A 49,755-nucleotide genomic window follows, 5' to 3' on the forward strand; every position below is an offset into this window, starting at 1 on the left:
CTGAAGCGCACGTGGCGCCGCGCGAGCGCCGTCGACCCCGTCCCCTACGCGGGCGGCGGGCTCGACGAGGCCACGACGAACTCCACGTTCATGCACAACAGCTACCGGGCCGTCGGCCGCACCCGGAACCAGGCCGCCGACCCGCGCCGCTGGGGCAACGGGAAGCTGCTGTTCGTCACCGAGGAGACGTTCAACGAGGGCTGCGCCAACGACGGCCTGCTCGTCATCGCCTCGCTGCGCGGCTCCTACGACGGCCAGGGCTGGCGTTCCACGCCGGAGAAGAAGTTCCGCCTCCAGACGGTCGCCACCTGGGGCGTCGCGGGCAAGGAGGGCAGCGACCCCGATCCGAAGCAGGACGACTGCTCGGCGCACTACTTCGACGTCCGCGACGGCGTGATCGCCCAGTCGTTCTACTCGCAGGGCACTCGCTTCCTGGACGTCCGCGACCCCACCAACCCGCGGCAGATCGCCTACTACCGGCCCGCCGACGCGGCGTCCTGGCAGCCGTACTGGCACGGCAGGTACGTCTACGTCGCCGACAACACCCGGGGCATCGACGTCCTGGAGCCGACCTTCCGCTGACTCCCCCCACCCGCGCGGAGGCCCGTCCCAACCCCCCAGGGGCGGGTCTCCGCCCCCCGCCCCCGCTGTCGGCGGATGCCGCCGGCGGAGTGCTAGCGGTGGTAGTGGTAGGGGCTGTCGGAGTCCCGGGCGTTGCGCTCGGCGGCGGCCACCGCCGACTCGGCGGCCCTGCGCAGCCGGTGCCCCGCCTGCCGGACGACCTGCACCGGCCGCTCCGGCAGGTGCCGGGTCGCGTCGCGGTGCCGCCGCCAGTGCTCGCGGGCGCGTGCGCGGCGCTCGACCCGCAGGTGCCCGAGCAGCCGGTCGAGGTTCATCGTGACCTCCCCGTACAGCGGCCACGGGTCGCCTGAGGCGGCGCGCTCGTGCAGTTCCCGCGTCAGCCGCGCGCGGCGCTCCCGCGCGATGTCGACGCGGACCTCCAGGTCCTGCTCGGCCTTGAACGGGCGGGCGTCGCGGTCCAGGTCGGAGCGGGCGAGCCGGCCGTAGGCGGCGATGCTCTCGGCGATGCCGGCGAGGGCGTCGGCGAGCTTGGGGCGCAGCACCGGGTCGGTGAGCAGCCGCCCGTGCCGGCCGAGCCGCTCGTCGTCGGCCAGCGACCGGGTCAGCCCGCGCAGCGACAGTGTGAAGTGCTCCATGGTCTCGACGGCGTCGCGCAGCGCGACGCCCGCGTCCACCAGCCGCCGCGCGCGGGGGTTGAGCCGGACGCTCTCCTCGGCCGCGCCGAGCGCCTGGTCGGTGCGGGCGAGGTCGCGGGCGAGCCGCTCCGCCTGGTCCTGCCAGCGCGCGGCCTGGCCGGGCTCCGGCTCGCGGTCCAGGCCGCCCGCGATGTCCTCGATCAGCTCGCGCAGCCGCTCGGCGATGGACTGGACGGCCTCCTCGGCGGGACGCACCCGCACCGAGGGCACCAGCAGCGTCGCCGCGAGCCCGGTCGCCGCGCCGATCAGCGTCTCCAGGAACCGCTCGGCCGCGCCCGACTCGCTCGCCGCGCCCAGCGCGAAGATCAGCATCGTGCTGATCGGCACTTCGAGGATGTGCTCGCCGAGCCGGAGCACGTTCCCGATGACCAGCGCGGCGCCGATCGCGAGCCCGAGGCTCCACCAGGAGAACCCGACGGTACTGGCGAACAGCACCGCCACCAGCACCCCCGAGGTCACCGACGCGACCCGCAGCACGCTCGACTTGATCGTCTCGTACACCGAGTACTGGACGACGAGGAGCGCGGTCAGCGGTGCCAGCAGCGGCTGCGGACCGCCCTCGGGCAGCAGCGCCAGCGCCAGCACGAACGCGGCGACGGCGGTGAGGGTCAGGCGGGCGATGCGGTAGGCGGTGGGCAGCGCCTCCGTCGCCACCTGGATCGGCGGTGGACGGTCGGTACGGTCTCGGCGAAGGAACGCGAGCGGCATCGTGGCAATCGGGTGTGGGGTCGTGGACTGTGGTGGGGCGCCCGGTCGGACGACCGGACATTTCACCCAATGGGGTTCAGGTCCCCGATCCTTCCCGTCCTAAAGCAAAAACCGGTCAAAACTCAGGTTCGGGGCGGTGCCGGGCGCGGAAGGCGGCCACGTTCGTCCGGTTCGCGCAGGTCTCGGAGCAGAAGCGGCGGCGGCCCGCGCGGGAGGTGTCGGCGTAGACGCGGTCGCAGCCGTCGGCCGCGCACACCCCGGTCCGGCTGAGGCCGTGCTCGACGACCAGCTCGGCGAGGTTCATCAGCGTCGTCGCGCGGAAGCGGTGCGGCAGCCGGGACGAGGGCGGCGCGTAGTGCATGTGCAGCCCGTGCGGCTCGTGCACGGCCAGGTGCGGATGCATGGGGACCTCCAGCATCAGCTCGTTGAGCAGCCGCATCGCGTCCTCGATCGAGGCGGCCTCGAAGAAGGGGCGCAGCGTCGCGCCCCAGCGGCGGAACTCCTCGGCGTCGCGCGCCTCGAACTCCCGCCAGAAGAACTCGTTCTCGCGCAGGAGGCGCTGGAGCGCCTCCTGCGAGGCGTCACCGCCCGCGCTGGTCACCGCGTTGACGAGCGCCACGGCGGCGGCCACCCCGTGGCTTCTGTACCCAGTGATCCGCATTGCCCCGGCTCCCGCTCCCATGCCATGCTGTAAACGACATCTTAGCTATAACCCTTACAGTTTCGTGAGGACGCGCGGTGGAGGAATGCCCACGCTGTGGCTGGCCCCAGACCCAGGTGTACGAGGTGCTCTCGCGCCACCTGACCTCGGAGGGCGTGGTGAGTTACACGCGCTGCGCCTGCGGGGAGGTGCAGGTGCGGGTCCAGTCGTTCGGCCCCGGCGCGGTCGTGGGAGCCCGCCCGGAGGACTCCTCCGAACCGTCCTAGGCCGGCGCGGGGGCTAGTGGCGCCAGCGGGTGGCGGCGGCGATCTGCCGCGGCGTCGCGCCGTCCAGCAGCGCGATCTCGCCCCTCCGGACGGTCGCGACCGTGTCGGCCACCTCCTCGCCGAGCGCCGCGCGCAGCACCCCGTCGGCCTCGAACGCCGCGACCGCCTCCCCGAGCGAGGACGGCAGCGCCGCGACGCCCCGCTCGTCCCGCTCCTCCTCCGACAGCGACGCCGGATCGGCGTCCACCGGCTCGGGCAGCCGCGCCCCAGAGGACAGCCCGTCGCGCCCGGCGGCCAGCAGCGCCGCGAGCGCGAGGTAGGGGTTGGCGGCGCCGTCGAAGCACTTGACCTCCAGGTTCGCCGCCTCCGCCCGCTCGCCCTCGGCGCCGGCGACCAGCCGCAGCGCCGCCTCCCGGTTCTCCAGCCCCCAGCAGGCGAACGCGCCCGCCCAGTGCGAGGGCACCAGCCGCAGGTAGCTCGCCACCGACGGCGCGCCCACCGCGAGCAGCGCGGGCAGCCGCCGCAGGATCCCGGCGCCGAACGCCTCCCCGGCGGGCGTCAGCCCGTACGGTCCGGCGCCGCCCGCCATCGCGTTGCCCGCGGCGGCCGGGTCCTCGCCGCCGTCGCGGCGCCACAGGCTCAGGTGGACGTGCGCGCCGTTGCCGACCGCCTCCGCGTCGACCTTGGGGGAGAACGAGGCGATCAGCCCGTGGCCCATCGACACGGCCCGGATCGTCTCCCTGACCAGCACCGCGGTGTCGGCGGCGCCGACCGGGTCCTCGGCGGCCACCGACACCTCGTACTGCCCGGCCGCGTACTCGGGGTGGAGCTGGTCGACGCGGACGCCCGTCGCGTCCAGCGCCTTCAGCAGGTCGCGCAGGTAGCCCGACAGCTCGCTGATCCGCGTCATCCCGTACGCGGGGCCGTGGCTGGCGGGGGAGAAGCCGTCGCCGTGGCTCTCCGACACCGCCCACTCGATCTCGAACGCCGTCCGGACGCCCCACCCGTCCTCGGCCAGCCGCTCGGTCTCGCGGCGCAGCAGCGCGCGGGTGTCGAGCGGATGGACGGAGCCGTCCTGCGCGTACCGGGAGGCGGGCGCGTGCGCCCAGCCCGGCAGCGCGGCCAGCGGGACGAGCCGGTCCAGGTCGGGGTGGAGCCGCAGGTCGCCGGTCGGCCCGCCGATGTGGCGGCCGGACACGATCGAGTCGTCCAGCAGGAAGACGTCGAACACCGGCGACATGCCGACACCCCAGGCGGCCGCGTGCTCCAGCCGCGCCACCGGGACGGTCTTGGTCCGCGTGATCCCGCTGACGTCCACCCAGGTCAGGGCGACGGCGACGACGTCCTGCCCGGCGAGGCGGCGGGCGGCCTCGGCGGCGCGGGCGCCGAGCCTGGCCCGCTCGTCCCCGTCGAGCGCGCCGAGCGGGGCTGCGGAGTGTCCGGAGTCTTCCACGATGAGGCTCTCCTGAGGAGTCGGCGAGGGGCGGGACCATACGGGCGCGGCCGAGTCATCGTGGGGAGCGACCCCCCACGCCCCCCGGCACTTGCCCGTAGGGGCATCGTAGGAACAACGACCGCTCGATTTCAGGGACGGAGGCGGGTGTCGTGCTCCAATGGCCGGAGTCGCCGCGACTGGCCGACCACCACTGCCACGGCGTCCTCGACCGCGAGCTCGACCGCGCGGGGTTCGAGGCGCTGCTCACCGAGGCCGAGACCGGCGGGCCGCCGGGCGTGAGCCCGTTCGACTCGCAGATCGGCTTCGCGCTGCGGCGCTGGTGCCCGCCCGTCCTGGACCTGGACGCGCACGCCGCGCCGGACGACTATCTCGCGCGCCGCGCCGAGCTGGGCGCGGCCGAGGTCAACCGCCGGTTCCTGGCCGCCGCCGGGCTGGAGTCGCTGTGCGTGGACACCGGGTACACGCCGGAGGCGATCCTCGACCCGCCCGGCCTCGGACGGCTCGCCGGCGCCCCCGCGTACGAGATCGTCCGGCTGGAGACGGTCGCGGAGCGGGTCGCGGCGGACGGCGTCGACGCGGCGCGCTTCGCCGACGAGGTCCGCTCCCGGCTCGCGGCGCGCGGCCCGTCGGTGGTCGGCGCCAAGTCGATCGCCGCCTACCGGGCGGGGCTGGAGATGGCGGGCGAGCGGCCGTCGGCCGCGCGGGTGGCGGAGGCGGCCGGGCGGCTGATGCGCCAGGACGCGCCGCGCGTGCACGACGAGGTGCTGCACCGGTTCCTGGTGTGGTGCGCGTCCGACGCGGGCCTGCCGGTGCAGTTCCACGTCGGGCTCGGCGACGTCGACGCCGACCTGCGGCGCGGCGACCCGCTGCTGCTCCTGGACCTGCTGCGCGCGCTGGCGGACGCCGGGACCCCCGCGATGCTGCTGCACAACTACCCCTTCCACCGGCGGGCGGGCTATCTCGCGCAGGTCCTCCCGAACGTGTACGTGGACGCCGGGCTCGCCACCCACAACCTCGGGCACCGCGCCCCGGCGCTGCTCGCCGAACTGCTGGAGCTGGCCCCGTTCGGGAAGGTGCTGTACTCCTCCGACGCGTTCGGCCTCGCGGAGCTGTACCACCTCGGCGCGGTGCTGTTCCGGCGCGGCCTCGCCGGGATCATGGAGGAGGGGGTGCGGGACGGCGCGTGGACGGCGGCCGACGCCGACCGCGTCGCCGCGCTCGTCGCGTCCGGCAACGCCCGCCGCGTCTACGGGCTCCCCGCCCCCGGATAGGCTCGTGATGATCACGGGAGGAGCGGCGACATGGCAGGACGCGAGCGGCTGCTGGTCATCGGGGGCGACGCGGCGGGGATGAGCGCCGCCTCGCAGGCGCGGCGCCGCCGCGGCCCGGACGAGCTGGAGATCGGCGTCGTCGAGCGCGGGCGGCACGCCTCGTACTCGGCGTGCGGCATCCCCTACCTCGTCGGCGGCGACGTCGAGGACGAGTCGAGCCTTATCGCCCGCACGCCGGAGGAGCACCGCGAGCGCGGCATCGACCTGCGGACGCGCACCGAGGCGACCGAGATCGACCTGTCCGGCGGCCGGGTGCGCGTCCGCGACCTGGAGGGCGGCGCCGAGCGCTGGGAGCACTACGACCAGCTGATGGTCGCGACCGGGGCCGTCCCCGCGCGCCCGCGCCTGCCCGGCGCCGACGCGGAGGGCGTGCACGGCATCCAGGTGCTGGACGACGGGATCCGCGTCCGCCGCGTGGTGGAGCGCGACAAGCCGCGCCGGGCCGTGGTCGTCGGCGGCGGCTACATCGGGCTGGAGATGGCCGAGGCGCTGGTGCGGCGCGGCCTGGAGGTGTCCCTCGTGGACGCGGCGGACCAGCCCATGGGCACCCTCGACCCCGACATGGGAGCGCTCGTCGCCGACGCGCTGCGCGGGGTGGGCGTCAAGCTGCGCCTGGGCGAGCCCGTCGAGGGCTTCGACACCGAGGACGGGCGGGTGACGGCCGTCCGCACGGCGGACCGCGCGCTGCCCGCCGACCTGGTCGTCCTCGGGCTGGGCGTGCGGCCGGGCAGCGACCTGGCGCGCGCGGCGGGGATCGAGACCGGCCCGACCGGCGGCATCGTCACCGACCGGCGGATGCGCACCCGCACCGAGCGGGTGTGGGCGGCGGGCGACTGCGTCGAGAACCGCCACCTGGTGTCCGGCGCGCCCGTCGCGATCGCGCTCGGCACGCACGCGAACAAGCAGGGCCGCGTCGCCGGGATCAACATCGGCGGCGGGTACGCGACGTTCCCGGGCGTGGTGGGCACGGCCGTCGCCAAGATCTGCGAGTACGAGGTCGCGCGCACCGGGCTGAACGAGCGCGAGGCCGAGGCGGCGGGGTTCGAGGCGCTCAGCGTCGTCGTCGCGTCCACCACCCGCGCGGGCTACTACCCGGGCGCGACCGAGATGCGGACCAAGCTGGTCGCCGAGCGCCGCTCCGGACGGCTGCTCGGCGCGCAGATCGTGGGCCGGGAGGGCGCCGCCAAGCGCGTCGACGGCCTGGCCATCGCGCTGTGGCACGGCATGACGGTCGAGGAGATGACCGGCCTGGACCTCGGGTACGCGCCGCCGTTCTCGCCCACCTGGGACCCGGTGCTGATCGCCGCGCGCAAGGCCGCCGAGCGCGTCGAGGAGGACCTGCGCTCCGCGCCCTGACCTGCTGATCCGTGGTTTGTCGGTGGCCGTTTCTAGGGTGTGGCGCCATGAACCCTCCTGCGGTCGACGAGGACGCCCCGGACTTCCCGGAAGCATGGCTGCGCGAGCGGCATCCGCGCCGCGACCGTCCGGGCGTTCCCGACGTCCGTCCCGACGCCGAAGCGGTGGGCCGGGCGCGGGCGCTGGTGGACGCCGCGCTGCCCGAGATCGAGCACGTCCTCGCACTGCCGGGGACGACGCCGCTGCTGGCCGAGCACGCCCGCGCGCACCTGGCCGGTTCGCCCAGCCCGCTCGGCGCGGCGGTCGTCGCGTCGCTCACGCTGACCGTGCGCATCACGCCCGAACTCTGGGCGTCCGAGCCGTTCCGGGACGCGTGGACGGCCGAGCACGGGCTTGCGTTCGCCGTGTGCGCCTACCTGGAGCTGAGCGAGGTGGTCATCGACTACCGGTCGGCCGCCTTCGACCCCCGGACGGGTACCACCCGGTGGGACTGGAGCGGTGTCCGGGAACGGGGCTCCGGCGACGACCGCCGCTGGTGGACGGCCCCGGCCGGCGTTCGCCGTCTGCGCGCCCTTCTGGCGGCCGCCGGCGACGACGTCTACGCCGAGGCCGCCGAGGCGGTCGCGCGGCACCGCCGGACCCCGGCCCAGCAGGTGATCGCGTCCTACCTGATGCCGACGCGGCGGGACTGGCTGGCCGAGGCCCGCGCGCTCCCGAGCCCCGTCGGCTCGTACGGCGACCGGGAGTGGCACCCCTGGATGCTGCTGTGCGCGCTCGGCGACCCGGACGACGTCGGCGGCCTGACGCTGGAGTGGGGCAGCCGCCGCCGGGACGTCATCGCGACGCTGCTGGAGGGCGTCGGCCCGGACGCGCTCGCCGCGCTGGTGACCGAGGCCGCCGACGAGCGGTACCTCGGCGCCGACACCGCGCGGCTGCTGCTGGACACCCTGGCACGGCTGCCGGTGGACGCCGCGTTCCAGGCCCTCGTCGACCGGCTCGGCCGCCGCTACGTCCAGGCCGCCGCGATCGGCGCCGCGAACCGGTATCCCGCGCGAGCGCTGCGGCTGCTCGCCGCGTCGGCCGGTACCCCCGAGGTCGACGAGATGCTGTCGGCCCACCTGCTCGCGCACCCGGAACTCGCGGACGCGATGCTCCCCGGCCTGCCGGAGGAGTCCCGCGCGGCGGTCGATGCGAACCGCGCGCGCAACGTCCGGCTGCCCGAGGCGGACGACCTGCCGCCGCTGCTCACCGACCCGCCGTGGACGCGTGCGCGCAAGAAGGCCAGGCCCCCCGTCATCAAGGGCCTGCCCCTGCCCGCCCTGCGTGCCATCGTCTGGGAGCCGGGAGAACGCGACGACTGGACGACCGACGTCCGCGATCTGTGGCGCTGGATGGAACAGCCCGCGTGGGCGGAGCAGGCGGCGCGGTTCGAGAAAGACGACCTGCCTGAACACCTGCATCCGGCCATGTTCCTGGGGGCTCCTGAGGACCTGGTGCGCCCGCTGCTGGCGAGATGGGAGCCGTCCGACGTCTTCGCGGTGGGCGACTGGGAGCCGGCGGTCGTCGCCCGCTTCGAGTTGGACGCGCTCGAACCCGTGCTCTTCGCCGCACGCCGTGCCCCGGCTGCCGCCGGCCACGCCCTGATGCCCTACCTCAGCGACGATGTCGCCCGCACGATGGCCGACTGGCTGCTGCGGCGCAAACGCGCGGGCGAGACGGCGCGCGCCTGGTTCCGCCGCCACGGCCTCGCCGCCGCGCCCGCCCTGCTGCCCGGCGCGCTCGGCCCGTCCGGCACCGAGCGCCGCGCCGCCGAGGGGGCGCTGCGGTTCATCGCCGCCGAGCACGGCGCCGAGGGGATCGTCGAGGCCGCCCGCGTCCACGGTGACGCGGCGGTCGGCGCGATCGCGGCGCTGCTGTCGGCCGACCCGCTCGACATCCTGCCCGCGAAGGTCCCCGTGATCGGCGACTGGGCCGACGTCCGGCTCCTGCCGCAACTCCTCCTGCGCGACAGTGAACGCGCGCTGCCCGGGGCGGCGGCACGGCACGTCCTGACGATGCTGGCGCTGTCCCGGCCCGGCGAGGAGTACGCCGGTGTCGCCGCCGTCCGCGACCTGTGCGACCCCGCCTCGCTCGCCGAGTTCGGATGGGCGGTGTTCGGGCGCTGGGAGGCGCACGGCGCGCCCTCGAAGGACGGGTGGGCGCTGACGCAGCTCGGTCTGACCGGCGACGACGAGACCGTCCGCCGCCTCGCCCCGATGATCCGCGCCTGGCCGGGCGATGGCGGGCACGCCCGGGCCGTGACCGGGCTGGACGTCCTCGCCGCGATCGGCACCGACACCGCCCTCATGCACCTGCACGCGATCTCCCAGCGGGTGCGGTTCAAGGCGCTGCGGGCCCGCGCCGCCGAGAAGATCGAGGAGGTGGCCGCCGGGCTGGAGCTGACCCCCGACCAGCTCGCCGACCGCCTCGTCCCCGACCTCGGGCTCGACGCCGGCGGCGGCGTGACGCTCGACTACGGGCCGCGCCGCTTCCGGGTCGCCTTCGACGAGAGCCTCAAGCCGTTCGTCACCGAGAACGGCGAGCGCCGCAAGACCCTCCCCAAGCCCGGTGCCAAGGACGACCCCGACCTTGCGCCCGCCGCTCACAAGGCGTTCGCCGCCCTCAAGAAGGACGCCCGCACCGTCGCCTCCGGGCAGCTCCGCCGCCTGGAGGACGCGATGGTCGCCCGCCGCCGCTGGCCCGCCGCCGAGTTCCACGACCTGCTGGTCGCGCACCCGCTGGTGGGGCACCTCGTCCGCCGCCTGGTCTGGCTCGCCGACGACGCCGCCGGGACGCGCGCGTTCCGCGTCGCCGAGGACGGCACCTACGCGGACATCGACGACGACACCGTCGAGCTGCCCGCCTCCTGCGAGATCCGCGTCGCCCACCCCATCGACCTGGGCGAATCGGTCGCCACCTGGTCGGAGGTGTTCGCCGACTACGCGATCCTCCAGCCGTTCCCGCAGCTCGGACGCGCCGTCCACACCCTCACCCCGGCGGAGGAGGGCGGCGGCCACCTGGCCCGCTTCGAGAAGCTCACCCTCCCGGTCGGCCGCATCCTCGCGCTCACCCGGCGCGGCTGGGAACGCGGCGTCCCGCAGGACGCGGGCGTCGAGTGCTGGATCTCCCGCCGCCTGTCCCGCGACCGGTACGCGGTCATCGATCTGACCCCGGGCATCATCGCCGGCGCCGTCGAGGCGGAGGCCGAACAGACGCTCACCGCCGTCCGCCTGGCCGACCGCCCCGACTGGGGGTCCCGGGGACCCCACCGCTTCGGCGACCTGGACCCGGTCATCGCCTCCGAACTCCTGGCCGACCTCACCGCCTTGACCGAATGACCGCCGACCGCACCCTCGCCTGGGAGCCGGGCGAGCGCGACGCCTGGGCGGCCACCCCGCTCCGGAACCTCCACAACGACCGCACTCTCGCACAGTCCCTCCGCATGCTGGAGGAAGGAGAGGACCAGCACGAGTTCGAGTTGGCGTGGCTGTTCGCCCAGGCCCCCGAGGAGGCCGTCCGCGCCCGCGTCCGGGCGTGGCGTCCGGAGTTCTGGGACCTGACCGATTCGCTCAAGCCCCTCGTCGCCCGCTTCGGCCTCGACGCCTGGGACATGGCCGTCCACGCCGCCGAGTGGAACTGGCGCGAGAACGGGGAGATCCTGCTGCCGTTCCTCAGCGCCGATGTGGCGCGCCTCATGGCCCGCTTGGCGCGGCGGGCCCCGACGGCGCGGGAGCTGACCGGCGCCTGGTTCCGGCGGCACGGGCTCGCCGCCGTGCCCTTCCTCGTCCCGGCCCTGGACGAGGCGCCGGGCGTCCGCCGCGACGCCGAGCACGCGCTGTGCCGCGTCGCCGCGTCCGCCGGTCCTGGCCCGGTGATCGAGGCCGCCCGCGACGCTGAGGGGGTCGCCCGCCTCCTCTCGGACGGGCCGTCCGAACCGGCGCCGTGCCCGCCGCCCTACCCCGCCTGGGCCGACCCGGCCACGCTCCCGCACGTCCGCCTGCGCGCCGGGGGAGAGCTGCCGCCGGAGGAGGTCCGCGCGCTGGTCCTGCTGCTCGCGATGACGAAGCGGCCGGGTGACCACCCCGGCTCGGCCGCCCGGCTCGACGCCGCCCTGCGGCGCTGCGACCCCGCCGACGTCGCCGGACTCGGCTGGGAGCTGTTCGTCCGCTGGCGGGACGCGGGGGCGCCGAGCCCCCACAACTGGGCGCTGCCCGTCCTCGCCCGGGTCGGCGACGACGAGACCGTCCGCCGTCTCGCCGCGTGGGTGCGGGCGTGCCCGGGATGGCCGGGCTTCGCGCGCGCCGCCGTGGGCCTGGAGACGCTCGCCGCCTTCGGCGACCGCGCGCTGCCGCACATCGCCGCGATCTCCCGCTCGGCCCGGTACAAGCTCGTACGCGAACGCGCCGGGGAGACCCTCCGCGAGGCCGCGCGTTCGGCGGGCACCACCCCAGAGCGGCTCACCGACCGCTTCGTCCCGGACTTCGGGCTCGACCCGTCCGGCACCCTGGTCCTCGACTACGGCCCGCGCCCGCTTCGCCGCCCTGCGCAAGGACGCCCGTAGGGTCGCGGCCGAGCGCGTCCACCGGCTGGAGGCCGCGATGGTCGCCGGGGAGCGCTGGCCGCTGCGGGAGTTCCGCGCCCACTTCGCAGACCACCCGTTGGTGTGGCACATCGCGCACCGCCTGGTGTGGGCGGCCGAGCACGAGGGCGAGGTGACGCCGTTCCGGATCGCCGAGGATCGCGGGCTCGCCGACGCGTCCGACGGCGACTTCACGCCGCCGCCCACGGCGCTGGTCTGCGTGGCCCACCCGCTGCTGCTGGACGGGCCGGAGACCTGGTCGGAGCTGTTCGCCGACTACGCGATCCTCCAGCCGTTCCTGCAGCTGGCGCGCGCCGTCCACACCCTGACCCCGCAGGAGCGCGCGGCGGACCGCCTGCCCGCCTTCGAGGGCTTGACCGTCCCAATCGTCGCGGTCCTGGCCCTCACCCGGCGCGGCTGGGACCGGGGCTCTTACGACGACACAGGGGTGGCGGACACGCTCGTCCGCGACGCGGGCGACGGCCGCCGGATCGTCCTGACCCTCGCTCCGGGCTTCCTGCCGGGACAGTTCGACACCTCACCCACCCAGCGCGTCGTCCACGTCCACCTGCTCTCGGCCACGCGGACCCGCCTCCCCTTCGGCACCCTGGATCCCGTCACCACGTCAGAACTGCTGGCCGACCTCTCCGCCCTGACAGGTTGAGGCCCGGCACGAGGCGAGATCCGCGGCCTTGGCCGGGTCGCGGCAGACGTCGGTCGCCAGGTGCGTGGTGACCTGGCAGCCGTCGTCATGTCGGCCTTGCCGGTGGCCCACTCCGCTCGTCCGGAGGAGGCCGGGGGTCAGAGGCAGGGTGACAGCCCGGTATCCGCAGCTCGGCGGGTGCTGTGAGTACCTCCCCGAGCCTTCGTCGGACGGGCTGGAGTGCAGGCCCCAGGGGCCGGGGAACCACGTGCGTGTCCGGCGCGGCGAGGACACGCGCCGGGTCCGCTGGGCCGAGGACGCGGGGACCTTCGTGTGGTCGTTCGGGCCGGACAAGGGCGAGAAGCTCGCGGCCGACCCTGAGTGGGCGGCCGACCAGGTCGCGTCGGCGTTTGGTATCGGGCCCGGTCGGGAGTCCCGATGACCGCGTCGACTCTCGACGAGCAGCGGGCGGAGCTTAGCGCGGAGTTCCCCGGCTGGACGATCGTCTACACCCGGCCCGCCGGGCGCGTGCGCTGGTGGGCGACGCGCGGGCTCGTCCGAGAGCGTATGGACGAGCGAGGCGGCTTCACCACCTGGTCCGCTGAGGATCTGCGCCGGCAGCTCCGGGGCGCGACAGGGAACCGGCCCCCGAGGCCGGCCCGATGACGTGGGCGCGGCGTTCCATTGCGCGCGGCACCGGCCGCCGCGCCCACCCGAATGTGCGGCTGGAGGTCCGGCGCAGGGATCGCCGTGGACGTGGCCGCACCACCGGCACGGACCCGTCGCCCCCGAGGTCCGTGCCCGCCGCCCGCCCGGAGGCCGGGATCTCCGGGCGGGCGGCCCTTCGACGGCGCGGCGGCACTGCCTTCCCCCGCGACGGTGCCGCCGCGCTCACTCACCCGTGGAGGTGGCGCCATGCTCAACGATGACGACAAAGCCCAGCTCAAGGCCGAGTTTCCGGGATGGAGCATCATCTACAGCAGTGCGGGCCGGTGGTGGGCCACGCGCGGACCGCTCGGCCGCGGCGAAGAGGGCAGGGCCGGGTCGGTGGACGCCGACACACCGGAGGGGCTCCGGCGCGAGAGCCGGGAGGCGGACACGCCCCGCGCGTCTGATTGGCGGATGAGGTGAGCCCCGTCAAGGACGATCAGGAGCGCATCGACGTGTACGGCGACGAGGTCGTGTACGTCGCCGTCCATCGGCCGACCGGCCGCACGCTCGCGACCTTCCATCCCGGCGAGGACGAGGGCTGGTGGCGGGTGAGCACCCGGGGCCGCGTGCGGGAACTGTGGGTACGGCCCGGCAAGCCCGAGCCGTGGCGGGAGATCGTCGAACGCGTGCCGGCCGGGCAATAGCTCCCACGACCGGGGCGTGGGCCCATGGACCCGGGCACGACGAGCGGCTCGTCGCGGAGCTGGGCGGAAATCCGCTCGACCTCGTCCGCCGTCCGGCACACCTGCTCCAACGTCCGGCTCGGCGACCTTCAAGTCGAAGACACCGACCACCTCCGACCACAGAGCGATACCCAGCCTCGCCGAAACCGGCCGGGACGGGGCGCTGTGATGTGCTCTCGTCCACGTGGTCACCTCCCGAAAACGGGATCATGAGCATTGCGGCGAAGACTCGCCCCCGTTCGACGCCCTGGCCCCGTCACCACCTTGGAGTTACTGGCCGACCTCACCGGCCTGACCGGCTTTGGTCAGGGCTTGGTGGATGTCGGCTAGGAGGTCCTCGGTGTCCTCTATGCCGGTGGAGAAGCGGATGAAGCCGGGGGCCACCGTGTCGCCGCCCCAGCGGGCCCTGCGTTCGGCCGAGCTGTGCACGCTGCCGAAGCTGGTGGCCTGCGTGACCAGGCGCAGCGATGAGAGGAAGCGCTCGGCGAACGGCTCGTCGGGGAGCGTGAACGACACGACGCCGCCGAAGTGGCGCATCTGGCGGGCGGCCGTGTCATGTGCGGGGTCGTCGGGCAGGCCCGGGTAGCGCAGGTCCGCGACCTCGGGGCGGTGCCGCAGCGCCCGCGCGAGGGCGAGCGCGTTCTCGGCCTGGCGGTCGAGGCGGAGGGGCAGGGTCGCCAGCGAGCGGTGCGCGAGCCATGCCTCCATGGGGCCGGGGATCGCGCCGACCGTCTTGCGCCACAGGCGCACGTCCGCCGCGAGCTTCGGGTCGCGGGTCGCCACGTGGCCGAGGAGGAGGTCGCCGTGCCCGGTCATGGCCTTGGTGTCGCTGGCCACCGAGAAGTCCGCGCCGAGGTCCAGCGGGCGCTGGCCGAGCGGGGTCGCTAGGGTGTTGTCGACGGCGACGAGCGCGCCCTGGGCGTGGGCCGCGTCGGCGATGCGGTGGATGTCGCAGGTGTCCAGGTTCGGGTTGGACGGGGTCTCCAGCCAGACCAGGCGCGCCCCGTCCAGCAGGCGGAGTTGCGCGTCACCGGCCGTCGGGCCCGTCCGGACCTGCGCGCCGTAGGACTCCAGACGCTCCCGCAGCGACCGGGTCTGCATGTAGGAGTCGTCGGGCAGCACGACCACGTCGCCCGCCCGCGTCTGCGACAGCACCACCGCCGCGACCGCCGCCATCCCGGACGAGAACGACGTCACCTCGGCGCCGCCCTCCAACTCGCCGATCGCGGCCTCCAGCAGCGTCCACGTCGGGTTCTCGTCGCGCCCGTAGGTGTAGGGGCCCGTGGGCTCGCCGGGCAGGTGGTAGTACGCCGCGAACACCGGCCCCGGCAGCGGCGGGGCGCCCTTCTCCGGGGCGGGCCGTCCCGCGCCGACCGCCAGCGTTCCATCCCCCAGTGTCACGTGCGTCCCCTTCGTCCGAAGCCGTTGTCCATCCTCTCACCTGCCCGGATGCGGACGAATCGGGCATCGGCGGCGAGTGTCGCAGGCGTCCTCTAATCTCGGGCGGCATGACAGATCGGCTTTTCGGCGAGGATGTCCTGACGATTCCGGACGCGTGGCGGCGGTACCTGCATCCTCGGCGCGGCGGGACGCCCGGCCCCGAGGTCACGCCGGGCCCGGCGGCGGTGCGCGCGGCCGAGAAGCTGGTCGGGAAGGTGGAGGCCGCGGTCGAGTCGCTCCTGACCGGCAACGCGGGGGACGCGGCGCTCGCCGAGGCCGCGCGCCGGCACCTGGACGGCGACCCCGACCCGGCGGGCGCGGCGGCGCTCGCGACCGTCACCACCGCGGCGGTCGATTCCCCGGGGCCGGTCGTGGTGCAGCGGACGTTCGTCGACGCGTGGGCGGTCGCGCACGGGCCGGGGTTCGCCGCGTGCGCGGTCGTCGAACTCGAACAGATGATCGCGAAGCCTGTTCCGGGCGGCCCGTGGAAGGGCAAGTGGATCGGCGCCGGCTACCGCAAGTGGTTCGGAGGGGCGGAGGCGGAGACGATCCGGCGCGTCCGATGCCTGCTCGCGTCGGCCGGGGACCGCGACCACGCCGACGCGGTCGAGCGGCTGGCCGCCCTGCGGACCGCGCCGGTCGCGCGGTGGGTCGTGTCCTACCTGGTGCCCGAACGGCGCGACTGGCTGGAGGAGTGCCTGACGAAGCCCCACACGCTGGCCCGCGGTTACCGCTGGCTGTGGCTCTGCGCGGCCTCCGACGTCGCGCAGGTCTCCCGGCCGCAGATGGCGTTCGGCTGGACCGACGCCTCCCCCTGGGTGCTCGCGACGATGCTGGAGACCTTCGGCGCGGACGTCCTGCCCGTGCTGGTCCGCAGCGCCGGTCGCGGCGCCCAGGAGGACAAGGTCCTCTTCGAGGCGATCGCCGCGCTGCCCACGGACGACGCGTTCCAGGCGTTGCTGGAGCGGGCCGGGGACAGGCGCGCCCGCGCGGCGCTGCTCGCGGCGTCCGGCCGGTTCCCGGTGCGGGCGGCGCGGCTCCTCGCCGCGTCCCCGTCGTCGGACGCGGCGGCGCTGCTCACCGACCACATGCGGGCCCACGGCGACACGGTCGCGGCGGCGCTCCCCGGGCTCCCGGACGGGACGCGCGCCGTCCTGGAGAAGGTCGCGGCGTCGCTGGTCCGGGTTCCGGAGGCCGCGGGGGACGCGGTGCCGATGATCCTCGCTGACCCGCCGTGGACGCGTCCGAGCCGTCCGCTCGTCGCCGGGCTGGAGCCGCCCGCCGGGCGGACGGCCTGGGCCGAGGGCGAACGAGACGAGTGGCTCGCCTCGGACGTGACCTCGGTCGAACCGCCGAAGGACCCCGACTGGGACGCGCTCGCCGCCGAGCACCGCGCGGGCCGCACCCGCCCGCAGGAGTCGGTGGCGCTGATGGTGCACGGTCCCGAGGACGTCGTCCGGCCGCTCCTCCCGGGCTGGGCGGGCCGGAGCTGGTGGGACACCGACGACTGGTCGCGCCTCCTCCTCGCCCGGTACGGGCTGGACGCGCTCCCGATGCTGCTGCGGATGTCCGAGGGCGGCTCCGAGCGCGCCGCGCTGCTGATGCCGTGCCTGGACGTCGAGGTGGCGCTGCTGATGGGCGACCTGCTGGCCCGCCGCGCCAAGACCGCGCACATCGCCCGGGAGTGGTTCGGCCGCCACGGGCTGGACACCGTCGCGTTCCTGGTCCCGGCCGCGCTCGGCGAGGCGGCGGGCCCGCGCCGCGCCGCCGAGCACGCGCTGCGCCACCTGGACGGCGACGTCGTGGCCGCCGCGAAGGACGCCCACGGCGACGAGGCCGCCGAGGCGGTCGGGGCGCTGCTGGCGGCGCATCCGGCGGAGACCGGGCTCGTCACACCGCCGAAGATCGGTGACTGGATGGACCCGGCCGCGCTCCCGCAGGTCCTGCTGCGCGGCCGCGAGCTGGCCCTCCCGGCGGACGCGACGCGCCGTCTGGTCGAGCTGCTCGCGATGCCCGTCCGGTATGACGCGGAGGCGACGCGCGACCTCGACCGCGCGTCCGTCGCCGAGTTCGGGCGTGCGCTGTTCCGGAAGTGGCGGGACGCGGGCGCCCCGTCCAAGGACACCTGGGCGCTGGTCCAGCTCGGGCGCAGCGGCGACGACGAGACCGTCCGCCGCCTCACGCCGATCGTGCGGGCCTGGCCGGGCGAGGGCGGCCACAAGAACGCGGTCACCGGCCTCGGCGTGCTCGCCGAGATCGGGTCGGACGTGGCGCTCATGCACCTGCACGGCATCGCGCAGAAGATCAAGTTCAAGGGGCTGAAGGGCGAGGCGCAGGTGCGGATCCGCGAGGTCGCGGACCGGCTCGGGCTCGGCACCGAGCAGCTCGCCGACCGGCTCGTCCCGACCTTCGGCCTGGACGCCGCCGGGTCGATGACCCTCGACTACGGGCCGCGCCGGTTCGTCGTCGGCTTCGACGAACGGCTCCGGCCGGTCGTCGCGGACGAGGACGGCAAGCCCCGCAAATCGCTGCCCAAGCCCGGCGCGAAGGACGACCCCGACCTCGCGCCCGCCGCGCACGCGGCGTTCGCCGCGCTCAAGAAGGACGTCAGAACCGTGGCGGCCGCGCAGGTGATGCGGCTCGAACGCGCCATGGTGACGGGACGCCGCTGGACAGGCGCCGAGTTCCAGAAGTTCATCGCCGGGCACCCGCTCGTCCGGCACCTCGCGCGCCGCCTGGTCTGGCTGTCCGACGAGAAGGACGCGTTCCGGATCGCCGAGGACGGCACCTTCGCCGACGTCGCCGACGACGCGTTCACGCTCGCGCCGTCGGCGCGCGTCGGCGTCGCGCATCCGCTGTACCTCGACGTGGCGGCATGGTCTGAGGTCTTCGCGGACTACGCGATCCTCCAGCCGTTCCGGCAGCTCGGACGGCCCGTCCACGCCCTCACCGAGCGGGAGCGGGGCGGCGCGCGGCTGGAGCGGTTCGAGGGCCTGAAGGTGCCGGTCGGGTCGGTGGCCGGGCTGGTCCGGTTCGGCTGGGAGCGCGGCGAGCCACAGGGCGGCGGCAACGAGATGTGGATCTCGCGGCCGGTGGACGGCGGAAGGCACCTCGTCATCGAGCTGCATCCCGGGCTGTCCGCGATGGAGTTCGGCGCGACCGGCGACCACCAGCTCCTCAAGCGGGTGTGGCTCGACGAGCAGCCCGGCGACTACCCCTCCTACCGGCAGGAGCGGCTGGACGCGCTGCCGCGCCTCGCCGAGCTGGACCCGGTCACCGCCTCGGAGGCGCTCACCGAGCTGACCGGCCTCGCCGAGGTCGCCGTCCCGTAGTGGGAGATGTCGGTGGCCCTCAATACGCTGACCGCACCGACCCTCCCGCAGCACCAGCACCCCCGGAACAGGACATGACACACGACGACACCACCGACCACCAGCGGCCGCCCGCCGAGGTGCGGTTCGCCGGCGAGCTGGAGCGGCTCCGCGAGAACGACACCGGGCCGCGCCCGCCCGGCTGGGCGCTGAGCCTGACGGCGGCGCGGCGGTTCGTCGTCGGGGACGAGGCGCTCGGCGTCACCCGCAAGTTCGTCGGCGACACCTCGCTGATCGACCGGGCCCTGGTCACCCTCGCCACCAGCCGGGGGCTGATGCTGGTCGGCGAGCCGGGGACGGCGAAGTCGCTGCTCTCGGAGCTGGTCGCGGCGGCGGTGAGCGGCACGTCCACGCTGACCATCCAGGGCGGCGCCGCCACCACCGAGGACCAGATCAAGTACTCCTGGAACTACGCGCTGCTGGTGTCGGAGGGGCCCTCGACGCGGTCGCTGGTCCCGGCGCCGCTGCTGGAGGGGATGGCCGCCGGGAAGGTCGTCCGGTTCGAGGAGATCACCCGCTGCCCGCTGGAGGTGCAGGACTCGCTGCTGTCGCCGCTGTCGGACCGCGTCCTCGCGATCCCCGAGCTGGCCGGCCCGGACGCGATGGTCTTCGCGCGCGAGGGGTTCAACGTCATCGCGACCGCCAACACCCGCGACCGGGGCGTCAACGAGATGAGCGCCGCGCTCAAGCGGCGGTTCAACTTCGAGACGGTGTTCCCCATCGCCGACTTCGCCACCGAGCTGGAGCTGGTGGAGGCCGAGGCCGGGCGGCTGCTGGAGCGCAGCGGCGTCGGCGTCGCGCCCCGCCGCGACGTCCTGGAGGTGCTGGTCACCACGTTCCGGGAGCTGCGGAACGCCACCACCGAGGACGGCCGCACCATGGACCGGCTGTCGTCGGTCATGAGCACCGCCGAGGCGGTCTCGGTCGCGCACGCCGTCGGCGTGCGCGGCTGGTTCCTGCGCGGCGAGGCGGGCGAGGCCGCCGACATCGTCGCGTGCCTCGCCGGGACGGCCGCCAAGGACAGCCCCGACGACCTGACCCGGCTCCGCCGCTACCTGGAGCAGCAGGCGCCCCGCCGGGACGGCGAGCAGTGGCGGGCGCTGCACGCGGCCCGGCACCTGCTGCCCGGCTGATGGGGGTCGCCTTCGTCGGCGTCCGGCACCACAGCCCGGCCTGCGCCCGGCTCGTCCGCGCCACGATCGAGCGGCTGCGGCCCGCGTACGTGCTGGTCGAGGGCCCGGCCGACTTCGGGTCCCGGCTGGGGGAGCTGCTGCTCGGGCACGAGCCGCCCGTCGCGATCTTCAGCTACTACCGCGACGCGGAGCGGGTGCACGCCTCCTGGTCGCCGTTCTGCGCCTACTCCCCGGAGTGGGTCGCGCTCCACGCGGGCCGCGCCGCCGGGGCCGAGCTGCGGTTCATCGACCTGCCCGCCTGGCATCCGGCGCTCGCCGAGCGCCGCAACCGGTACGCCGACGCCGAGCGCCGCTACGCCGAGGTCACCGACCGGCTGTGCCGGGAGTTCGCCGTCGACAACACCGACGTCCTGTGGGACCACCTCTTCGAGATCGACGCCGACGATCTGCCGGAGCGGCTCGGCGCCTACTTCGCCCTGCTGCGCGGGGAGTCCGGCGCCGGGCCCGACGACACCGCCCGCGAGTCCTACATGGCGGAGTGGGTGCGGGCGGCGGAGGCGGACGCGGGCGACCGCCCCGTCGTGGTCGTGACCGGCGGGTTCCACAAGCCCGCGCTGGAGGCGCTGGCGCGGGAGGGCGGCACCGCGTGGCCCGGGGTGCCCGCGCCGCGCGACGGTGCGTCCGGCGGAAGCTTCCTCGTCCCGTACTCGTTCCGGCGGCTCGACGCGTTCACCGGCTACCAGTCGGGCATGCCCTCGCCGGAGTACTACCAGCGGCTGTGGGAGGGCGGCCCGGACGCGGCGGCGGGCGCGCTCACCGAGGCGGTCGTGGCGCGGCTGCGCGGGCGCGGCCAGGTCGTCTCGACCGCCGACCTGATCGCCGCGCGCACCCTCACCGAGGGGCTGACGCGGCTGCGCGGCCACCGCTCGCCCGCCCGCACCGACCTGCTGGACGGCCTGGTCTCCGCCCTCGTCACGAGCGACCTGGACGAGCGGCTGCCGTGGACGGCGCGCGGGGTCCCCGCGTCCGCCTCCCATCCCGCCGTCGCCGAGATGGTCGCGGCGCTGAGCGGCGAGCGCGTCGGGCGGCTGCACCCGGGCACGCCCGCGCCGCCGCTCGTCTACGACGCCGCCGCCGAGCTGGAGCGGCTCGGGCTCGACCGGGGCGGCCGCCTCGCCGTGAAGCTGACCGAGAAGCGGGGGCTGGAGCGCAGCCGCGCGCTGCACCGGCTGCGCGTCCTCGGCGTCCCCGGGTTCGACCGCGAGTCCGGGCCGGACACGGGCGCCGACCTCGTCCTGGAGGAGCGCTGGTGGGTCGCGCCGCACGACGCCGCGTCCCGCATGTCGGCGCTGGTCGAGGCGGGCGCCTACGGGCCGACGCTGCTGGACGCGGCGGCCGCCGCGCTGGAGGAGCGCATGGCCCTCGCGGGCGCCGACATGGGCGTGCTCGCGGCCGTGCTGTTCGACGCGGCGCTGTGCGGGTGCGCCGGGCAGTCCGAGCGGATCGCGGCGGGGATCGCCGCCGGGATCGCGGGCTCCTCCGACGTCGCGGCCCTCGGGGTCGCGCTGGAGGTCGTCCTCGGGCTGTGGCGGCACGACCGGGTCCTCGGCACGGCCCGCAGCCCGCTGCTCGGCACCGTGATCGAGGAGTGCGCCGTCCGGCTGCTGTGGCTGGTGGAGGGGGTGCGCGGCGGCGCGGCGCCCGCCGACCTCGGGCGGCTGCGGGCCGTCGCGGCGCTGCGCGACGCGCTGCTGCACGCCGCCGCGCCGCTCGGCCTCGACCGCGCGGCCGCCCTCGCCGTCGGCCGCCGCGTCGCCGCCGACCCGGACGCCCCGCCCGACCTGCGCGGCGCAGCGTTCGGCCTGGCCCGCTCGCTCGGCGACACCGGCGACACGGCGCGGGCGGTCCGGGGCGCGGCGTCCCCGCGCGTGCTCGGGGACTGGCTCGCGGGCCTGTTCGCGCTGGCGCGCGAGGAGGTGCTCGACCCCGCCGCCGCCGTCCTGGCCGTCCTGGACGAGCTGGTCGCCGCCGCCGGCGAGGAGGACTTCCTCGTCGCGCTGCCCGCGCTGCGGCAGGCGTTCGCGTTCTTCCCGCCGCGCGAGCGCGAGACGATCGCGCGCGGGCTGATGGAGCGGCGCGGCGTGCGCGGTTCCGCCCGCGCCCTGCTGCGCTCCCCGGCCGACCCGATGGCGGTCGCGGAGGCCCGCGCGCTGGAGGCCCGCGTGGACGCGGCGCTCGCCGCCGCCGGGCTCACCGGCCCCACCGGAGATGAGGAGTCATGACCACGCCCGACCTGGAGCGGTGGCGGCTGATCCTCGGCGCGCCCGCCGAGCCGTCCACCGGCGGGCTGGACGGCGCGTCCGCCGCCCGCGACGAGGCCCTCAACTGGCTGTACGGCCGCGACCCCGACCTGGCCCGGCGGGGCGTGCGGCGCGGCGGGGCGGGCGGTGGCGGAGAGCCCGTCCCGTCGGGCGACCGCACCGGCGGGTCCGGGCCGTCCGCGCTCACGACCGTCGACTGGATCGACGCCGTGCACCGGCTGTTCCCCAAGGAGACGATCGAGCGGCTGGAGCGCGACGCCGTCGAGCGGTACGAGATCCACGAGGTCGTCACCGACCCCGCAGTGCTGGAGCGCGTCGAGCCCGACCCGGCGCTGCTGCGCGCCGTCCTGCGCACCAAGCACCTGATGAACCCCGAGGTGCTGGCGCTGGCGCGGCGCATCGTCGACGCCGTCGTCAGGCAGTTGATGGACAGACTCGCGACCGAGGTCAGGACGGCCTTCCACGGGACGCGGTCGCGGCGCCCGAGCCAGGTCAGGAACTCGCGCAACTTCGACTTCCACGCGACGGTCCGCGCGAACCTGTCCCACTACCGCCCGGACGAGCGGCGCCTGTACATCGAGCGTCCGCGCTTCGTGTCGCGCACGCGCCGCCGGACCGACCGCTGGCAGCTGATCCTGCTGGTCGACCAGTCCGGGTCGATGGTCGGGTCGGTGATCCACGCCGCCGTCACCGCCGCGTGCCTGTGGGGGCTGCCCGGTCTGAGCACGCACCTGGTCGCCTTCGACACCTCCGTCGTGGACCTCACCTCCGATGTCACCGACCCCGTGGAGCTGCTGATGAAGGTGCAGCTCGGCGGCGGCACCGACATCTGCCGCGCGGTGACCTACGGCGCGGGGCTCCTCGACAACCCGCGCCGCGCGATCGTCGCGATCGTCAGCGACTTCTACGAGGGCGGCGACCCGCACGGGCTCGTGCACGCGGTGCGCGGGCTCGTCGGGCAGGGCACGCAGGTGCTCGGCCTCGCCGCGCTGGACGAGGACGCCGAGCCCGCCTACGACCGGGAGATGGGGCGGCGGCTCGCCGACGTCGGCGCGCACGTCGGCGCGATGACCCCGGGCCGGCTCGCCGAGTTCGTCGCGGCGAGGATCGGCCGGTGACCCGCGCCGACCTGCTCGCGCTGACGCCGGACGCGCTCGCCGCGCTCGCCAACCGGGGCCTGGTCAAGCGCGCGACGAAGGACCTGGACGCGGGCCAGGGCCCGGAGGTGGACGTCGACGGCGACGGCGCCGTGCACGGCGTGTTCCCCGACGGGACGCGCGCCGCGCTCCCGCCCGGCGCCGGGCTGGAGGCGGCGACGTGCTCGTGCGCGGCGACGTCGCTCTGCCGGCACCGGGTCTGCCTCGTCCTCGCCTACCAGCGGACGGCCGCGACCGAGCCCGGCACCGAAACGGGCGCCGAGCCCGCGGCGGCCTGGTCGCCGGGCGCGTTCGACGACGAGGCGCTCGCCCGCGTCCTCGGGCAGCGGGCCGTCACCGCCGCGCGGCGGGCGTTCCGCGCAGGCTACACCGCGCGGATCCACCGGCCGTCCGGGGACGATCCGGTGGCGCGGGTGGAGCTGCCGTCCTGCACGGTCCGGTTTCTCGTCCCGGACGAGCTCGGCTACGTGGACACCGACGCCGCCGCGGCGGTGCGCGGCGAGGTCGTCGTGCTGGCGGCGTGGGCGTTCCGCGCCGCCGACGAGCAGGGCGCCGACGGCACCGACGTCCGCGTCGAGGTCGGCGGCGGGCCCGGCCGGGCCGCCGGAGGCGGCACCGGGCTGGAGGCCGCGCTCGACCTCGCCGGGCAGGTGCTCATGGAGGGCGCCGCGCACGCCGGGCCCGTCCTCGCGGCGGCGCTGCGGCGGACCGGCGCCGACCTCGCGGCCCGCGACCTGCACTGGCCCGCCGCCGCAGTGGACGAGCTCGCGGACCGGCTCGACGCCCACCGCGAGCGCCGCGCCGACTACGCGCCCGAGCGCCTCGCCGCGCTGCTCGCCGAACTGCACGCCCGCGACCGCGCGGCGTCGGCGCCGCCGGGATCGGGGGTGCCCCGCTCGCTCGTGCTGGGGACGGACGAGTCCGCCGACACGCCGCTGCGCCGCGTCCGGCTGACCGCGCTCGGCTGCCGGGTGGGCGGCACCGCCGAGAGCCGCACCGCCGACGTCTACCTCGCCCACGCCGACACCGTGCTGGTGCTCAGGCGGCACTGGGCGGTGCCCGACGGCGCGCCGCTGACCGGCGCCGACGTGGCCGGGCGCCGCGTCCTCGGGGTGAGCCTGCGCGCGCTCGCCGCCGCCAACGTCGTCTCCGAGAGCGCGACCCGCAGCGCGAGCCGCGTCGTGCGGGTGTCGGCGGGCCGGGTCGCCAGGACCACCGTGACGCCGCTCGGGGAGGCGTGGGCGAGCCTGCCGCCGGCGCTGCTCGTCCGCGACCTGGAGGCGCACGAGCGGGAGATGGACGCCTGGCCGCCGCGCCTCGTCCGGCCCCGCGTCGAGGCCGAGACGGTGCGCGTGGTGGAGATCGCCGAGGTCCGCGACATCGGCTACCACCCCGGTGCCCAGCGCCTCGAAGCCGTGATCGCGGACGCGGCGGGCGCGACCGCCGTGCTGTCGGCCGAGTACGCGCCGCACCGTCCCGCCGCCCTCGACGTGCTCGCCGCCGCGCTCGCGGACGGCCCGCGCTTCGTCAGCGGCGCGGTGCGGCGCGAGCGCGGCGGGCTCGTCGTCGACCCGTTCGCGGTGCTGGCCTCGGGCGGTCCCGTGGTGCCCGACCTGATGCCCGGCGACGGGACGGCGGTGCTGGCCGCGCCGCCCGCCCCCGCCCCGGACCCGCTCGGCGCCGTCCTCGACACCGCGCTCGCCGCCTGCGCCGAGATCGCGCATCGCGGGCTGCGGCACCTCCCGCCCGGCCTCAGCGACCGGGTCGCCCGCGCGGGCGACGACCTCGCCCGCACCGGCCTGCACGCCGCCGCCGGGACGCTCGCGCGCCTCGCCGCCGCGCTCACCGGCGACGACCCGCGGGCGGCCGTGCGGGCATGGGCCGACGCGTGCGTCCGCCTGACGGTGACCGCCGAACTCCGCTGACCGGCCGGCCCCGGTCCGGGCCTGGCCGGATCCTTCAATGGATGTCGATGGACGAGCAGTCGCCGCATGTTTTTGAGGACCATTCGCGGCGCGCCTGATGGCCGGTGCGCTCTGATCACGTGCGGGTGCCGGGGCGGCGCTGTGCGCGAGCGGTCAATTCCTGGACGGCGCGCCGCGCGGCCTCCAGATCGTGCGTCGGCGCGCCGAAGCCGACGCGGACGCGGGTGCGGCGCAGCCGTCCGTGCACGCCCAGCAGGTCCCGGGTGCCGGTGAGCCCGACCGGGACGAGCGGGACCCCGGCGAGGTCCGCGAGCCGGGCGGCGCCCGTGCGGAACGCGCCGACCTCCCCGTCCCGGGAGCGGGTGCCCTCGGGGAACACGATCACGCAGCGGCCCCGGGCGAGCGGCGCGGCGGCGGAGGCCAGGTCGTCGAACCCGCCCCGGGACCGCCGGACGGGGAACCCCGCGACCGCCGTCCGGCAGACCAGCGCGCGGAACCGTCCGGCGAACCAGTAGTCGGCCGCCGCCGCGACCACCGGGCGGCGGCGCGCGGGCAGCGCGGCCAGCAGCGCGACGGTGTCGGCGTGCGAGGAGTGGTTGGCGACGATGACGCACGGGCCGTCCGGGACGGGGCCGGTGACCTCCAGCCCGCCCGCGAGCCCGAACGCGGCCCGCCAGCATGCCCTGCGCCAGAACGCGGTGATCACGACAGCGCCTTTCATGAGAGCGCCATCGCGACGGCCAGCGCCACCAGCAGCGAGTCGATCCGGTCCAGCAGGCCGCCGAAGCCCGGCAGCCACGTCCCGGCGTCCTTGACCCCGGCGCCGCGCTTGAGCATGGACTCCAGCAGGTCGCCGAGCGGCGCCCCGGCCGCCACCGCGAGCACGGTCGCCGGGGTCGCGGCGCCGAGCAGGGCCAGCACCGCGATGCCGGCGGCGGCCCCGCCCGCGACGCCGCCCCACCGCTTGGCCGGGCTCAGCGGCGACAGCGCGGGGCCGCGCAGCAGCTTCCCGCCGCACCACGCGCCGACGTCGGCGACCGCGATCGCCGCGCACAGCGGCGCCGCGAGGTCGCCGAGCAGCACGAGCCCGCTCAGCGGCGCCAGCCACACCACGCCGAACACCGCGCCCCGCGCGCGGGCCGCGCCGCCCTCGGCGTCGCCCGCCAGCACCGGGACGAGCACGACGGCCAGCAGCACCACCATCAGCAGCCGCAGCAGGTGCGCGGGCGCGAGCCACGCGACGGCGGGGAACACGGTCAGCGTCACCGCCATCGCCGCGAGGTCGGTCCCGCGGAGCCGGGCCAGCCGCGCGTACTCGGCGGCGGCGACGACGCCCGCGCCCGCCGCGAGCGCGGCGGCGCCGGGCGCGCCCAGCCAGAACGCGGCCCCGACGACGGGGACGATCAGCAGCCAGCCGAGCCACCGCTGGACCAGCTCGCGGCGGCCCGACGTCCACACCGCGACGCCGCTGAGCACGAACGCGCCGCCCACGTAGGGGATCGCCGTGGTCACAGCGCCCTCCGGATCCGCCGCGCCCGGACGGCCGCCGTCAGCAGCGACCCGGCCGCGAGCACCGCGAGCAGCGGGACGGCCCAGCCGGTGAAGGCGACCGCCGCCAGCAGCAGGCACCGCTCGGTCTTGCCGACCGGCCCTCCCTGCGGGCGCGGGCCCCCGGCGGCCGCGCCCGCGAGGGAGATCCAGGACGGCAGCGTCGCCGCGAGCGCGGCCGACGCCACGAGCCAGGCCGGGGCGAGCGCCAGGCAGCCCGCCAGCGCGGCCAGCTCCGCCGCGCGGTCGCCCAGCTCGTTCAGCACCGCGCCCCACGGGGTGCTCCGCCCCGACTCGCGCGCGATCGCGCCGTCGAGGTTCGCGCACGCCAGCCGCGCCGCCAGCAGGAGCGTGACGAGGAGCCCGGCGGCCGGGCCCGGCTCGACGAGGCCGAGCGCGGCGCCCGCCGCGCCGCCCGCCAGCACCCCGGCGGCGGTCACCGCGTCCGGCGCGACCCCGCGCCGGACGAGCGCGGCCCGGACGCCGCCGAGCCGCGCCGCGTACCAGGGCTTGAGTGCGTAGAGTCCGTCCATGCCGACCAGCGTCGAACAGGACGGACATTCTGGGCATCCGTCGGGCTACTCGGTTACTTCTGAGTAGTACTCGTCAGGCGCGGCAGGTCAGCGGTCGTCCGCCGTTGTAGGCGATCATGTCGTTGAGCGCGGCGGCCAGGTCGATGCGCCCGCCGGGCTCCAACCCGTCCATCTCGGCGTAGGCGCGGTGCAGGTTGCCGACGATCCGCTCGGGGTCGGTCAGCTCCGCGTACTCGCCGAGGTCGGTCTCCCGCGCGGCCTCCAGCGGCGTCAGCCCCGCCGCCCGGCCCGCCGCCGCCGCGGCCCGCACGAACCGCGCGTAGCCGACCACGCGCTCGATCAGCTCGGGCCCGGCGACCGGCCCGTGCCCGGGCACGATCGTCTCCGCCTCCAGCGGCGCGATCACCTCGGTCAGCACCCTGATCGCGCCGTCCACCGAGCCCTGCATCAGGAACGGTGTGCCGCCGTTGAACAGCAGGTCGCCGCAGAACAGCACCCGCCGCTCGGGGATCCACACGATCGAGTCGTTGGTGGTGTGCGCGGGCGTCCCGACGTGCCGGACCTCGCAGCGCAGGTCGTCCACCCACAGCGTCACGCCGTCGGCGTAGGTGAGGAACGGCGGCTCCAACTCGACGCCGCCCCACTCGACCTTCGTCCAGAACGGCTCGTCGAACGGCATCCCCCAGTCGAGCGCGCCCTGCCGGGTGCCCTCGTGCCCGACGACGGTCGCGCCGGAGAACAGGTAGTTGCCGAACGTGTGGTCGCCGTGGTGGTGGGTGTTGACCAGCGTCCGGACGGGACGCGGCGTCACCGACCCGATCGCCTCCAGGTAGGCGCGGGTGCGGCGCTCGGTCGAGCACGCGTCGACGCTCGTCACGCCGCGCGCCCCCACCAGGAAGCCGGTGTTGTTGATCCACCAGGTGCCGTCCGGCTGGAGGTAGGCGAAGATCCCGTCGGACACCTCCACCAGCCGGGGGTCGCCGGGGCCGTCGAGGTCGGGCGCGTCGCTCATGGGGAACTCCCGGGTGTCGGGCCCGGGTGGACGGTCTCCACCCAGGACGGAGGGGCAGGGGCGTCGCGCCGGCGGGAGGGCGCCTCGGCGGGCCACGGAGTGTATCCGCCGGTGACGACGATCACCACCTGCGGCCGCTCGCGCGGCGCGAGCGCGGCGGCGAGGCCGTTCAGCCCGTCGACCGCCTCCCGGGCGGTCATCGCTTTGGTTCGTCGCGGAGCCACTCCAGCTCCGTCCGGCCGTACCCCTTGATCATCTTTTGGAGCGATCTTCCGTGGCTGTCGCGTACACCGGTGCGCGCGCCCGCCTCGACCAGCGCGCGGACCACCTCCGGCGAACCGGACTCGCCCACCGCGACGTGCAGCGGGGTCCGCTTCTCGTGGTCGACGTCCTCCAGGCCGAGCCCGGCGCCCAGCAGCCTCGGCAGCAGCGCCTCGTGGTCCATCAGATGGATCTGGTGCAGCAGCGTGCGCCTGCGCCCGTCCCGGACGAACGGGTCGAGCCCCTCGTCCAGCAGCCGCAGCACGGCCTCGGTGTCGCCGTGCTGCACGCACAGGAACACCTCCCGCCGGTACTCGCGCAGCGAGCGCGGCAGCCACCCGCCGCCCCGCCGCCACATCCGCTGGACGGCGAAGCAGCCCTGAACGCGCCCGCCCGGCGCGGGCGGCGCCGCCTCACTCCGCCGCTCCTCGGCCGTGTGCGGCATCAGCAGCCCGAGACCGCCCGGCATGACCTCGTGCCACTCGCCCCCGCACCGCACCCTCGTCGGCGCGGGAGGCGCCATTCCCGGCGGGCCGGAGGCGGGCGGACGGGCCGGGAACAGCGCCGCCGCGACGAGCGGGTGCAGCTCGTCCGGCGTGGCCATCCCGGCGCGCAGCAGGTCGAGGTCGGGCAGCCGGCGCCACCGGTGCTCGGGCAGCTCCACGGCCCGCTTCGCCCGCTCCCCGCGCGACACGGGCCGCAGGAGCGGGCGCGTGCGCTTCCCGCCCGCCCGCACGACCAGCTCCTGATACGGCCGTACCGCCACCCACAGGGGAGGCGGCCCGCCGGGGTGGCGGGCGATCTCGCGCGCGAGCAGCGCGGGCGCCACCGGCGCCGACGCGTACGTCGCCGCGTTGAGCCAGCGCGGATACCGCTCGTCGCCGGTCAGGTCGAAGTCGATCCCGACGGCGTCGAAGGCGGCCTCGACGTCGCCGCGCTCGTAGGCGAGGACCGCCCACTCGTGGAGCGCGGGCCCGCCCTCGGGCGGGGACGCGGGCAGCTCCTCCGGCGCCAGCGGCGTGCCGTCCGGGTGGAAGAAGGGCGCGCGGTCCCCGCCGCCGCAGTACTTGAGCAGGTCCCCGGACCGGCGGGCGTCGAACATGTGCGGCGCCGACGTCCAGTCCCGAGTCTCCTCGGACCAGGGGAGCACGACGAGCCGCGGCCGCTGCGGCCCGTGGACGTGGCGCGGCGTGACCACCTGGAGGGCGGCCGCGCGGGCGCCCCCGCCGTAGCGCGCCAGGCCGAGCACCTGCCGGGGAGCGATGGTCGTCTGGCCGCCGCCGGCCCGGGGGAGGTGCCAGCGCAGCAGGTCGGGCGCGAAGTGCGGCAGGTCGTCGGCGAGCCGGGACGCGAGCTCGGCGCCGAACCTGTCCGCGACATCGTCCAGCTCGAACGCCACGTCGAGGTTCGCCGCCGCGCACGCCCCGCGCCAGTCGCCCGCCAGCCTCCGCTCGGTGGCCTTCTCGATCACCGAGCGGGGGACGGCGTGCCGGCGGATCCGGAGCGCGGCGACCAGGTCCGCCCGAAGGGGCGTCCAGGTCATCGGTAGACGCTCACGATCGCGCGCATGTCCGGGTGGGCGCGGGCGGCGGGGCGCAGAAACCCGGCGGCGGCCCGCTTGATCCGGCGCGGCACGCCCGGCCCGAACCCGAGGTGCTCAAGCCGCGTCCCGTCGCCGACCCGCGCGAGCAGGGCCTTGGCACCGCGCCCGGTGACGCCGCTGTGCCGCAGTTCGAGGCGGCGGATCGGGCTGCCGGGCAGCGCCTCGGCCAGCGCCGCCGCCCCTTCGTCGCCGGTCGCGTTGGGCGGCGCGCCGAGCGCGCGTTCCGACGGCGGGCGGCCGAGGTCGAGCGCCTCGATCCCGCCGAGCGCCGCCGCGAGGGCCCGCGCCCCGGCGGGCCCGACGCCGTTCCCGCCGAGCCCGAGCCGGACGGGGCGCCCCGCCGCGCACGCCGCGTCCGCCGCGTCCGCCGCGTCCGCCAGGATCGCCGCGCCGCCGTCGCCCAGATGGTTCACCGGCACGTACAGCTCGCGGACGCCCGCGTCGCGCAGCAGCGCGGCGAGCAGGTCCGCCGCGTCCGGGCCGAGCCCGTTGCCGCCGAGGAACAGCCGCTCCAGCGGCGCCTCGCGCGCCGCCAGCGCGTCGCGGAGGGCGCGCAGCCCGGCCGTCCCCACCCCGGTGTTGACCAGGTCGAGCGTCCGGATGGTCTGGTTGGTCCGCAGCATCGCGGCGAGCGCCGAGGCGCCCGCGTCGCCCACCGGGTTGCGCTTCAGCCACAGCGCCCGCACCCGGGTGTCGGAGGCGAGCCGCCCGGCCAGCGCCGCCGCGCCGTCCGCGCCGACCCGGTTGCAGCCGAGGTAGAGCGTGCGGACGCCGTGGCCGGGGGCGAGGGCGCCGGCGATCGCCCGCGCGCCCGCGTCGCCCATCGCGTTCGTGCCGAGCAGCAGGTGCGCCGCGTGCGGGGACGCGGCGGCCGCCGGGACGAGCCGCGCGACGCCCGCCGCGCCGAGGCCCCGCTTGCACAGGTCCACGCGCCCGTCGCGGCGCAGCGTCCCGAGCGGGAAGCCCTCGTCGGCCTCCGGCGGCGCGCCCTCGGCGAGCCGCGCCAGCAGCGGGTCGAGCGCGGCCGGGTCGGCGGGCGGCACGTCCGGGTGCTCGATCGCGGGGCAGCGCACGGGGGTCGGGGCCATCACCACTCCACCGGTCGGTAGTCCTTCAGGAACAGCCCGGACAGCCGCTCGCCGCCGACGCCCCGCACGACCGGGTCGTACACGCGGGCGGCGCCGTCGATCACGTCCAGCGGCGGCGCGAACCCCGCCGCCCGCTGCGCGAGCCTGCCCGGATGCGGGCGCTCGTCGGTCACCCAGCCGGTGTCGACGCTGGTCATGTGGATGCCCGCCGCCGCGTAGTCGGCCGCGGACGTGCGGGTCAGCATGTTCAGCGCCGCCTTGGCCATATTGGTGTGCGGGTGGCGGACGGTCTTGCTCCGGCGGGAGAAGCTGCCCTCCATCGCCGACACCTGCACGACGTACCGGTCGGGCCACGGGGAGCGCTCCAGCAGCCCGCGCAGCCGCGCCGTCAGCAGGAACGGCGCGAACGCGTTCACCATCTGCACCTCGGCCCACTCGACCGGGTCGATCTCGTGCAGCCGCAGGCTCCAGCTGTTGCGCTCGCGCAGGTCGAGCGGCTCGCCGGTCTCGTCCGTGCGGCCGGCGGGGAACAGCGCGTCCTCGCGGGCGGTGAGCGCCGCCATCGCGACGTGCGCCGGGGCGAGGGCCGCGCGGGCGCCCTCCGCGACGTCCACCCGCGCGGCCGGGCCGGTCAGCGGCAGCGCCTCCGCCGCGCGCACCTCCCGGTGGTAGGCGGGCGGCCGCCGGACGGTCTGCGCCGCGTTGTTGACCAGGACGTCCAGATGGTCGAACCGGTCGTGCACCGCGTCCAGCAGCCCCGCCACGCCCGGCAGGTCGAGCAGGTCCACGCCGTGGACGTGCAGCCGCCCGATCCAGTCGCCGTGGTCGCCGACCGCCGCGAACCGGCGCGCCGCGTCGCGCGGGAACCGGGTGGTGACCAGCACCTCCGCGCCGTCCCGCAGCAGCTTCAGCGCGACCTGGAAGCCGATCTTCACGCGCCCGCCCGTCACGACGGCGCGGCGCCCGCGCAGGTCGCAGCGCGCGTGCCGGCGCTCCGCGTTCTCCCGCGCGCACGCCGGGCACAGCAGGTGGTAGTCGGGGTGGACGTCGCGGTAGGGCTCCTTGCACACATAGCAGGGCCGCGCCGCCACGAGCGTCCGCCGCACGCCATCCGATGGCGCGCTGGACTCGGGGGCGGCCGCCGGCTCGGGCGAGGGGTTCTGGTCCTGGAAGCGGGTCGTGGACGCGAGCGCGGCGAGGTCGCGGCGGCGGCGCTCGGCGGCGCGGGCCGTCCGGCGGGCCTTCTTGCCCGAGCGGTGCACCTGCGACGCGGCCTCGTGCACCGCCTTCCAGCGCGGATCGTCCGGGGCGGCGCGCCGCGCCCGCTCCAGCAGCCGCAGGCATGCGGCGAGGTCGGCCGGTTCCGGCGCATCCTCGGCCGGGACGGTCGGCACGGCGCTCCTCGCTGCCCGGGGACGGATGGGGCAGAGCCGACCGGATTCGAACCGGCGTCCTCCAGCGAGCTGCGGTGGCGCGACGACCTCTGCGCTACGGCCCTGCCGTGCGGCAGCCTAGCGAAGCACCCGGCGCTCCGCCCCCCGGATCCGGCGCGAAGATCGCGTTCAGCCGTCGCCCGGGTCCTCGTCGGAGGGGCGGGCGGGCTCGGGCCCGTCCGGGCCGACCCGGACCATCCGCACCACGCGGACGATGCGGAACCGCCGCCCGCACGCCACGAACTCCACGCCCCGCTCGGCGTCGACCTGGTCGGCGGCGCGCGCGTACTCGGCCAGCTCGCCCTTGCTCGGCGGCGGCCCGCCGCCCGGCGCGTGGCGCGGCAGGATCACGCGGAAGTAGTGCGCGAGCGCGTCCCGGGCGTCCTGCGGGCCGTCGCCGCCGGTGAGCGGCCGCCAGCGGTCGTCGAGGTCCTCGGCGACGGTGAACTCCGGCGGCAGCAGCACCACGCCCGGATGCTCGCGGATCGCGGCGACCGCCTCCCGGCGCACCGCCTCCGGGACCGTCCCGGCGGCGGGCAGCAGGCTCAGCAGCTCCAGCCGCAGCGCCGCGTCCGACGGCCCGACCGGCGCGGTCGGGTCGATGAGGAACGAGCGCAGCGGGCCCTCTTCGGTGTCGGTCGGGCGCGCGGGCTCCGGGCCGTCCTCGCCGAACCGGGTGAAGCCCAGCACCCGGACGATCCGGTACCGGCGCCCGCCCGCCGCGAAGTCGGTCTCGGTCGTCGGCTCGCCCACCTCGGGGTCGCACCGGTCGGCGATCGCGAGCATCTTCTCCCGGACGCGCCGCTCGTGGCGTACGGCGGTGTCGCGCAGGTGGATCGCGAGGTCGATCCGCGCCCCGTAGGGCTCCAGCGCGCCGAGATGCCGGATCCGCCACGCGCCGCCGGAGCGCTCGGCGATGCCGAAGTCCGGCGGCCCCGCGCCCACGATCTTGGGGTACACGCGCATCCGCTCGGCGGACTCCTGGTCGCGGACCGCCTCGACGGGCCCGAGATCCCGGACGAGGTTGATCAGGTCGTATCCGGGCATGCCCTCGCTGGCCATGCACCCATCGTGGCGCCGCGGCCGCCGCGCCGCGCCCCAAACGACCGCACGGTCACCGAACACATGCTCGTCATGCGGCCTTTTCCCGTTTTGGGAGGGGTCTCATCGAGGGTCAGGACTGCGGGACGGTCGTCAGCGGCTGCGGATGCGGCGTGATGTCGCGGGTGGAGGGCGGCGATCCGGCGGCGCGCAGCACGCCCGCGGCGCCGATCACCGCCGCGTCGCCGGTGTCGTCGCCGAGCCAGGCGTCCAGCCCGGTCCGCTCGCGGATCAGCCGGTCCAGGCCGGGCAGCCGCGCCGAACCGCCGGTCAGCGTCACGCCGACGCTGAGCAGCTCGCCGGAGATCTCGGGGGAGCAGCCGCCGAGCCCGGTCCGGATCGCCTCGACGATCCGCGCGACGGGCCCCTCGATGGCGCGCTGCACGTCGGTGGTGGTGAGGACCAGCCGCCGGGGCAGCCCGGAGACGACCTCCCGCCCCTCCACGCTCGTCTGCCGCGCGGGATGCCGCCCGATCCGCGGCACCGCGCCGACCGCGATCTTCGCGGCCTCGGCGGCGGCGGGCGACAGCGCCACCCCGTGCTCGCGCCGGACGAGCGCGGCGATCGCGCGGTCCAGCGTGGTGCCGCCGACGTGCGCGGTGTGCGAGGTGACCAGCCCGCCGAAGGCGATCACGCCGACGTCGGTGACCTCCGCGCCGATGTCGGCGACGACCGCGATCTCGGGCCCGGACTCGATCAGCCCCATCCCGGCGGCGGCGGCGATCGGCGTCGGCACGAGCGTGAGGCGGCGCGCGCCCGCCTGGTAGGCGGAGAACTGGAGGGCCCGGTAATGGACGGACGACAGCCCGCTCGGCACGGTCATGACCAGCCGGGGCCGCGCCATGTAGTGGCGCCGGTGGTGGGTGCGGACGAGATGGCGCATCAGGTACTCGGCCTCGTCGGTCTCGGTCGGCGCGCCCTCGCGGATCGGCCGCACCAGCCGCACGTCGGGGCTCCGCCCCGCCATCTGCTGGGCCGGGACGCCCAGCGCGAGGATCCGCCCGCTGCGCCGCGAGCGGGCCAGCAGCGACGGTTCGCGGCAGACGACGCCGCGGCCCCGGACGTGCATCCGCACGGTCGCGCTGCCGAAGTCGATCGCCGTGTCCCGGCCCGCGTAGTCCCACATCCTCGCGTCCCCCCGATCGCCCGGAATGCCCACGGATTCCTGTCATGCCCCGGGTGTCCGGGGCAATGCCCACCGCCGGGTAAGCGAATGGCAACGGCACGGCGAACGCGGATCCGGAATGTCGGACAGGGGCGGGGAGCCGTTCCCCGTGCCCGCGCCGCAACCCCGTGCCGAGCCCAAGAGATCATCAGCTCCGCCCCCGCGGGCTAGGAGGGCGGGCCGAACGCGGCGAGGGCGTAGTCGAGGCCGTCCTCGGTCGGCATGCGCAGCCCGGCGGTGTGGGCGGCGTCGTAGGCCGCGTCCCCGAGCGCGCACCGCAGGCCCCGCTCGCACTCCTCGCGCGCCGCGACCAGCTCGGGCGCGCCGAGCTGGGGCAGGCCGTGCGAGCGCCACAGCCGCTGCCCGACCCCGATGAGCCGCGCCGCGGGCTCGGCCTCCCCGGTCGCGGCGAGGGCCAGCGACAGCGCGTCCACGCAGAGGGCGAGGAACCAGGTGTCGTTCAGCGGGCGCTTGGCCACCAGCGCGTCGCGCGCGTGCGCGGCGGCGTCACCGGGACGGCCGAGGCCCAGCTCCGCCAGCGCGTGCACGTAGTCGGCCCACGCCTGGAGGCAGCGTTCGCCGCGCTCGGCGCTGCGCGTCCGCGACTCCCGCGCCATCGCCGCCGCCTCGTCGAGCTGCCCGAGCTGGACGTGCGCGAACGCGCGGACGCCGCGCTCCAGGAACCAGATCGCCTCGTCGACGCCGCCGCGCGCCGGGTCGGGCCGCAGCGCCCGCAGCACGCGCAGGGCCTCGGCGTTCTCGCCGCGCAGCGTCATCGCCGACCCGGCCAGGAACTCGGCGGCCGTCGCGGCGAGCCGCCCGGTGTCCGCGCGGCATATCTCGATGCACTGGTCGGCGGCCGTGAGGTCGCCCTGGGCGAGGGTGATCAGCCCGCGCGCCCACGCCGCGCGCGTCCGCCCGAGGCCGGGCCTGGAGGAGACGGCGAGCGCCCGTTCGAGGAAGTGGCGCCCCTCGCGCTGGAACCCGCACGCGTACCAGTAGAACCAGAGCGCGCCCGCCAGCTCGACCGCGTCGTCGCCGTCGCGCGGGTCGGCGAGGGCGCCCTCCAGCGCCGCCCGCACGTCCGGGTGGACGGCCCGGACGCGCTCGTACCAGTCGATCTGCCGGCCGCCCATCCAGAAGGCGTAGGCGCGGCGGGCCAGCGCGAGGTGGAAGGCGCGGTGCCGCCGCGCGATCTCCTGCTCCTCGCCCAGCTCCGCCAGCCACCGCGCGCCGTACTCGCGGACGGTGTCGAGCATCCCGTAGCGGGCGTGCGGCCCCGTCCCGTCGCACGTGAGGACCGACTTGTGCACCAGCCGGGCCAGCACCCGCGGCAGGTCGGCGGCGGCGAGCGGCCCGCCCGCGCACACCTCCTGGACGGTCTGCCGGTCGAAGTCCGCCGCGAACACCGACGCCCGCGCCCACAGCAGCCGCTCGGCGGGCCCGCACAGCTCGTGGCTCCAGCCGATCGCCGTCCGCAGGCTCTCGTGCCGGCCCGGCTCGTGGCCGGGGCCCCGGGCGAGCATCCGGAACCGGTCGTCGAGCCGGTCGGCGACGGCCTCCACCGGCAGCACCCGCAGCCAGGGGGCGGCCAGCTCCAGCGCGAGCGGCAGCCCGTCCAGCCGCCGGCACAGCCGCGTGACGGCGTCGCGGTTCGCCTCGTCCACCGCGAAGCCGGGGACGGCGTGCCGGGCCCGCTCGGCGAACAGCCGCACCGCGTCGCCCGCCTCCTCCTTGGCGCCGGGGTCGACCGGCAGCGGCGCGAGCGGGACGACGCGCTCGCCGTCGGCCCCCAGCGGCTGCCGGGTCGTCGCGAGGATCCGCAGCCGGGGGGCCTCCGCCAGCAGCGCCCGCGCGAGCGCCGCGCACGCGCCGGTGAGGTGCTCGCAGGTGTCCAGGACGATCAGGCAGGAGCGGCCCGCCAGGTGCCCGGCCAGGACCTCGGCCAGCGGCCGCGTCCCCGGGTCGTGGACGCGCAGCGTCGTCGCGACCGTCGGGACGAGCAGCACCGGGTCGCGCAGCCGGGACAGCTCGACCAGCCAGATCCCGTCGGGGAAGCGGCCCCGGGCGCGCCGCGCCGCCTCCAGCGCGGTGCGCGTCTTGCCGACGCCGCCGACCCCCGTCAGGGTGACCAGCGGCGACTCCTCCAGCGCGCCGTCCAGCTCGGCCAGCTCCACGGCCCGGCCCACGAAGCTCGGCAGCCCCGCGGGCAGGTTCCCGCCGCTCCGCCCGCCGCCCGCCGTCGTCGATGTGCTCATCTCGCGCCACCGTTCCGCGTTCCTTCGGGACTCTCGACGGTAGCCGCGCGACAGCGCGCGGTAAGGCGAACGTCCGAACCCGGCCCGACTCCTTTGCCCTGGGGGTGGGCGGGCGCGGTGGTCAGGGGATCCTCGCGGCGACCCGGTCGAGGACGGCGCGCAGCGCCGCGGCGGGCCCGGGCGGGGGGCCGGCGGCGTCCAGGCAGGCCGCCGCGCCCGCCAGGTTCTCGGCGGCCAGCCCCGCCGCGAGCCGCCGCGCGCCGGTCCGCTCGACGAGCCCGGCGAGGTGGGCCAGCACGGCGGGGGAGAACTCGGCGCCCGTCTCGAAGGCGGCGGCCAGCTCGCGCCCCTCCGCGGTGCCGGAGGCGAGTGCCGCCACGACCGGCAGCGACCGCTTCCGGCGGGCCAGGTCGCGGTGGGCGGCGCCGCCGGTCCCGGGCGGGTCGCCCCAGACGCCGCGCATGTCCTCGGCGAGGTGGGCGGCGTGGCCGAGCCGCTCGCCGAACATCCGCATCAGCCGCACCCGCTCGGGGCTCCCGCCGCCGAACATCGTCCCGAGCGAGCAGGCGCAGCCGAGCAGCGACGCGGTCTTGCCCGCGATCACCTCGCGGCAGTCGTCGGGCGTCGGGGCGGGCGCGGAGGCCAGCCGCAGCTCGGCGCTCCGTCCGGCGCCGAGGTCCTGGAGGCCCGCCGCGAGGTCGTGCAGGGCCCGCGGCGCGATGTCGCGGGAGGCCGCGGCGAGGACGTCCATCGCCGCCACCATGAGCGAGTCGCCGGTCAGCAGCGCCTGCGCGGCGCCGAACACCGTCCAGGCCGCCGGCCTGCGCCGGCGCGTCCCGCCGCCGTCCATGATGTCGTCGTGCAGCAGGGAGAAGTGGTGGGCCAGCTCCACCGCGACCGCCGCCGGGAGCGCGCTGCTCGCCCGGCCGCCCGCGGCCTCCCCGCACAGCAGCGCCAGCGCCGGGCGGATCGTGGCCGCCTCGTCGGTGGCGTCCGGTCCGAACAGGGGGCGCTCGTCCTCGTCCCACCAGCCGAGGTGGTAGCCCGCGACGCGGCGGACGGCGGCGGGCAGGCGGTGCACGGCGGCGCTGAGCGCGGGCTCGAACAGCGCGAGGTGCTCGGGCTCGAACGCGGCGCCGAGCGGGGGAGCGGGCGCTGCGGCGGGTGGAGCGGCTCCGGGGGGCGCGGCGGCTCCGGTGGGCGCTGCCGGTGCCTCGGTCGCCGTCATGTTCGATCCCCTCCATCGTCCGCCCTGTAGGTCAGGGCCACCGTATTCGGAACCATCCAGAACAACGGGGAGAGACATGGCCGATCCGGCTGGGATTGCCTTTCCATGACCGTCGCCATACCTGCCGACAACCTGGCAAAGGTCCTGGAGTAAAGGGACGGTGACCTGGCAAAACAGCGCTCCGGACACGGTTGTTACCGGTTAGATCGGAGGTGTCGCAGCGATGTTCCTGACGTATCGATGGCATGAATAGGGGAGTAGCGCACTCAATGGACTACAGGTCAGCGGACGCGTGCCCGGGTCTGGACGTTCTCGCCGCTGCGGACGCGGCCGTCGCCGCCGCCCGGCTCACCGCCCGCGCCGCCGCGTGGGCGAGACGGCTCGGCCCGCCCCTGGACCCCGCGCTCGCGCCGCTGTGCGGGATGCCCGCCGCGTTCGTCGCGCCCTGGACGTCGCGCCCCGCCGCCGACCTGACCGCCCGCACCGGCCTGTGGATCTTCGCGCTGGACGCCTGGACCGACGGCCCAGCCGCCCGCCGCGACCCCGCCGCCCTGCGCCGCGGCCTGGCGGACCTGCGCGCCGTCGCCGCCGGGGCCGCCGGTTCCGGTCCGCTGGGGGAGGGGCTCGCGGAGATCCGGGACGGGATCGCCGCCGCACCGGACGCGCCGGGCCCGTGGCGCCGGTCCGTGGACGCGGCGCTGGCCGGGGCGCTGTTCGAGTACGAGGCCGCGCGGCGGGTGACCGCCGGGGGCCCGCCCCCGCCGCTCCGCGAGTACCTGCGGCACGGCGCCGCGAGCGTCGCGCTGGCCCCGCTCGTCCTCGCGATGTGGTCGGGCATGGCCTGCCCGGAACCGGTGCTGCGCGCGCTGGAAGGGCCGCTGCGGGACGCGTGCCTGGCCGTCCGGCTGGCCAACGACCTGAGCGGGCACCGCCGCGAGCGGGCCGAGGGCGTGCTGGACGCGCTCTCCCTCGGCATGAGCCCGGGCGAGGCGCGGGCCCGCTCCGCCGAGTGCGTCGCGCGCTGCCGCCGGGCGCTGCGTCCGCACATCGGCCCGGTCCCCGGGCCGGCGCTCGCCCTGGAGCGCCAACTCCTGTGGGCCGTGCGCCACTACGAGCGGGTCGACGCCGGGCACGCGGCATGACCGGACGGAACGTCCGCGCCTCCCTGCTCGCCCGCGCGGAGACGCTGCTCGACGGCCTGGGCGAGGGCGGGTCGTTCAGCCCCTGCCCGTACACGACGGCTTGGCTGTCGCGGCTGCGCGACCGCGACCGGGTGCTGTTCCCGCTCGCGCGCCGCTGGCTCCTCGACCGGCAGCGCGCGGACGGCTCGTGGGGCGCCGTCATCGGCCTCCCCCACGACAGGACCGTCTGTACCCTCGCCGCCGTCATGGCCCTGACCGACCCGGGGCCGCCCCTGCCCGGACGGGCCGAGGCGGTCCGCGCCGGGCTGGCCTACCTGCGCGCGCACTCCACGGCGTGGCGGGCCGCCGACGTCGGGGAGACGATCGGGTTCGAACTGGCCGTCCCGTTCCTGCTCGGCCAGGCGTCCGCCCGCGGACTGGACCTGCCCTATGGCGACTGGGACGAACTGGCCAAGACCCGCCGGGCGAAACTCGACCTCATTCCGAGGGACCGCCTGCTCCGCGAGCCCACGTCGCTGATGTACTCCCTCGAAGCCGTCGACCCCGGTCCCGCGCTGCGCGGGCTCGCGCGTTTCGCGGGCCCGGACGGCTCGCTCGCCAATTCCCCCTCCGCGACGGCGGCGCTCTGGGCGGCCGGCCCGCACGGCGGGATGCCGGCGTATTTGAAGAACGTGGAAATGCCGGACGGCGGCGTCCCGTCCCTCTACCCGACCGAGGCGTTCGAGCTGGCCTGGGCGCTGCACCATCTCCAGCGCGGCGGGCTCCTCGATATGCGGGCGCCTTCCGCCGCCCGCCGCGTCGCGCGGCTGCGGGCCCTCCTCGGACCGCGCGGCCACCTCGGGCTCAGCGGCGGCTTCCCGCTGCCCGACCCCGACGACACCGCGATGGCGATCATCGTGCTGCACGCGGCGGGCCGGGGCGTCCCGCACCTGCTGGACGCCCTGCTCGACTTCGAGGGCGAGCACTGCTTCTTCACCTATCCGGGCGAGCGCGACGGATCGGTCACCCCGAACGCCCGCGTGCTGGAGGCGCTCGCGCTCCGTCCCGCCGCCTACACGCGTCCGATGGCGAAGATCGTCGAGTTCCTCCTGGACACCCGCCGCGAGGACGCCTGGTGGTACGACAAATGGCACGCGTCCCCCTACTACGCGACCGCGCAGGTGACGTTCGCGCTGACGCGGGCGTCCACCCTGCCGCTGGAGGGGACCCTGGCCTGGCTCCTCGCCACCCAGAGGCCGGACGGGTCGTGGGGCTGGTACGGGACGGGCACGCCGGAGGAGACGGGCTGCGCCGTCCTCAACCTGGACGCCCTGGCCCGCCACGGCATGCGCGTCCCCAGGTCGGCGTGGGTCGGCGCCCACCGCTACCTGCGGAACCACCTCGACGGCCCGTTCCCGGAACTCTGGGTGGGACGAAGCCTCTACACGCCGCGGGACGTGTCGTCCTCGACGGTGCTGGCCGGGGCGGCGCTGGCCGCCGCCCGCACCGCGCCTAGCGGCGCGTAGCCGTCCGCCGCGACACCAGCATCGGCAGGCGGTCCGGACGCAGCGCGCCCGCGACCCGCTCCCGGACCTCGGCCCCGGGCGCGGGCGCCACCGACCACCGCGCGGACACGCTCGCGACTATCACGCTCAGCTGTATGTAGGAGAAATGGTCGCCGATACATTTTCGGGGCCCCGCGCCGAACGGCACGAAATGCTCCCTCGGCGGCGGCGACAGCCACCGGTCGGGATCGAACCGGAGCGGCTCCGGATAGAGAACAGGGTCCCGATGGAACGTCGTGGGGCTGTACAGCAACTCCGCTCCCGCCGGAATGCGATATCCGCCGAGATCGACGTCGACGCGCGCGCGGCGGGACATCATCCACGCGACGCTGTGCAGCCGCAGCGTCTCGTCGATGAGCCGCCGCGTGTAGCGCAGATGGGGGAGGTCGTCGAACTCGACGGGGCGTCCGCCCAGGACGGCGTCCAGCTCCTCCTGCAACCGGGCCTGCATCTCCGGGTTCCGCCCCAGCTCGTGGTACAGCCACGACAGGGTGGTCGGGACGGTCTCGGACCCGCCCGCGAGGATGGTCACGAGCTCGTCCCTGAGCTGCGCGGCCGACATGGCGGCGCCGGTGTCCTCGTCCCGCGCGTCCATCAGCAGCGACAGCAGGTCGTCCCGCTCCCCGGGATCGCGCCGCCGCTCCTCGACCATGCCGTCCACGATCTCCCGGAGCCGCGCGGCGACCCGCGCGAACCGCCGGTTGCCGGGCAGCGGCAGCCGCGTGGCGAAGCGCGGCAGCACGGCCCGCAGCGGGATCTCCCGCAGGAACACCGTGACGCAGTGGTCGATCTCGGCGACGGTGGCCTCGTCCAGGTCCGCGCGGAGCAGCGCCCGCAGTGCCCCGGCCGCGCTCGCCCGGTGCAGCGCCACGTCCAGCTCGACGCGCTGCCCGTCCCGCCACGACCCGGCGAGCACCTCCGCCTGCTCCCGCAGGACCCCGGTGTAACCGAGCAGCCGCGCCCGGTGGAAGGACGGCATCATCAGCCGCCTCCGGCGCAGGTGCGCGTCCCCGTCCGCGGTGGCCAGGCCGCCCCCGAGCACCGGCCGCGCCCGGTCGTAGGCCCGCCCCCGGACGAACGACCCGGCGTCGGTCACCAGCATCCGCCGCAGCGGGTCCGGCGCGTTCACCAGATAGACCGGCACCGTCCCGAGCCGCACCACCACGACCGGCCCCACCTCCCGCAGATCCTGCAACAGCCCGACGGGATCCCGGACCAGCCGCCGCGCGACGGCCGACCCTCCGGGCCCCCGCGGAACACCGGGCCCGTGGCGACCGATGAGAAGCGGCATCGAACCTCCATGAAGAGCGAAGGCGAGGCGATCCCCTCGCCCGCCCAACCCTCCGGCCACGACCGCCCACCTTCACCCAGACGCCCGAACCACTACCCGCCGCAGAGAGGAAGTTGACCAAGCAAAGAACGATCTACGATCCCCGCCCCACTGGGAGACCCCACCAACCGACCCTCCCAAGCACGGCTCTCGCGTAAGCCCAGCGCAGGAGGGGTTTGATTGTGAATCGAGTTAATGAGTGCTTTCATGGAGTGCATGACTCACCATGTGCTTCGGTTCGCGGCCGGGACGCACACCGGACGGCAGCGGACGGTCAACGAGGACTCGGCGTTCGCCTCCCCGGGGCTGCTCGCGGTCGCCGACGGGATGGGCGGCCACCCGCACGGCGACGTCGCCAGCCGCACCGCGATCACCGTCCTCGCCGAGGCCGCCCCGCACCGCGCGGCGGGGCGCGAAGGAGGCGACCCGGGGCCCGCGCTCGCCTCGGCGGTCACGGACATCGCCGCCCGCCTGGACGACCTCGGACGCCACGACCCGGACCTCGCCCGGATGGGCACGACCTTGACCGCGCTGGCCTGGGACGGCGCCGGGTTCGCCGTCGCCCATATCGGCGACTCGCGCGCCTACGTCCTGCGCGGCGGCGTGCTGGAGCGGATCACGCGCGATCACACGATGGTCCAGATCCTGGTGGACGAGGGCCGGCTCACCCCCGAGCAGGCCGCCCGGCACCCGCGCGCCTCGGTGCTGGTGCGCGCGTTGCAGAGCGGCGCGCGGGCTCAGCCGGACCTCTACCACCGGGAGGCGCGGCCGGGCGACCGGTACCTCCTGTGTTCGGACGGCGTGTCCGGCGTCATCCCCGACGAGGCGATCCGGGACGCGCTGGACGCCCCGGCCCCCGAGGAGGCCGTCGACCGCCTCGTCGCCCTCGCCAACGGCGCGGGCGGCCCCGACAACATCACCTGCGTCGTCGCCGACGTCGTCCCGGAGGCCGCAGACGCCGATACACAGTCGCCCGAACTGCTCGGCGCCGCCGCGCACGCCCCCACGGGGCCTCTGGCGAGGCTCGGCCGCCGTTTGCGCCGGGCGTGACGAGCGAAGAAGCCGTTGACCCGGTTCGCGGGTGTCGGTGTTCAGCCGCCTGTGCCCTCGATGTCGCCGCCCGCGACGGACTTCGCCTCCTGGGCTCCCGGTCCCTGCCGGGAGTTCGGGTTGTGGCCTGTGGAGTGGTTGTTGACACGATTCACGGGTGTTCTTTCCGCGTATTGGGCTTCCGTTAGAGTTGGGGCATGAGCGACGACCCTGGGGTGACCGCAGGCGACATCGCCCGTATCGCGGGTGTGGGCCGCGCGACGGTCAGCAACTGGCGCCGCCGGCATGCCGACTTTCCGCGGCCCGTCGGCGGGACGGCCGCCAGCCCGCTGTTCTCGCTCACCGACGTCGAGGGCTGGCTGATCCGCAACGGCAAGCCGTTCGAGGTGTCGCTCGGCGACCGGGTCTGGCAGCGGCTCCGCGCGTCCGCCGACGACTTCCGCCTCGCCGACCTCGTCGGGTGGGCCGGGCTGCGCCTGCTGGGCGACCGCGGCGACGCGACCGGGCCGTCGCAACCAGCGATCATCCCCGGCGACCCCGAACTGCCCGGCATGCTGAAGGACCTCGCCGCCGAGTACGGCCACCGGGGCGCCTTCGAGCTGATCTTCGAGCGGTACGCCGCCGCCCACTCGCGGCGGCTCGTCCTCACCCGCGGGGACGTGGCGCGGCTGATGACCCGGCTCGCCTGCCGGGAGGGCGACACCGTCCTCGACCCGGCCTGCGGCCTCGGCACCCTGCTCCTCGCCGCGCCCGGCGCGGGGCGCGTGCTCGGCCAGGAGAGCGACCCGGCCGCCGCGCGGATCGCCCTGCTGCGGCTGCTGCTCGCCCGGACGCCTGCCGAGATCGTCGCCGCCGACTCCCTGCGCGCGGACGGCTTCGCCGAGGAGGCCGCCGACTCCGCCGTCTGCAACCCGCCGTTCGGCGACCGCGCCTGGGGCCACGAGGACCTGACCGGCGACCCGCGCTGGGAGTACGGCCTGCCGCCGCGCGGCGAGCCCGAACTCGCCTGGGTGCAGCACTGCCTCGCCCATGTGCGGCCCGGCGGACGCGCGGCGCTGCTCATGCCGTCCGCCGTCGCGAGCCGCCGGCCCGGCCGCCGCGTCCGCGGCAACCTGCTGCGGACCGGCGCCCTGCGCGCCGTCGCGACCCTCGCGCCCGGCGGCCCCGACCTGTGGCTCCTGCGCCGTCCCGGACCGGGCGAACGGCCCCCCGAACGGATCCTCCTGCTGGACGCCGAGGGCGACCTCGACCGCGTCGAACGCGAATGGAACCGGCACGTCGACGGCGGCGGCGAATGGTCGGTGCCCGTCGTCGACCTCCTGGACGACGAGGTCGACGTCACCCCCTCCCGGCACCGCCCCCGCCACAGCGGCCCGGCGTTCGGCCGCCGCTTCTCCGAGGCCCTCGACCGGCTCGCCGCCGCCGCTCCGGAGCCGCCCCGCGTCGACCTCCTGCCCGAACAGCGGCCGCTGCCGTTCACCACGATCGCCGAACTCGCCAGGGCCGGGGTCCTCACCGTCATCCACGCCCCGGCGCGGCCGCTCACCGGCGGCGCCGTGCCGGTGCTCACCGTCGACGACCTCACCACCGGGAGCGACCCCTCCGGCGCCGCCGCGCCCGACCCGTCCCTGATCAGGCTCCAGCCGGGGGACGTCGTCGCCACCGCCGCCGGGTCCGCCCGCGTCATCGCCGAGCCCGGCGCCGTCCTCGGCCCCCACCTCACGCTCTACCGCCCGGACGGCGCGCGTCTCGATCCGCATTTCCTCGCCGGGTTCCTGACGTTCGCGCACACCCGCACCGGCACCGGCTCCAGCCGCATGGACCTGCGCCGGACGCGCATCCCCAGGCTCTCCCTCGAAAGGCAGCGCGAATACGGCCGGGCGTTCCAGGAACTCGCCCGGCTGACCGCGACATTGCGGGAGATGTCGGCCCTTGGCGACGCGCTGGTTCGGCTGAGCTTCGACGGGCTGGTGGACGGTCATCTGCGTCCCCGCCGTTGACCCCGGGAGGCTCCCGCGATGCTCATAGCCGACCGGTATGAGCTCGACGACCTGCCGCTCGGACGCGGCGGAATGGGCGCCGTCTACGCCGCCGACGACACCCGCCTCGGCCGCCGCGTCGCGGTGAAGTTCCTCCAACTCCCCGGCGGCCCCGACGACGAGCTTGAGCGGCGCTTCATCCGCGAGGCCCGCATCCTCGCCCGGCTGGAGCACGCGGGCGCCCCCACCCTCTACGACTTCGGCACGTTCGAGCAGCGGCTCTACCAGGTCATGCAGTTCATCGACGGCGTCACCGTCGCCGACCTCATCGCCGAGCACGGCCCCGTCCCCGTCGCCTGGGCCGCCGGGATCACCGCGCAGGCCGCCGCCGTCCTGGCAGCCGCGCACGCCCTGTCGATCCGCCACCGCGACCTCAAGCCGACCAACCTCATGCTCTGCCCCGACGGCAGCGTCAAGGTCCTCGACTTCGGCCTCGCCGTCCTCGGCGACGCCGACGTCGCCCACTTCACCCGGCACGGGCAGATCCTCGGCACCCCGGCCTACATGGCCCCCGAGCAGATCGAGCAGGGCGTCGCCGACCCCCGCAGCGACCTGTACGCGCTCGGATGCGTCCTGCACGAGATGCTGACCGGACGGCAGCTGTTCGCCGGGCCCACCGCCTACGCGGTGTTCGACAAGCACGTCCGGGAACAGCCGCCGCCCATCCAGGGCATCCCCTCCGAACTCAACTACCTCGTCCAGGATCTCCTGGAGAAGAAGCCGGAGAACCGGCCGCCGGACGCGCCGTCCCTCTATGAACGCGTCCGTCCCTTCGCGACCGACCTTCCGCTCCTGCCCGGATTCTTGGAACCCGCGTCCACGTCCAGCCCCGAGCGGATGTACGCGCTCATCGTCGGCCAGGCCCTGCGACCCCGCTGACGCCCGCGCATGACGGACCGGCCGGGCGCGCCCCCGTCGTGCGCCCGGCCGGTCCGCGTCCTGTCAGCTCCGGGCCGCCGTGTGCGCGACGGGCCGCTCGCCCTTCGCGAGGACGGCGGGCCGCGGTTGCGCGGCGGCCAGGTTCGCGGGCCGCCCGTGCCCCTCGTGCGTGCCGACCGGCGCCTTCACCTCGTGCATGGTCACCTCGTGCACGGGCCGGGACACGCCCCTGGGCGGGACGGGCCGGCGCTCACGCCTCCCGGGCGTCCCCGCCCCGGAGCCGTCCAGGGCCGCCGCCTCCTGCGCGAGGGCCTGCTCGTTCGCGTGGTGCGCGTTCTCGGCCTCCGCCACCGCGCCGTCCGCGACGGCGGCGGCATCATGCGAGTGCGTGGCGGCCGCATGCGGCGCGCTATTCGCGTGCGCCGCATTGTGCGCGTGGGCCGTGTTCTCCGGTTGCGCGGCGCCATTGTTGGGCGCCGCCCCGTCCTCGGTCGACTCCGCGTTCTCCGGTTGGGCCGCGTCATTGGCGGGCGGTGCCGCTGCGGGTGACGCGTCGTCCGCTTGATTAGCCGGCGACCCCGCCTCGATGGGCGGCGAGTCCTGAGTCGGCGCCGCCTCTTCCGCGGACGTTTCCTCGCTCGTCGGTGCCGTTTCGTCCGCGGGCGTCGGCTCGTTCACGAGCGGCGCCTGATGGGTGGCCGGTGCGTCGTTGTAGGGCGGTGTGGGCCATTGGGACTGCGTGGCCGCCGCCTCGTTGGCGGGCGGCGCGGGTTTGGCCGGCGTGGTGCGCAGGATTATGCCGGGCGGCAGGCCCAGAGGCGAATCCGCCGTGGTCTCCGGTGCCTTGTGGGCCTTCTCCTGGGCGCTCATCCGGTCGATTTTCTCGACGAGTTCACGGATGGAGGGCGACCACTTCTTGTACGCGGGCGCCCCCGGACGGACGGCCCCCGCGAACTGCCGTTTGCGGGCGGCGCCGAGTCTGTCGATCCGGACGCGGGAGCGGCTGTTGGGCGCGTGCAGGAACCGGCCGTGGCCGACGTAGATGCCGACGTGGCTGCGGCCGTGGAAGAAGATCAGGTCGCCGGGGCGCAGGTCCTTGAAGGCGACCTTGCGCCGGACGCCGGAGTACTGCGAGTAGGTGACGCGCGGGATCTTCACGCCCGCCCTGCGCCAGGCGGCCATCGCGAGGCCCGAGCAGTCGTAGCGCGCGGGACCGGCGGCGCCCCAGCTGTAGGGCTTGCCGATCTGCTTGCGGGCGAAGGTCAGCGCCTTCCTCGCCTTCGTCTTCTGCCTGGCCTCACGGGTGCGGTACCGGTCGTAGGCCTTGACCTTGCCCAGCGTCACCGCGTCCAGGTCGAGCCTTTTCAGGACGACCGGGTTGAGCGCCGCCAGCGCCTGCGTGCCCGCCGGAAGGCTGAGCGCGAGCCCGACGGCGGTCACGGTGGCCGCGCGCCGGAGCGTCCTGCGTTTTCGCTCGGTCGTCCCGCCGTGGCGGGGTCGGCCGGGGAATGCCCGGGGCCGGTCGTTCGGCCGGCCGGACTGGCGTGCTTCGCACATTCGCGTGCTCCGTTTTCGTGATGTCAGATGATCTCCTACCGACAGTTCGGGTACCCGTTGATCGCGGGCGAATGGGGAGAGTGCGGGGATTTTACATGATCATGGGTCGGAATTGGATCCGGCGTTTCGTGTCTTTGATCATGTGGTCAGATGGGCCAGCGAGCGGAGCGGTACCGGCAGCCACGCGGGCCGGTTCCGGGCCTCGTAGCGCACCTCGTACACGGCCTTCTCGAACTCGAAGGCCCGGGTCAGGACGGCGTGGGCGGCCGGGTCGACACCGCCCGCGGCGGCGTAGCCGCGGCAGAACGCGGCGCGGTTGCGCGCGGCCCACGCGTGCGCGCGGGTCTCCAGGCGGCGCCCGGACTCCGGCGGCAGGGCGCCCGCCTTGGTGATCAGAAAGCGCGCCGCGTACTCGAAGGAGCGCAGCATCCCGGCGACGTCGCGGAGCGGGTGGGCGAGGGCGCGGCGCTCGCCGGGGGTGCGGGCGGGTTCGCCCTCGAAGTCCAGCACCGTCCAGCCGGACTCGGTGCGCAGGACCTGGCCGAGGTGGTAGTCGCCGTGGACGCGCTGGACGGGCAGCGGCGCCGCCCGCGTCGCGAGGTCGAGGAACGCGCCGGTGAGCGCCTTGGCGTGCGGGGCCAGCGCGGGGACGGCGCGGCAGGTCTCGGTGAGGTCCTCGTTCATCCGCGCCGCCATCGCGTGGACCTCGCCGGCGGGCAGCGTCGTCACGCCGAACGCGCCCGCGAGGGCCTGGTGCACCCGCGCGGTGGCGGCGCCGAGCCGCTCGGCCTCGGCCGCGAAGTCGCCGCCCGCGGCGCTCGCGTCCAGCTCCGCCCACTCGTCCCCGCCCGGCGGCATCGTGTGGGCGTACCAGTCGCGGACGCTGGCGATCGCGAGGCTCCAGCCGTCCGCGCCGGTGCGCAGGTAGGTCGAGAGCAGCGCGAGCGTGGTCGGCTCGCCGCCTTCGCCCGGCTCCAGCTCGATCCACCCGAGGACGGCCGGGACGTGGGCGCAGCCGCCGCGCGTCAGCGCGAGGTTGACCTCCAGGTCGGGGTTCACGCCGTCGCTCAGCCGCCGGAACAGCTTGCAGATGTAGGCGTCGCCGAACAGCAGCGAGGTGTTGCTCTGCTCGGCGGTGATCGGCAGGCTCGTCAGGTCGGTGCGGATCACCCCGCCGCCCGCGTTCCGGAAGCGCAGGGGGCCGACGGACGCCTCGGCCGCCAGGCCGCGCAGCAGGGTCCGGGTCAGGTCGGGGTCGTGGGCGGCGTCATAGCAGTGCGTCCCCTCCTCGGGGGAGCCGCCGATCTCGGCGTGCCTGAGCCGGTCGGGCAGGTCGCGCCGGGTGCCGAGGAGGAGCTGGTACCGGTCGGTGCCGGTGTGCTGCCGGACGTGGATGACGAGATGGTGCAGCGCCGGGTCGCCGGAATGGAGTTCGGTGGTCGCGGCGATCGTGATGCCGTCGATGGGGATGTGCTTGCCGCCGAACCAGCGCTGCCGGGGCAGCCATTCGGCGAGGTCCCGCTGGAGGACGCTCCGCGGCGGCAGCACGGTCAGGCGGTCCTCTCGGTGTCCGCGTCCTCCGGTGGAGTGAGCTGGAACCAATGGAAACCGTGCCCCGGCAACGTCATGAGGTAGGGGAGTTCGCCGATCGCGGGGAACTGCACCCCGCCCGTGCATTCGACGGGGGAGTGGCCCTCGAAGCGCCGCAGGTCCAGCTCGACGGGCTGCGGGAAGCGCGAGAGATTGCTGACGCAGAGAATGACGTCCGTTCCGCCCCACTGGTCCGCTTCCTTTTCCCCTATCTCGCGGGTGAAGGCGAGGACGGAGGGGTTGGAGGCGGAGAGTTCGTTGTAGGTGCCGACGCCGAAGACGGGGTGGCGTTGGCGGATTTCGATCATGGTGCGGGTCCAGTGCAGGAGGGATCCGG

The 49,755-nt window shown here is 75.9% G+C and carries 41 protein-coding genes and 1 tRNA gene (1 of these 42 running past the window's edge); 21 read left to right on the top strand and 21 right to left on the bottom strand.

The features are described 5' to 3' along the window. Positions 1 to 582: the 3' end of an LVIVD repeat-containing protein gene (locus tag GNZ18_RS07930; RefSeq protein WP_156215511.1), read on the top strand. The gene continues 876 nt to the left of window position 1, outside the view; only the last 582 of its 1,458 coding nucleotides appear in the window; the start codon falls outside the window, past its left edge; the stop codon is at positions 580 to 582. A gap of 92 nt (positions 583 to 674) precedes the next feature. Here GNZ18_RS07930 and GNZ18_RS07935 read toward each other — a convergent pair whose 3' ends face one another. Further along, the gene (locus GNZ18_RS07935) at positions 675 to 1,985 is read right to left on the bottom strand and encodes an FUSC family protein (protein WP_156215512.1); all 1,311 of its coding nucleotides are present in this window, start codon (positions 1,983 to 1,985) and stop codon (positions 675 to 677) included. A 115-nt stretch (positions 1,986 to 2,100) separates the two neighbouring features. Continuing rightward, positions 2,101 to 2,616: a CGNR zinc finger domain-containing protein gene (locus tag GNZ18_RS41110; RefSeq protein ID WP_173390679.1), complete on the bottom strand. Its 516-nt coding sequence runs from the start codon at positions 2,614 to 2,616 to the stop codon at positions 2,101 to 2,103. A gap of 155 nt (positions 2,617 to 2,771) precedes the next feature. Between GNZ18_RS41110 and GNZ18_RS07945 the strand changes: the two genes are divergently transcribed. After that, a complete protein-coding gene (locus GNZ18_RS07945; protein ID WP_216651193.1) occupies positions 2,772 to 2,912 on the top strand; it encodes a hypothetical protein in 141 nt (46 codons plus the stop codon). Positions 2,913 to 2,925: 13 nt separating this feature from the next. On the opposite strand, the gene GNZ18_RS07950 is transcribed toward GNZ18_RS07945, so the two are convergent. Further along, positions 2,926 to 4,365, bottom strand: coding sequence for a type I glutamate--ammonia ligase (locus GNZ18_RS07950; protein ID WP_216651194.1), 1,440 nt, complete (start codon positions 4,363 to 4,365; stop codon positions 2,926 to 2,928). Positions 4,366 to 4,517: 152 nt separating this feature from the next. Here GNZ18_RS07950 and GNZ18_RS07955 point away from each other — a divergent pair, with 152 nt between their 5' ends. From GNZ18_RS07955 to GNZ18_RS07995, 9 genes are all read left to right on the top strand, one after another. Beyond that, the gene (locus tag GNZ18_RS07955; protein ID WP_312874368.1) at positions 4,518 to 5,639 is read left to right on the top strand and encodes an amidohydrolase family protein; all 1,122 of its coding nucleotides are present in this window, start codon (positions 4,518 to 4,520) and stop codon (positions 5,637 to 5,639) included. A gap of 30 nt (positions 5,640 to 5,669) precedes the next feature. Further along, entirely contained in the window at positions 5,670 to 7,055 is a 1,386-nt protein-coding gene (locus GNZ18_RS07960; RefSeq protein WP_156215515.1) for an FAD-dependent oxidoreductase, read from the top strand. Between the two features lie 47 nt (positions 7,056 to 7,102). Continuing rightward, complete coding sequence (locus GNZ18_RS07965; protein WP_156215516.1) at positions 7,103 to 10,432, top strand: DUF4132 domain-containing protein; 3,330 nt, start codon at positions 7,103 to 7,105, stop codon at positions 10,430 to 10,432. Next, the gene (locus GNZ18_RS07970; protein ID WP_156215517.1) at positions 10,429 to 11,655 is read left to right on the top strand and encodes a hypothetical protein; all 1,227 of its coding nucleotides are present in this window, start codon (positions 10,429 to 10,431) and stop codon (positions 11,653 to 11,655) included. Before GNZ18_RS07965 ends, GNZ18_RS07970 begins: the two co-directional genes overlap by 4 nt. Continuing rightward, complete coding sequence (locus tag GNZ18_RS07975; RefSeq protein WP_216651204.1) at positions 11,636 to 12,337, top strand: DUF4132 domain-containing protein; 702 nt, start codon at positions 11,636 to 11,638, stop codon at positions 12,335 to 12,337. The genes GNZ18_RS07970 and GNZ18_RS07975 overlap by 20 nt, the downstream gene beginning before the upstream one ends. Before the next feature lie 247 nt (positions 12,338 to 12,584). Then, entirely contained in the window at positions 12,585 to 12,758 is a 174-nt protein-coding gene (locus GNZ18_RS07980) for a hypothetical protein (RefSeq protein WP_156215518.1), read from the top strand. Beyond that, positions 12,755 to 12,982 (top strand): hypothetical protein, encoded by a 228-nt coding sequence (locus GNZ18_RS07985; RefSeq protein WP_156215519.1) that lies wholly within the window; start codon positions 12,755 to 12,757, stop codon positions 12,980 to 12,982. Before GNZ18_RS07980 ends, GNZ18_RS07985 begins: the two co-directional genes overlap by 4 nt. A gap of 249 nt (positions 12,983 to 13,231) precedes the next feature. After that, on the top strand, positions 13,232 to 13,447 hold the full coding sequence (locus GNZ18_RS07990) for a hypothetical protein (protein ID WP_156215520.1): 216 nt from the start codon (positions 13,232 to 13,234) through the stop codon (positions 13,445 to 13,447). After that, a complete protein-coding gene (locus GNZ18_RS07995) occupies positions 13,444 to 13,671 on the top strand; it encodes a hypothetical protein (RefSeq protein WP_156215521.1) in 228 nt (75 codons plus the stop codon). Before GNZ18_RS07990 ends, GNZ18_RS07995 begins: the two co-directional genes overlap by 4 nt. A 309-nt stretch (positions 13,672 to 13,980) precedes the next feature. On the opposite strand, the gene GNZ18_RS08000 is transcribed toward GNZ18_RS07995, so the two are convergent. Next, the gene (locus tag GNZ18_RS08000) at positions 13,981 to 15,111 is read right to left on the bottom strand and encodes a cystathionine gamma-lyase (protein ID WP_216651195.1); all 1,131 of its coding nucleotides are present in this window, start codon (positions 15,109 to 15,111) and stop codon (positions 13,981 to 13,983) included. Between the two features lie 107 nt (positions 15,112 to 15,218). On the opposite strand from GNZ18_RS08000, the gene GNZ18_RS08005 reads away from it, so the two are divergent. The 5 genes from GNZ18_RS08005 to GNZ18_RS08025 all read left to right on the top strand — a co-directional run bounded on the left by GNZ18_RS08005 (position 15,219) and on the right by GNZ18_RS08025 (position 25,057). Beyond that, positions 15,219 to 18,482, top strand: a complete 3,264-nt coding sequence (locus GNZ18_RS08005; RefSeq protein ID WP_156215522.1) for a DUF4132 domain-containing protein — start codon at positions 15,219 to 15,221, stop codon at positions 18,480 to 18,482. 74 nt (positions 18,483 to 18,556) lie between these two features. Then, positions 18,557 to 19,654: an ATP-binding protein gene (locus tag GNZ18_RS08010; protein ID WP_156215523.1), complete on the top strand. Its 1,098-nt coding sequence runs from the start codon at positions 18,557 to 18,559 to the stop codon at positions 19,652 to 19,654. Next, positions 19,654 to 21,936, top strand: a complete 2,283-nt coding sequence (locus GNZ18_RS08015; protein ID WP_156215524.1) for a DUF5682 family protein — start codon at positions 19,654 to 19,656, stop codon at positions 21,934 to 21,936. The genes GNZ18_RS08010 and GNZ18_RS08015 overlap by 1 nt, the downstream gene beginning before the upstream one ends. Beyond that, positions 21,933 to 23,093 carry a VWA domain-containing protein gene (locus GNZ18_RS08020; RefSeq protein WP_156215525.1) on the top strand — a complete coding sequence of 387 codons (1,161 nt, stop codon included), beginning with the start codon at positions 21,933 to 21,935 and terminating at the stop codon, positions 23,091 to 23,093. The genes GNZ18_RS08015 and GNZ18_RS08020 overlap by 4 nt, the downstream gene beginning before the upstream one ends. Next, complete coding sequence (locus GNZ18_RS08025) at positions 23,090 to 25,057, top strand: YehQ family protein (protein ID WP_216651196.1); 1,968 nt, start codon at positions 23,090 to 23,092, stop codon at positions 25,055 to 25,057. The genes GNZ18_RS08020 and GNZ18_RS08025 overlap by 4 nt, the downstream gene beginning before the upstream one ends. A gap of 115 nt (positions 25,058 to 25,172) precedes the next feature. Here the strand turns inward: GNZ18_RS08025 and GNZ18_RS08030 are convergent, their stop codons facing one another. From GNZ18_RS08030 to GNZ18_RS08090, 13 genes are all read right to left on the bottom strand, one after another. Beyond that, positions 25,173 to 25,778, bottom strand: a complete 606-nt coding sequence (locus GNZ18_RS08030) for a lysophospholipid acyltransferase family protein (RefSeq protein ID WP_156215526.1) — start codon at positions 25,776 to 25,778, stop codon at positions 25,173 to 25,175. Beyond that, complete coding sequence (locus GNZ18_RS41920; RefSeq protein ID WP_312874369.1) at positions 25,775 to 26,569, bottom strand: phosphatidate cytidylyltransferase; 795 nt, start codon at positions 26,567 to 26,569, stop codon at positions 25,775 to 25,777. The genes GNZ18_RS08030 and GNZ18_RS41920 overlap by 4 nt, the downstream gene beginning before the upstream one ends. Next, on the bottom strand, positions 26,566 to 27,138 hold the full coding sequence (locus GNZ18_RS41925) for a CDP-alcohol phosphatidyltransferase family protein (RefSeq protein ID WP_156215527.1): 573 nt from the start codon (positions 27,136 to 27,138) through the stop codon (positions 26,566 to 26,568). Before GNZ18_RS41925 ends, GNZ18_RS41920 begins: the two co-directional genes overlap by 4 nt. A gap of 73 nt (positions 27,139 to 27,211) precedes the next feature. After that, entirely contained in the window at positions 27,212 to 28,150 is a 939-nt protein-coding gene (locus tag GNZ18_RS08045) for an MBL fold metallo-hydrolase (protein WP_156215528.1), read from the bottom strand. After that, positions 28,147 to 28,350 (bottom strand): hypothetical protein, encoded by a 204-nt coding sequence (locus GNZ18_RS08050; RefSeq protein WP_156215529.1) that lies wholly within the window; start codon positions 28,348 to 28,350, stop codon positions 28,147 to 28,149. Before GNZ18_RS08050 ends, GNZ18_RS08045 begins: the two co-directional genes overlap by 4 nt. Then, positions 28,347 to 29,954: an ankyrin repeat domain-containing protein gene (locus tag GNZ18_RS08055; protein ID WP_156215530.1), complete on the bottom strand. Its 1,608-nt coding sequence runs from the start codon at positions 29,952 to 29,954 to the stop codon at positions 28,347 to 28,349. The genes GNZ18_RS08050 and GNZ18_RS08055 overlap by 4 nt, the downstream gene beginning before the upstream one ends. Beyond that, a complete protein-coding gene (locus tag GNZ18_RS08060) occupies positions 29,951 to 31,102 on the bottom strand; it encodes a leucine-rich repeat domain-containing protein (RefSeq protein ID WP_156215531.1) in 1,152 nt (383 codons plus the stop codon). Before GNZ18_RS08060 ends, GNZ18_RS08055 begins: the two co-directional genes overlap by 4 nt. Beyond that, a complete protein-coding gene (locus GNZ18_RS08065; RefSeq protein ID WP_312874370.1) occupies positions 31,102 to 32,496 on the bottom strand; it encodes an SDR family NAD(P)-dependent oxidoreductase in 1,395 nt (464 codons plus the stop codon). Before GNZ18_RS08065 ends, GNZ18_RS08060 begins: the two co-directional genes overlap by 1 nt. A gap of 31 nt (positions 32,497 to 32,527) precedes the next feature. After that, positions 32,528 to 32,600, bottom strand: a tRNA-Leu gene (locus GNZ18_RS08070). A gap of 64 nt (positions 32,601 to 32,664) precedes the next feature. Continuing rightward, positions 32,665 to 33,597 (bottom strand): DUF5954 family protein, encoded by a 933-nt coding sequence (locus tag GNZ18_RS08075; RefSeq protein WP_156215532.1) that lies wholly within the window; start codon positions 33,595 to 33,597, stop codon positions 32,665 to 32,667. Between the two features lie 112 nt (positions 33,598 to 33,709). Then, positions 33,710 to 34,762 carry a rod shape-determining protein gene (locus GNZ18_RS08080; protein ID WP_156215533.1) on the bottom strand — a complete coding sequence of 351 codons (1,053 nt, stop codon included), beginning with the start codon at positions 34,760 to 34,762 and terminating at the stop codon, positions 33,710 to 33,712. A 206-nt stretch (positions 34,763 to 34,968) separates the two neighbouring features. After that, positions 34,969 to 37,059, bottom strand: a complete 2,091-nt coding sequence (locus tag GNZ18_RS08085) for an ATP-binding protein (protein WP_156215534.1) — start codon at positions 37,057 to 37,059, stop codon at positions 34,969 to 34,971. Positions 37,060 to 37,180: 121 nt separating this feature from the next. Next, complete coding sequence (locus GNZ18_RS08090; protein ID WP_156215535.1) at positions 37,181 to 38,287, bottom strand: polyprenyl synthetase family protein; 1,107 nt, start codon at positions 38,285 to 38,287, stop codon at positions 37,181 to 37,183. Positions 38,288 to 38,556: 269 nt separating this feature from the next. Here GNZ18_RS08090 and GNZ18_RS08095 point away from each other — a divergent pair, with 269 nt between their 5' ends. Both GNZ18_RS08095 and GNZ18_RS08100 read left to right on the top strand, forming a co-directional pair. Next, the gene (locus tag GNZ18_RS08095; RefSeq protein WP_156215536.1) at positions 38,557 to 39,429 is read left to right on the top strand and encodes a terpene synthase family protein; all 873 of its coding nucleotides are present in this window, start codon (positions 38,557 to 38,559) and stop codon (positions 39,427 to 39,429) included. Next, entirely contained in the window at positions 39,426 to 40,934 is a 1,509-nt protein-coding gene (locus tag GNZ18_RS08100; protein WP_156215537.1) for a prenyltransferase/squalene oxidase repeat-containing protein, read from the top strand. The genes GNZ18_RS08095 and GNZ18_RS08100 overlap by 4 nt, the downstream gene beginning before the upstream one ends. Here GNZ18_RS08100 and GNZ18_RS08105 read toward each other — a convergent pair. Next, on the bottom strand, positions 40,921 to 42,264 hold the full coding sequence (locus GNZ18_RS08105) for a cytochrome P450 (protein ID WP_156215538.1): 1,344 nt from the start codon (positions 42,262 to 42,264) through the stop codon (positions 40,921 to 40,923). The two genes, GNZ18_RS08100 and GNZ18_RS08105, sit on opposite strands and share 14 nt — an antisense overlap. A 255-nt stretch (positions 42,265 to 42,519) precedes the next feature. On the opposite strand from GNZ18_RS08105, the gene GNZ18_RS08110 reads away from it, so the two are divergent. The 3 genes from GNZ18_RS08110 (at position 42,520) to GNZ18_RS08120 (ending at position 46,271) form a co-directional block, all read left to right on the top strand. Next, positions 42,520 to 43,353, top strand: coding sequence for a PP2C family protein-serine/threonine phosphatase (locus GNZ18_RS08110; protein ID WP_156215539.1), 834 nt, complete (start codon positions 42,520 to 42,522; stop codon positions 43,351 to 43,353). Positions 43,354 to 43,550: 197 nt separating this feature from the next. Then, positions 43,551 to 45,353: an N-6 DNA methylase gene (locus GNZ18_RS08115; protein WP_156215540.1), complete on the top strand. Its 1,803-nt coding sequence runs from the start codon at positions 43,551 to 43,553 to the stop codon at positions 45,351 to 45,353. An 18-nt stretch (positions 45,354 to 45,371) separates the two neighbouring features. Further along, complete coding sequence (locus tag GNZ18_RS08120; protein WP_156215541.1) at positions 45,372 to 46,271, top strand: serine/threonine-protein kinase; 900 nt, start codon at positions 45,372 to 45,374, stop codon at positions 46,269 to 46,271. Between the two features lie 63 nt (positions 46,272 to 46,334). Here the strand turns inward: GNZ18_RS08120 and GNZ18_RS41115 are convergent, their stop codons facing one another. The 3 genes from GNZ18_RS41115 to GNZ18_RS08135 form a co-directional block, all read right to left on the bottom strand. After that, the gene (locus GNZ18_RS41115; RefSeq protein WP_216651197.1) at positions 46,335 to 47,828 is read right to left on the bottom strand and encodes a C40 family peptidase; all 1,494 of its coding nucleotides are present in this window, start codon (positions 47,826 to 47,828) and stop codon (positions 46,335 to 46,337) included. 138 nt (positions 47,829 to 47,966) lie between these two features. Continuing rightward, positions 47,967 to 49,376, bottom strand: coding sequence for a maltokinase N-terminal cap-like domain-containing protein (locus tag GNZ18_RS08130; RefSeq protein ID WP_173390648.1), 1,410 nt, complete (start codon positions 49,374 to 49,376; stop codon positions 47,967 to 47,969). Between the two features lie 2 nt (positions 49,377 to 49,378). Next, the coding region (locus GNZ18_RS08135; protein WP_173390681.1) for an alpha-glucosidase C-terminal domain-containing protein at positions 49,379 to 49,755 on the bottom strand (377 nt) is incomplete at its 5' end.

The sequence above is a fragment of the Actinomadura litoris genome, assembly GCF_009733595.1.
Classification (GTDB): Bacteria; Actinomycetota; Actinomycetes; order Streptosporangiales; family Streptosporangiaceae; genus Spirillospora; species Spirillospora litoris.

Excerpts from the sequence above, each read along its gene's own strand:
- GNZ18_RS07985 (WP_156215519.1), top strand. The coding sequence starts at position 12,755 with ATGACCGCGTCGACTCTCGACGAGCAGCGGGCGGAGCTTAGCGCGGAG.
- GNZ18_RS08030 (WP_156215526.1), bottom strand. The coding sequence starts at position 25,778 with ATGAAAGGCGCTGTCGTGATCACCGCGTTCTGGCGCAGGGCATGCTGG.
- GNZ18_RS07935 (WP_156215512.1), bottom strand. The coding sequence starts at position 1,985 with ATGCCGCTCGCGTTCCTTCGCCGAGACCGTACCGACCGTCCACCGCCG.
- GNZ18_RS08120 (WP_156215541.1), top strand. The coding sequence starts at position 45,372 with ATGCTCATAGCCGACCGGTATGAGCTCGACGACCTGCCGCTCGGACGC.
- GNZ18_RS07965 (WP_156215516.1), top strand. The coding sequence starts at position 7,103 with ATGAACCCTCCTGCGGTCGACGAGGACGCCCCGGACTTCCCGGAAGCA.
- GNZ18_RS08050 (WP_156215529.1), bottom strand. The coding sequence starts at position 28,350 with ATGACCGCCCGGGAGGCGGTCGACGGGCTGAACGGCCTCGCCGCCGCG.
- GNZ18_RS07960 (WP_156215515.1), top strand. The coding sequence starts at position 5,670 with ATGGCAGGACGCGAGCGGCTGCTGGTCATCGGGGGCGACGCGGCGGGG.
- GNZ18_RS08080 (WP_156215533.1), bottom strand. The coding sequence starts at position 34,762 with ATGTGGGACTACGCGGGCCGGGACACGGCGATCGACTTCGGCAGCGCG.
- GNZ18_RS08115 (WP_156215540.1), top strand. The coding sequence starts at position 43,551 with ATGAGCGACGACCCTGGGGTGACCGCAGGCGACATCGCCCGTATCGCG.
- GNZ18_RS08100 (WP_156215537.1), top strand. The coding sequence starts at position 39,426 with ATGACCGGACGGAACGTCCGCGCCTCCCTGCTCGCCCGCGCGGAGACG.
- GNZ18_RS08055 (WP_156215530.1), bottom strand. The coding sequence starts at position 29,954 with ATGACCTGGACGCCCCTTCGGGCGGACCTGGTCGCCGCGCTCCGGATC.
- GNZ18_RS07990 (WP_156215520.1), top strand. The coding sequence starts at position 13,232 with ATGCTCAACGATGACGACAAAGCCCAGCTCAAGGCCGAGTTTCCGGGA.
- GNZ18_RS08005 (WP_156215522.1), top strand. The coding sequence starts at position 15,219 with ATGACAGATCGGCTTTTCGGCGAGGATGTCCTGACGATTCCGGACGCG.
- GNZ18_RS08075 (WP_156215532.1), bottom strand. The coding sequence starts at position 33,597 with ATGGCCAGCGAGGGCATGCCCGGATACGACCTGATCAACCTCGTCCGG.
- GNZ18_RS08110 (WP_156215539.1), top strand. The coding sequence starts at position 42,520 with ATGACTCACCATGTGCTTCGGTTCGCGGCCGGGACGCACACCGGACGG.
- GNZ18_RS41115 (WP_216651197.1), bottom strand. The coding sequence starts at position 47,828 with ATGTGCGAAGCACGCCAGTCCGGCCGGCCGAACGACCGGCCCCGGGCA.
- GNZ18_RS08060 (WP_156215531.1), bottom strand. The coding sequence starts at position 31,102 with ATGGCCCCGACCCCCGTGCGCTGCCCCGCGATCGAGCACCCGGACGTG.
- GNZ18_RS08085 (WP_156215534.1), bottom strand. The coding sequence starts at position 37,059 with ATGAGCACATCGACGACGGCGGGCGGCGGGCGGAGCGGCGGGAACCTG.
- GNZ18_RS41925 (WP_156215527.1), bottom strand. The coding sequence starts at position 27,138 with ATGGACGGACTCTACGCACTCAAGCCCTGGTACGCGGCGCGGCTCGGC.
- GNZ18_RS07970 (WP_156215517.1), top strand. The coding sequence starts at position 10,429 with ATGACCGCCGACCGCACCCTCGCCTGGGAGCCGGGCGAGCGCGACGCC.
- GNZ18_RS08020 (WP_156215525.1), top strand. The coding sequence starts at position 21,933 with ATGACCACGCCCGACCTGGAGCGGTGGCGGCTGATCCTCGGCGCGCCC.
- GNZ18_RS08010 (WP_156215523.1), top strand. The coding sequence starts at position 18,557 with ATGACACACGACGACACCACCGACCACCAGCGGCCGCCCGCCGAGGTG.
- GNZ18_RS08015 (WP_156215524.1), top strand. The coding sequence starts at position 19,654 with ATGGGGGTCGCCTTCGTCGGCGTCCGGCACCACAGCCCGGCCTGCGCC.
- GNZ18_RS08045 (WP_156215528.1), bottom strand. The coding sequence starts at position 28,150 with ATGAGCGACGCGCCCGACCTCGACGGCCCCGGCGACCCCCGGCTGGTG.
- GNZ18_RS08090 (WP_156215535.1), bottom strand. The coding sequence starts at position 38,287 with ATGACGGCGACCGAGGCACCGGCAGCGCCCACCGGAGCCGCCGCGCCC.
- GNZ18_RS08095 (WP_156215536.1), top strand. The coding sequence starts at position 38,557 with ATGGACTACAGGTCAGCGGACGCGTGCCCGGGTCTGGACGTTCTCGCC.
- GNZ18_RS08105 (WP_156215538.1), bottom strand. The coding sequence starts at position 42,264 with ATGCCGCTTCTCATCGGTCGCCACGGGCCCGGTGTTCCGCGGGGGCCC.